Source organism: Pseudoalteromonas sp. NZS71, from assembly GCF_015864715.1.
Lineage (GTDB): Bacteria > Pseudomonadota > Gammaproteobacteria > Enterobacterales > Alteromonadaceae > Pseudoalteromonas > Pseudoalteromonas arctica.
This window is the reverse complement of record NZ_JADYWS010000002.1, coordinates 115,344-173,014: the sequence shown is the minus strand read 5'-3', so window position 1 is coordinate 173,014 and position 57,671 is coordinate 115,344. Positions and strand designations below refer to the sequence as shown.

Here is a 57,671-nt window from a genome sequence, read left to right as displayed (position 1 = left end):
TCGCCACTGGTTAAGGCTTCTTTACGAAGTGAATCTAAGTTGCCTAAATCAAAAAAGTTTTGTTTATCGAGGTGATTAGTTTCCATCGGCTTTTTGACACAAAATGAATAATGCAGTTAAAGATGCAAAAATTGAGCCACTACCGATAAAACAAGGAAGATAAAAATAACAAACTTAAGTTGCTGTAAATAAAAAGCCCTAATTTCAAAAATATAGGGCTTAAGTAATACGTTATTTATTGGCTTGAGTTATTTATATAACAACCAACTGTCCGTTAATTGCGCCGGCTTCTTTTAGTGCTTCTAAAATAGCCATTAAGTCGCCAGGCGCTGCGCCTACTTCGTTAATTGCGCGAACTAAATCGTCAAGGCTTACACCTGGATTAAATACAAAGGCACGAGAGTCGTCTTGGTTTACATCAATAATACTTTGCTGCGTAACAACTGTATCACCGTTTGCTAGCGGGTTTGGTTGTGACACATTTTGTTGTTCTGCAATTGTTACTGTTAAGCCACCATGAGTTATAGCGGCAGGCTGAAGCTTAACGTTTTTACCAATGACAATTGTACCAGTGCGCGAGTTAACTATAATTTTAGCGGCCATATCAGCTGGCTTAAATTCTAAGTTTTCGAGTGTCGATAAGTACGATACACGTTGGGATGCATCGCGTGGAGCTATAACACGAATAGAAACAGAATCAATTGCCTGTGCGCTATTTGGGCCAACTAAGTCATTAATTGTTTTTTCTAGGCGTTTTGCCGTTGTAAAGTCTGGGCGGTTTAAATTAAAAGTAATGTAATCGCCTTGCATAAATGGGCTTTCCACGGCGCGCTCAACTGTAGCGCCATTTGGTATACGACCAACTGTAGGGGTGTTAATTACAACCTTACTGCCATCAAGACCTTGTGCACCTAAGCCACCGACAATTAAACTACCTTGTGCAATTGCGTACACGTTACCGTCTACACCTTTTAAAAAAGTTTGTAGTAAAGTACCACCACGCAAGCTGCCTGCACTACCAATAGAAGAAACCGTAATATCTATTGTTTGTCCGGGTTTTCTAAATGCGGGTAATTCTGCATGCACCGCCACAGCGGCAACATTTTTAATTTTAGGACTTTGAGTTGAAGGTAGCGTAATACCAAAGCTGTTCAACATGCCTCTAAAACTTTGTTGTGTATATGAGTTTTGCTCGCCAGTGCCTGGCAAACCAACTACTAAGCCATAACCGACTAATTGGTTAGAGCGTACGCCTTCAACCATAGACACATCTTTTATGCGCTCAGCACTGGCAGTAAACTGCCAACCTAATAACACAACTAAACATAAAGCTTTAAGGCTATTCATGTTGTTACCCTCTAAAATGGAAACAGCGAACTGCTAAAGAAACGTGTAAGCCAACCAGGACTTTGCGCCTCTTGCGTTTGCCCTTTACCTGAGTATTGAATACGTGCATTAGCAATACGATTTGATTCAACCGTATTATCGGCGCTTACGTCTTGAGGGCGTACTAGCCCTTCTAAACGAATAAACTCTTCGCCGGTATTAAGCGTTAGCCATTTTTCGCCGCGTATAACTAAATTACCGTTAGGTAAAACGCGCATTACATTAACCGAAATATCGCCCACTAAGCTGTTTGACTGGTTTGACTTTGAATCGCCTGTAAACGACGAATCGCTGCCAATACCAAACTGAATGCTATCGCCACCTATATTTACAGGTAGACCACCTAAGCCAATAACGGGATCTAAGCTTGCGTCAGTTTCTTTGTCTGTTTCTGTTTTAGCGGCTTTTGTTGCTTGAGTAGACTCTTGCAATTTAACCGTAATTATATCGCCAGTACGTAGCGCTTTTTTATCAGAATATAAGTCGTTTGATGTATGAGTATTAAACAGTGAACCTGTGGCTACCAGCGGCTCTAAAATAGGCTCGGGGTACATAGGTGCGTAGTAAGGGTCGTCCTGCACTACCTCACTATTTTGCGTAGACATACAGCCACTTAAAAATAATGTGCCCGCTGCAAATAAAATAATATTACGCATAATTCCCCCTATTCTATTAAAGCTGTTGATTGATATAACTCATCATTTCGTCAACGGCCGAAATTACTTTTGAGTTCATTTCGTAAATACGCTGAGTTTCTATTAGATTTACCAGCTCTTCAGTCACATTTACGTTAGATGTTTCGAGTGAGCCTTGAATAATACTACCTAACCCTTCAACACCAGGATTACCTTGTACAGGCGCACCACTTACAGCCGTTTCGGTATAAAGGTTTTGACCAATTGGCTCAAGACCCGATGGATTAATAAAGTCACTAATAGTTAGCTGACCAATTACAACGTTATCGGCTTGGCCTGCAACACGTACAGATACTTCGCCGTCTTGCGAAACCGTAATTGATTGCGCGTCATCTGGTACATTCATTTCTGGCTGAATAACGTAACCTGCGCCCGATGTCACAATTCGTCCATCGCCATCGGTAGTAAACTGACCATTGCGCGAGTAAGCAATATTGCCATCTGGTTGCAGTACTTCAAAAAAACCTTCGCCAGAAATCATCCAATCTAGTGAGTTTTCGGTGGTCAACATGTTGCCTTGCGTAAACTCTTTTTGGTTAGCTACAACTTTAGCACCCGCACCTAACATTAAGCCCGACGGCATTTCGGTATCTTGCGATGAACGACCACCTGGTTGATTAATATTTTGATAAAGTAAATCTTCAAATATAGCGCGGCTTTTTTTGTAACCTACGGTACTGGCATTCGCTAAATTATTTGAGATAACCGATATATCGGTTTGTTGAGCGTCTAGCCCCGTTTTACTGATCCACAATGCTGGATTCATAATCGTGTCCTCACTTTAAAGTTAAACTATGCGTAATAACTGATCTTGACGCTCGTCAATTTCTTCAGCTGTTTTCATTAATTTCACTTGTAATTCAAATTGGCGCTGGTGGCTTATCATGTCGACCATTTCGTGAACCGGATTCACATTCGACATTTCAAGCGAACCACTTAAAACTTTTACATTGGCAGAGGTATCTACTGTTACATTTGCTTTTGGTCTAAATAAACCATCGTTACCTTTTTCGAGCTGTGAGCTATTTGCTTCTACCACTCTAAGCGTGTCTATTTCTTCTAAAAAGTTAGCGGGAGCGCCTTGTGGTCGAACTTGAATAGCGCCATCTTGGCTAAACCCTATTTTTTCGACTGGGACGGGTAAAATAACAGGTCCCCCTTCGCCAATAACTTGACGACCATGGCTGGTTACGAGCATGCCTTGAGCAGTAACGTTTAACGTACCCACTTTTGTGTAAGCTTCATTACCGGAGGCATCTTGCACAGCAAGCCATGCGTTATCGCTCATCGCGATATCTAAGTCTCGCCCGGTTTGAACAATGCCACCCGATACCATGTTAGAACCCGGACGCTCTTGCATTGAAAATACTCGTGTAGGCAAACCTTCGCCAAACGCTTGCATAGAACGCGCCTGCGCAAAGTCAGCTTTAAAACCCGTTGTATTTGCATTTGCCAAATTATTGGCTTTTAAAGCAAGCCCTTGTAGGCTTTGCTTAGCGCCAGAGGCCGCAATGTAGACCATTTTGTCCATAGTATCGACTCACATAAAAAATCTCTGAACTTACAAATGCAAAATAGATGCCAGATTAAATTTGACGCAACATTGAGAGGTATTTAGAAGGGCTTGCAAAGAGGACTTATAAAAAAGGCTGCAAAATGCAGCCTAATATATTTAATAGGGTTTAGCTTATCGAATCTGCAAAATACTTTGCTGAATAGTTGAGTTAACTTCAAGCGCACGTGAGTTTGCTTGGTAATTACGCTGTGCAGTAATTAAGTCTACAAGCTCATTAGTAAGGTTAGTATTTGATTGCTCAAGTGCTGATGAGTTAATTCCACCAAACGTACCCGAACCAGCTTCACCCGCTACAGGTTCACCTGAATCAATACTTTGCTTCCAACTTGTATCACCCACTTGTGATAACCCTTGTGAGTTTGGAAAACGTACCATAGCCACTTGGCCTAAAAATGTTGAGTCGCCATTACTGTAAGAAGCAACAATTTTACCGTCTGTGCCAATATCAATTCCGGCTAAACGACCAACTGTTGAGCCATCTTGATCGAGTGCTTTTACTTCAAAACCGCTTGAATACTGAGTTGGGATACGTCCTGCCGTGTTATTTTCATCGCGCCAGTTAAGCTCAATACCAGTACCTGGGAAAGTTGCACCATTGTCTAGTAATGTTGATAAACCAGCACCAGAACCCGCTGGCAGTAGTATTTCATCAAAAGTAGTTGTATTTGTATTTGCCACACCACCTGTTGTTGATGGCAAACCACTTGAGTTAAAACCTAGGGTAGTCAGTGGTGTATAAGGTGTCGTTGTTTGTTCTCCACCAGTTGTGCCATCAACTACTTTGCCATCGAGGGTTGCGTATACTTCCCAACTGTTATCTGTACCACCTGCTGCGGCATCATCTTCTTTAGCAAAAAAGTATTGTAAAATATGAGGTTCACCTAGTGAATCATATACTGTTGTTGACGTAGATGAGTTATAAGTACCACTAGACGTAGGGTCAAAATCTAGACCTGATGGATCCGCCGTTGCATCTAAGTTAAACGACAAAAATACATTTTCTGTTGCGCGAGGAGAACCAGACGAATCAGGGATTTGAATTGGATCAGTTGTGCTCAAACTTACCGACGTTGTATCACCTGTAGATGAATCAACTGGGAATGCTTGTAAAAAGTTACCTTTTGCGTCAACCATAAAGTTATCTTGGTTAAGCTTAAATGCACCCGCACGTGTATATGTTAAATCTTGCGAAGATAAATCGTCGGTCATCGCAAAATAACCTTCACCAGTGATTGCTAAATCAAGTGAGTTATTTGTAAATTGCAGTGAGCCTTGGTGAAACTGCTGCGCAACCATGGTTGTTTGCACACCGTCACCATTTTTAGTCTTACCAGAGCTAAATACTGATGAAGCGTAAACATCGGCAAACTCAGCGCGTGACTCTTTAAAACCTGTGGTATTAACGTTTGCAATATTATTTGCCGTTACGTCTAAATCTTTTTGCGCGGCAGCAAGGCCGGTTAATGCAATATTGAAGCTCATAATTCACCTCTAACCTGTTAGTCTGTGGCCTGCTAGCAGGCGAAAAATACTAAAATTTATTACGCGATTTCTGCTACATCTGTCAGCCTAACCGCACCTTCTTTAGTGTTAATAATTATGCCACTTGAGCCATTAATATTAACGCTTTCAATGTTTTTAAATGTAGCAATGGGCAAGCTTGAAAATTCACCGTCAGTGCTTCCTTCAGCGGTTACTGAATATTCACCTTCAGGTAAGCGCTCACCGGCTTCATTTTTGCCATCCCACGCAAAGCGAACTGCACCTGCTGATTGAGAACCCATATCAATAGTTCTTACTAGCTGACCTGATGCATCTGTCACTTTAATTTTTAAGTTATCAACGGCTTCTTCTGCCACTGCCGAGCCTCTGGCATCACCCGTTTCATTTAAATCCAGGGTGTTTGACTCAAGTAAAGCTTGCTTGCCAACAAGTGTTGATGCTTGCAATGCTGAATTTGATGTCATAGATGACGCTAAGCTATCAAAATTTGAATTTAAATCGCTGATCCCTTGCGCCATTGTAAAGCTCGTCATTTGAGCAATCATTTGATCGTTATCCGCAGGGTTACTGGGATCTTGAAACGATAATTGCTGAGTTAACAAAGAGAAAAAGTCTTCTTGTGTTAACGCATCACTCTCAGTATCACTGGTAGCAACTTGTTGCTCTTGCCAGCGTATAGAGTCTAAATAGGATGAAGATGTACTAATATCGTTACTCATAACCTACCCTCGGTTACCGCTGCCCTAGCAACAGTGTTTTACTTAGCATTTGCTTTGCTGCATCAGCAACTTGCACGTTTGTTTGGTAAGAACGAGAGGCAGAAATCATATTTGCCATCTCCTCTACAACATTAACGTTGGGTTTATAGATATAGCCATTTTCATCCGCACTTGGATGGTTTGGGTTATATTCAATTTGTAATGGAGCATCGCTTTCAACAATGCCCAAAACTTTAACACCAACTGCGGAGCCCTGCTGGTTACTTGCTGATGCTGAAGCTTTTGTTAGCTCAGCCGCAAATACAGGTTGGCGCGCTCGGTACGTTTTGTCTTGAGATGAACTAATGGTATTAGCATTAGAAATATTACTAGCTGTGGTATTTAAGCGAACATTTTGTGCGCTCATACCCGAACCTGCAATATCGAAAACATTATATAAACTCATAATTTTTATCCTTGACTACCGAGAGCTTTATTCAGACCTTTGAATCTGCCGCTTAAAAATTGCAAGCTGGCCTGATACTCCATAGCATTCTGTGTATACAAGTTTCGTTCCACTTGTATATCAACCGAGTTACCATCGCCTGTATCTGATTGATTTGGCAGACGAAATGATTCAGAGCTGCCCATACTATGAGTACCTCCACCAATGTGTTTATCATTAGTTCTTACCATAGTATTGCCGCTTTGCTGGGTTGACCTTGCCGCTTTTAAAGCTGAGGCAAAGTCTATATCTTTTGCTTTATAGCCAGGCGTATCAGCGTTAGCTATATTAGTTGCAATTAATTCTGCTCGCTGTGAACGTATCAACATGGCTTGCGGATGCACACCTAATGCTTTATCAAAACTGATAGCCATAACCTTCTCCAAAAAATTGACTTACCCATGAATAAAGCAAAAAATAAGCCATTAATATTAGGAAGTGTTATATTTTTATAAGGTTATGTATCTAAATAGAAAAACGACGCTGGGGGCGTCGTTTTAGGGAAATGGATTAACTTAGTTATTTCTTTTGGTAAATGATACCGGGGTTGCATCTAACCATATCATATTCAGTACTTAGCCCAGTTAGGGACTCTGACGCGCCTAAAAATAAATACCCTTTTGGGTTTAATGCTTGTGCAAACTGATTAATAATTTTAGCTTTTATTTCAGGCGCAAAGTAAATAAGTACATTACGGCAAAAAATAATATCAAACTTGCCCATTAACGCGTAAGAATCAAGCAGGTTTAGGTGCCTAAAACTAACTTGTTTTTTTATTGTATCGTTTACTTGTGCCATACCATTGCCGCTGTCTTTAAAAAACTTTTTACGACGCTCTGCAGATAACCCTCTGGCAAGTGCAAGCGCGTCATATTCTGCATTTTTACACATATCAAGCATGGTATTAGATATATCGGTACCAATAATTTGTGCCCCCATACGAAGCACACCTGGTTGCTTGGCGTTAAATTCAGCTACTGACATAGCTATTGAATAGGGTTCTTGTCCTGACGAGCTGGCAGCAGACCAAATTTTTAAAGGCCTCCTTAAGTCTTTAAACTCAGGAAAAAGCTTATTTTGGAGCAACTCAAATGGGTATTGATCTCTAAACCACAACGTTTCGTTTGTGGTCATTGCATCAACTACAGCGGCTCTTAATTGCCGCTCATGAAGGCCAAGTGTTTTACTTACTAATTGTGATAAAGATTCCACATTAAATCGAGCCATGAGTGGAGCAAGTCGACTTTTAACTAAGTATTGCTTGTTTTCACCTAGAACAATACCGCATTGCTGCTCTAAAAACGAACGAAACTGGTCGTATTCACTTTGCTGCAAATCTTTATTATTCAAATCAATAACACCTATTTTTATTGGTCACTATGGACCCATTTTTTAACCGCAGTTGCTAACTCATCAGGGTTAAATTTGGCGATAAAGTCGTCAGCACCTACTTTTTCTATCATTGCTTGGTTAAACACACCACTCAATGATGTATGTAAAATAACATGTAATGGTGCAAGCTTAGGATCTGCTTTTATTTCAGCTGTTAATGTATAACCGTCCATTTCTGGCATTTCAACATCAGAAATAAGTAATGCAACTCGCTCAGTAATGTCATTTTTACAATCAAGTTCTGCTATTTCTTTAAGCCTAATTAAAGCTTCTTTACCATTTTTAGCAAGCTCTGTTTGCACGCCTAACGGCTCTAGGGCACGTTTAACTTGGTTACGCGCAACAGCGGAGTCGTCTGCAATAAATACGATACGCTCGCCTAAGTCTTTTTGAATGTCGCCACTTTGTGCAACTTCAGCACTTACTTCTGTATTTACTGGGCAAATTTCGTTGAGAATTTTTTCTACGTCTAAAATTTCTACTAATTCATTTTCGATTTCGGTCACGGCTGTTAAATATGAATAACGCCCGGCACCTGATGGTGGTGGCATTATTTTTTCCCAATTCATATTTACAATACGCTCAACCCCGCCCACTAAAAAGCCTTGAACCGAGCGGTTGTACTCAGCAATGATGATAAAACTGTCTTTAATATTTTCTATTGGGCGCCCGCCTACAGCCATCGACAGGTCGATTACTGAGATAGTTTGACCACGAATATGAGCAACACCACGAATATAAGCATTCGATTTTGGCATGCTTGTAAGTGGAGGACATTGCAGTACTTCTCTCACTTTAAATACATTAATGCCAAAACGCTGACGCCCTCTGAGCTTAAATAAAAGTAATTCTAGGCGGTTCTGCCCAACCAACTGCGTGCGTTGGTTTACTGAGTCTAAAATGCCTGCCATTCAAATCTCCTAAAGAAAACAAATAATGCGGAACGATAATTGCTTCCTATTAATAAAGCTACATAACATCGCGGGAGCGTCTACTTTTTGACGCAAAATATTTATACCCTGTTTGAAACCATAAGCATAGTCGAAACATTATGAGTTTGTTAAAAAAAGTCAGAAGATACAGTGTTTTTTATTTTGTTGCTAGCCTCTGCTTTGCATTACCTTTGCAGGCCAAAGTATTTAGCAAAGATTTATTACAAGAGATGGCTGTTGCTTATATAGCTGAGCAGATTGGTACATTAAAAAATAATAATATGCAATTAAGTGCACTGCCTTTAGATAGTCGCATTCCTGATCGTATTTGTAATTCTGACCTTGAATTATCAACTTCCGATGAACCACCATTTAACCGCCAAGTAACTTTACAAGCTAAATGTAATGATGCTCAAACATGGGCTCAATATGTCCATGTAAGAGTTGTTGAAATGGCGCCTGTTGTTGTAGCAATTGCTAACTTAGCTCGTGGTGAGGTAATAACTAAATCGCATTTGAGTGTTGAAATGAAACCAACTCACTTTGTAAGAGTGCAATATTTAGATGATCCCACAATTTTAATAGGTAGCAGAAGTAAACGAAATATTAGAAGCGGGATGCCCGTTTTACTAAACCAAATTTGTATGGTTTGTAAGGGGGATTCTGTTAATATTTACGCAAACCTCAGAGGCCTTAGAATTAAAACAACAGGTATTGCATTAGAAGACGGTACTTTGGGCGATCAAATACAAATTAAAAACAAAAAGTCAGGTAAAATTTTAAATGCGCGAGTAGATGGTGTAGAGTCTGTTCAAGTAAATATTTAATTTAGATTTATACTAAAGTATCCTACGTATATGCCGATAACTTGGCATAAGTTGGGTAATATACAGGTTTATTATTATGGTTAGTCAAGTTAATGGTAGTAATCAACAAGCTAATGCACTTACAAATGCAAAGCAGCAACAAGTTGATTTAAAAAAAGATAATGCAAATACACAAGCTGCTCAAGCTCCTTCGCCTAAGGCTGCAAGTGATTCTGTAAGTTTAACGCCGCAAGCGCAGCAATTAAAAACGCTTCAAGATAAAGCACAGCAATCACCTGGCTTTGACAGCGATAAAGTTGCTGAGCTTAAAAAAGCAATAACTGAAGGTAAATACCAAGTGGATAGTGAAAAGCTTGCCAAAAATTTAGCTGATTTTGAGTTTAACGTATATGGCTGATCATAATAGTTTAATTAGCGTAAAACTAAACCAACAAGTAAGTTGTTTAGACTCTTTGCATACGCTATTAAACGACGAGCTTACTGCTATTGCCTCACGACGTGGTGCTGGTTTAAAAGAAATTGCCCAACAAAAAATGTCTTTTTTAACTAAGTTAAGCACCCTTGATAAAGAGCTAAGTAAGCTAATTGCTAGTAACGACTCACAAAATTCTGAAATATCTGAGCTAATAAGCCAAGTTAAAACCCAACTGGCACAATGCCAAAAACAAAATAACGTTAATGCTCATGCTGCTCGCCAAGCGCAGTTAAGCGTTAAACAATTAAAAGAGATATTAATTGGCGCACCAACGTCAATGACCTACGATCAAGCCGGTAAATCTGTAAATACCGAGAGTAAACTGGTTCGTAACTTAAAAGCTTAAGCCCCAAATTTTACATTAAAAAAGCCTTATTGACTTATCAATAAGGCTTTTTTAATGTCCTTTATTCTTAAATTTAGTTATAAATAATACCAATTCACTTAATTATGTAAGCCCCCCCTTAATAAATAATTAGGGGGGCTTTATTGGTATTAAATATCCGTTTGATTATTACTACTTTCAATTAAGTGTTTAATCATCTCTTCCGATTGATTTTGTACATCAACTGCAGGTGCTGCTGTATCAATGCTTCCCCCGCTTTGGGCTGGGGTATAAGCAATTGCAGAGCCTTCGTCTTCAACCAGTGTATTTAGCGCTATAAGCTGCTCTGCATCTTCGTTAATGATTACATCATCAATATTAAGCGGCTCCGCCGAACTCATTTGCACCGTTTGCTCAGGTGTTGATAGACCACTCAAGTTACCTAAATCTATCGTTTCAGTGCTTAATATGTTGTTGCTTGAAAGCAGATAAAACCTTTGTTATTGAACGATCTAAAATAAGTGGCAATAAAATACATCTGTTGAGCACTACGCAATCTGCTTAAAAATTAATCCTAACAACAGCATAGCAATCAATATAAGAGGGTGAGATATTTTGAATAACTTTTTTAGTAGTACGTTACTTTTTTAACTTCGCGTGGTTTTACTTCACCTATGTATAAATCGTGCACACGCTTCATGTTGAGCTCAAGCTCGGTTACATAGGTATCATCAACAGCATACGTTTTTATAATTTGCGCACCTTTAATGAGCCCCTGCACTTTACTTTCTAAGTAATCGTCTTGAGCAATTGAACCTTCCACCGTTGTTCCTGCGGTAATTTTTTGCCCATATACTTGTTCAGTAAGCTCGCGGTAAGCCTCAAGCTTAGAAGCTTTAATTGCCATAAGTTGCTTTTGCGACGCGTTAGCGCCTTTTTGTAAGCTAATAGGTGCATACCCTATCGCTTTTAAAACTGGGTAATTATTTGGCTCTACATATTTATATTCAACATGCTTATCAAAAACGCTGCTACAACCACCTAAGGTTAAACACCCAAGTGTAATAAGTAATGAAATCGCTCGCATAGCATCTAGCCCTTGTATAGTAATTAGCAGTACATATGCACGTTTAATGCCATTTATAGTATTACCAAATAACATTGGTACAGTCCTTGCTCTACCTAGTTAATAGCTAACGTTTAATTGGAGTAAAAGTATGAAGTCGTTTTTATCATTGGCATTTGCAGGGTTAAGTGTAACGGCATTATTAACTTTCTCCCCTTTTACTAAAGCGCAGTGGTATGAATCAACAGGCCATGCGAACGTTCAAAATGGTGATACGAGCGCAGCTAAATCTGCCGCTATAAAAGATGCGATTACACAAGCGTTAGTGTTCTCTGGCGCACGGGTTAGCTCGGTGCAAACCTTGGTAGATGGCGTGTTAATGCAAGATCAGCTAAAAATTAGCAGCCACGGCGAAATTCAAAAAATTGAACTGATCAGCGAAAATAAATACGACAATAAATTTGCTGTTACATTACGACTCGATATTTTTTCTCAAACAGAGCAATGCCCACAAAATAGTTTTAATAAGTTTGTGGCCGTTACACAAAGCCAACTTGTTCATCGTGAACATGCCAAAATGGGTCAAATATTTGACGTAAGCAAAGCGATTAGCAAAAATATTTTTACCTCTCTACAAAAATCAAAAATGAGCGCAGTGCCTATTGCTTACTATAATAATGCAATAAGCGTTGATAAATACTTTTCGCAGCAGCACGACTATTCAAACGCTCAATTAGAAGAAATATCTTCGCGCAGTAACGCTCAATATGTTCTGCTTAGCCAAATAACCAGCCTTTCGACTAGCGACAAACTCAATAACGATTATGCATTTTGGCAAGACGAGGCGTATGAGCGCAGTTACAACATTGAGTTTGCACTGTTTGATGGCACTACCTATGAGCAACTTTGGCAAAATAGTTACCATACTCAAGCAATTTGGCCATTTGAAAAAACAACCATAGTTGACGTTAATAGTGATAGGTTTTGGCAATCGCCTTATGGGCAAAGCATAACCGATATCAACCAATCAGTGAGTTATGATATTCAAGCAGCCATGGCATGCCTACCTACACAAGGTAAAATAATGCATATGGAAAATAGCAAAATCGTTATTAACTTGGGTAAAGCTCATGGGTTAAAAAAAGGCCAAATGCTAAGCATTGCGCACCATAACTATTTAACCGACGCGGCAGGTAATGTAATGCCGCACACCATCACCACGCTTAATAAAATTCGCGTAGAGCAGCTTTATCAGCAAACCGCAGTAGCAGTCAGTATTGACAGTAAACCGCTACCTGGCGTGCAAATTAACGATGTAGTAGAAATAATCAGCCAAGATCTTTAGAGTTTTTTACTCAATTTAGCTTTTAAATTAGGGTGAGCCGATAACCACTCGCCCAATTGTTCTACACCAGATAAATGCGGATAATGCTTTCTGCATGCAAACACCACGTTACGCTGCTGATTAGGGAATATAGGCAAGTAATCAATCCCTACACGGTCGGTACATGCTAACTTTGGTACAAATGTAATACCGTCATCCATAGCCACTAACGCTAATAATGTTTCTAAACTATTACCTTTATACTGGTTAGATACATCGACCCCTGCGGAAAAACAAAACTTTTGGGCTTGATCTTTAAAGCAATGACCATCACTTAACATTAATAGGCTGCATCCTTGAAGATCGCTCAGCGCTACTTTTTTATGCTTAGAAAGCGCGTTATCGTGTGATACCGCCACTAAAAAATCTTCTCTGTATAAAGCAACCGTATGGTAATTAATAAGCTCTGGCACATCAGCTAGAATAGCAAAGTCGAGTTCACCCTTGTTTAAAGCTTCTAAAATTGTTGCTGTTTGCATCTCAATAAACGAAAACTGGCTATCAATAAATGCCGCTTTCATTGATGTCAATAACGCAGGCAACAAGTAAGGCGCAATGGTAGGGATAATACCAATAGTTAATTTACCTTGTAGAGGCTCGTTAGAAGTAGCAGCAAGTTCTTTGAGTATTTGCGTTTGTTCTAAAATAATCTCTATTTGCGTCAACAAACGTTCACCTTTTGCTGTTAAGGTGACTTGCTTGGTTGAGCGATCAAACAAAGTAACGCCAAGCTCATTTTCGAGTTTTTTTACTTGACCACTTAATGTAGGCTGGCTAACAAAACATGCATCGGCAGCTTTGCGAAAATGCTTATATTGCGCTATTGCTTTTACATATTCAAAATCTTTTAAGTTCATATTCAGCTCTACGTGATAGTTTATAACTATCAGTTTAATACAAACAAACGATTGGAACTATATTTAATTATTCACCATAATGGCTATCAACAAATCAAGAGGAACAAAAACTATGTTAAACAATATCGAAGGTCAAACAATCCCAAGTGTTACATTTGCAACTCGCGAAAATAATGATTGGAAATCAGTAACAACAGATGACATTTTTAAAGGTAAAACTGTTGTAGTGTTTTCACTACCAGGTGCATTCACACCAACATGTTCATCAACTCACTTACCACGTTATAACGAATTAGCAGGCGTACTTAAGCAAAACGGCGTTGACGAAATTGTATGTTTATCAGTAAACGATACCTTTGTAATGAACGCATGGGCTGAGCATCAAGAAGCGCAAAACATTACTTTATTACCAGACGGCAACGGCGAATTTACTGACGGCATGGGCATGTTAGTAGACAAAAACGACCTAGGCTTTGGTAAGCGCAGCTGGAGATACTCTATGCTTGTTAAAGATGGCGTGATTGACAAAATGTTCATCGAACCAGATTTACCAGGTGACCCGTTTGAAGTATCTGACGCAGACACAATGCTTGATTACATCAACCCTAAGCAAGCTAAACCAGAACCAGTAAGCATCTTTACTAAACCTGGCTGTCCTTTCTGTAAAAAAGCGAAAGAGCTTCTTGCAGAGAAAGGTTTCGCATATGAAGAGATTGTTATGGGTGCAGGCGCATCACTAACAAGTCTAAAAGCTGTATCTGGTCGTGAAACTGTTCCACAAATATTCATTGGTGGTAAACACATCGGTGGTTCAGACGACTTAGAAAAATACTTTGCTTAATCAATAAGTAAATTAAATGCCTAACGTAAGTAGGTAAAAAATAGGGGCTTTTATGCCCCTATTTATTAGAGGAAAAAATACTATGAAAGAATTGCAAACCGATGTTGTTGTTATAGGCGCAGGCACTGCTGGTTTAAGTGCTTATCTTAATGCTAAACAGTTCACACAAAATGTATTAATGATCGAATCAGGCCCATACGGCACCACATGTGCACGTGTTGGTTGTATGCCAAGCAAGTTATTGATTGCAGCCGCCGAAGCCGCACACGCAATTGAAATGGCACCTGCATTTGGTGTTCATAGCTCAAAGCCAGTTATTGATGGCAAAGCAGTTATGGCACGCGTTAAAAGTGAACGAGATCGTTTTGCAGGATTCGTAGTAGAAGCCGTAGATGAATTACCAGAGGGTGATAAAATTCGTGGTTACGCTAAATTTTTAGACACAAACCGCGTACAAATAGACGACCACACAATTATTACAGCAAAACGCTTTGTAATTGCAACCGGCTCACGCCCTTCATACCCCGGCGTATTTAATAACTTTGGCGACAAACTTATTATAAACGACGACGTATTTGATTGGGATGACCTACCAGAATCAGTCGCTGTATTTGGCCCTGGTGTAATAGGTCTTGAAATTGGCCAAGCACTTAGCCGACTAGGCGTAAATGTAAAACTATTTGGTGTAGGCGGCGCAATTGGCCCACTTACAGACCCAGTAGTAAAAGACTATGCAAATACTGTTTTTGCTGAAGAATTTTTTGTAGATACCGACTCAAACGTATCTGACATGATGCAAGTTGGCGATAAAGCACAGCTAACTTACACCGACAAACAAGGTGAAAAACACACCGAACAGTTTGACTACGTACTTGCAGCCACAGGCCGAGTACCTAACGTAGATAAACTAGGCCTTGAAAACACAGGCATTGAACTTGATGAACGCGGCGTACCGCACGCAGACACACATACAATGCAGTGTGGTGAGTCAAACATATTTATAGCAGGCGATGCGAGTAACATGCTCCCATTGTTACACGAAGCATCAGACCAAGGTGCTATTGCAGGTCAAAATGCAGGGCGCTTCCCAGATGTACGAATAGGTCTGCGTAGAGCAAAAATTGCAGCCGTATTTAGCGACCCACAAATAGCAATGGTCGGCGAAAGCTACAAGCAAATTACCGACCGTTTAGGCCCATGCGGTTGTTTTGAAGTAGGCGAAGTCAGCTTTGAAAATCAAGGCCGAAGCCGAGTAATGCTTAAAAACAAAGGTCATATGCGTGTATATGCAGAGCAAGGCACAGGCTTATTTTTAGGTGCTGAGTTTATTGGCCCACAAGCCGAACACATTGCTCACTTACTAGCATGGGCTGTACAAAACAAAATGACCGTACCAGAAATGCTTGATATGCCATTTTACCACCCAGTAATTGAAGAAGGGTTACGTACCGCCCTTCGCGACTTAAACGCCAAACTTAAATTTGGCCCAGATATTGTAAATTCATGTATGGAATGTGGCCCAGGCGCATAGCCTATTTACCACACATACAAACTTGCTAAGCAAAAGCCAAAACTAACGTTTTGGCTTTTTTTTATAATTTTTTTAAGCCGACCTCTCAAAAAAAATTTTAGCTGTTACACTTAATTGATAATTCAATTAAAAAAGATGGAATAGCTATGCCCAATAATAAATTTAGACTAGTCACTCGCAGCGATTTTGATGGCTTAGTTTGTGCCGTATTGCTTAAAGACTTAGACCTAATTGATGATATTTTATTTGTTCATCCAAAAGACATGCAAGATGGCAAAATAGACATTACCGAAAACGACATTACGACCAACCTCCCCTACGTTGCAGGCTGTCACATAGCATTTGATCATCATCTTAGCGAAACAGTACGTAACTCAAGCGACATAAAAAATCATATTATTGACCCAGAAGCCCCATCAGCAGCTCGCGTAGTTTATGACTATTATGGCGGCGCTGGAAAACTTCCAAATATTTCTGTTGAAATGATGGACGCGGTAGATAAAGGCGATGCTGCTCAGTTTTCAAAAGATGAAATATTAAACCCGACCGACTGGGTATTAATGAACTTTATTATGGATGCGCGAACAGGCCTTGGCCGTTTTCGCGAGTTTAAAATTTCAAATTATCAATTAATGATGAAACTCATTGATGCATGTAAAGATCAGAGCATCGAAGAAATCCTACAAATGGAAGACGTAGCCGAACGTGTTGCTTTATATAACGAGCATAACGAAAAAGCCAAAGAGCAAATTTCTCAATGCGCTACCGTCCATAAAAACTTAGTGGTACTTGATTTAACCCAAGAAGAAACAATTTACGCCACAAACCGATTTGTTATTTATGCCATGTACCCCGACTGCAATATCTCGATTCATAAAATGTGGGGCTTTAAAAAACAAAACGTAGTGTATGCCATAGGTAAATCAATAACTAACCGCAGTTCAAACACCAATGTTGGCGAACTGTGCCTTAAATACGGCGGCGGCCATTTAAATGCAGGTACTTGCCAAGTAGAAACAAGTCAATCTGAAGCCGTGCTTAGTGAATTAATTGATACAATTACAAGTGATGGTTAATATTAACTTACAATAACCAGGGTTATATAATAGCTCTGGTTATTTTATTTTAGTATGGTGAGTTTTAATCACTCACTTTTTCCATATAAATTTCTGTAATAATAAAAGAAATAATGAACTCATGTTAGATACTAAAAACTTCGAAAAAACACTTTATCAAGATACCAAAAAAGCATTTAAAAACATTATACAAAAATACGGTAACGATCTTTATGTAATGGGCTTTTACCACACAGGTAGCTACTCACTACTGCCAATGTTTAATACCTTATCGGATTTAAAAAAAGTATTTGAAGCAGAGTACAACAACGATGTAAGTAGCTTTTACATGGCTAAATGGAACCCTGAGGATTACCCGATGCTTGAGGATTATTCCGAATACTTTGATGAAACAACTCTAGAGTGCCAAAAACTAGAAGACAGCATTGATTTGTTTCAATCAGATATAGAAGCAATGGATAATTGGCATCAATGGCTTACAGCAATGGAGAAAGTGCTCATACAATTAGATGCCGAAGGAATATTTTCAAATGGTATCGAACGCGAAAAAATCACTTTAGCAATACTCGCCTATGATGAAGAAGAAAGCATTCAATTTAAAAGAATCAAACGACTTAACCCACCAACTGTTCTAGCACAAATTCAAGCCGACTTTGAAGCCATGGTTTCAGAGCGTGAAAAATGTGAGCAAGAAGCTTTAAACGCCTTTAATTAAAAAGTGCAGCACTACTACATATACGATATACACAAAGTATAAGGGAGGGAGGTTAAAATATAACTCATTGATTTTATTGGTAGCCCCTGCAAGAATCGAACTTGCAACTGCCCCTTAGGAGGGGGCCGTTATATCCATTTAACTAAGAGGCCACAAATAAGCTGTGTGCTTAGAAGTGTGAATTATAACGGCATCTGGTTTTTTATATCAAGCGACAACTGAACTTAATTGCTTGATAAGTATATATCTTCTTTATTTAGTACATAAATTGGGATTAGTTTTCGACTACTCGCGACAATTTTTTTTGTATGCGCGTTAATTACACGTGTATTTACAACAACAGCATCACTGCGATAAATTAATGTACCCGCTAATACATGGCTCGCCATTTGATCTTCGCTAAGCTTTTCAATATCACGCGAGAAAGCAAAATCACCACGACTATTTACATCTATTGTTTGAGTGGTTTTAAAATCAACCACGCCATAACCAAACTTTTGTAACTGATGAATTAACGTCTCAGATATTTGATTACCCAATTGATTACTTTTAGTAAGCGATGAATCAAGATCGACCAAGGTAGTAACGGCAATATTAATATTGGCGTTGGTATCACTTTCAAACTCAAGCGTATCAACCAAATCAAGCGCCATTTGCTCTACATAGTTAGCAAGTGTTTTATGGTGTTTAAGTGGTGTAAATTGATTGCCGTTAACATTATCTTGAGTTGATTTTTGCTCGGCTGTTTTAAGCATGCTTGCTAAGTCATAATTTACTTGTGTGGTTGAAGATGCATTCATTTCAGCACTTTCATTATTTTGAGTAAAGGCACAACCTGCTAAGTTAACTAAAGTAAAAAAAATGATAAAGCGGTTAAATAATTTACTATACATAATTATCTCACTTGCTTGCTTGTTTTAACATTATGCCATCAGTGCGATAGCTACTATTAAGCGCATCAACAACCGACTGTGGAATAAACCCTTGTGCAGAACCTACCACGGCCTTACTTTCTAGCCCAACAATACGTGCATTAACAAGTACACCACCTTGATGGTTTACAAGTGTACCGGCTAGTACATACTTAAAGTTTTGATCTTGATTTAGCTCTAAATAGTCGCGACTAAATACAAAGTCGCCTGTTGAGGTAACACGCATATAATCAGTTGTTTTAAAATCAATAACGGGTACACCAAAGCTGTGTAATTCATGCATGAAGCTTTCTGCAATTTGGTTTCCTAGTAAGCTACCATCGTTGTAGTCTTCATCTAAAAAAATAAAACTCGAAACAGCTAACGGTGTTTGTTCACTTACGTACTGTAAGTTTTCAACCATGTCTTGCATTATGCCGCGCACATAATGGTTAATATTTTTGCGCATTGGCGGTGTTGCTTTTGTGTAGTTATCTTGTGGAGCCATTCCTGACTGAAATAAGTTATCGTCAGAAACAGGTGCTGCAACGTCGCGTTGGTTACTCACCAGTTGGTTGCTTTGCTCACTTTGTGGTGTTGCGGTGTCTGTATTCATTGTGCCTAGTATTTGAGAGCAACCAAAGCCCAGTGGTAAGCATAATGTAATTAATAGGTTTTTCATTTTGTGCTCCAAATTAGTATTCGCTTCGGTATAAAAGTCCGTCACGCTGCTGAATTTTCTCATTGCCCCACATTACATTAATTGGGATCTCGGTACTTCCCGCAGAGAGCACCTGTTTATTTTCTATATTCACAAGTCGTGCATTAACTATGTATGCATGCTGCTGACGAGTCACTGTTCCTGTGATAACTAAGTCAATATTTTGGCGATTACGTAATTTACTTAAATCGCGACTTAAAATACTGTCTGAGTTTTCTGATAAAGAGAGGTTATTCCCAAGTCTGTACTCAACGGTGTGATAACCCAGTTGAGTAAATTGTGTAAGCAGACTTTCTTGGATCTGCTGACTTAAGCCTGAGGCTTGCCCTGTCACTAATTTTGTATCTAGTGCATCTGCATAAAAGAAGCTACTAACGCCAACACGTGCATTAGCATTTAATGCTCCGTTTAGGTGGTTAAGTTGCGACGTTAAATTAACTACATAGTCATTAACCGCAAAAGGAGCCATGGCTGCTTTAGGTGCATCTGTAGGCACACTTGGTTCTGGCGGCGGCACCAAGTTACAAGCAGCTAAATTTAAAAATAATAAAGGCAGTAAAAGGCGCATAATTGCCATCCTCTTCAAAACATACTGAGGATGAAGCAATTTGTATGCCGACTTAGCTATTGTGCGGTAAAGGGCTGATCTACGTAATAACTAACTAAACAATTTATATTTTGGCTCTTTAATTTTTGACAGTCACCCATAGCGTTTTTTTTGTCTATGTATGCGCCTAGCTTTAAGCGGTTATACATAACTCCTTTTACATTTATTGTTTCAACATTCATCACAAAATTATCGCCTAGTAAGCTAGGAAGCTTTTTTTGAAGTTGCCTAAAAGCTAAAGAGAGTTGTTCTTTTTGCGTTATTGAAAGCACTTGTAAAGCAAATTTAGGATCAACTGGTTTTGTTACTTGTAAATTGGAGCAATTAATTGTGTTGCTATTAACTATTTCTGCTTTTATTACTGGTGCGTTTTTCTGCTCATTTTCTTTTGCAATTGTATTGAGTTGCAATATTAGTAAGCTTAAGTCTTCTTCAATAAGTAATAAACGCGCAAGTTCTGGCTTCATATTTTGCCACTGCTGGGAGCTTATTTTTAAAGTTTCAAGTTCTTGCTTTGTTATTTTTACGTAGCTTTTTTCGTCAGTTACGTTGGTCTGAGTAGCACTACCATCAATTGCTTTATTATTCGCACAACCATAACTTAGCAACATTGCACTGATTAAAAATATACATTGAACTCTTTTCATCCTAATTCCTTTAATGGAGTATTTTATGTGTTTCAACAACACACTTTAATCCTTGCGCTTTTACTGAGTCGCATACAGAAATAAGCTCTGGCGAACTGTTTGTTGCGTACGCTAAGGCTAAAATAAATTTATTTTTAGCTTTATCATGCATATAAAAAGCTTCTTGCTGCTCTATTCGTGGTGCTATTAAACGGTAATAAATTTTTAAGATATTTAACGAACTAAAACTTCCTGCATTGGCAATGCTTCCAGTTGTTGCACTGAGCGCCTTTAACGTTAAATCAACGCCCATTACTACATCTCCTTGAGGCGATAAATTAACTGTTATATTTTGAGTGTTTTTTAGCTGCTTGCGTTGTTTATATTCATCATCAATTACTGCTTTATACTGCCCCGGTTTAAGGTCTGTAAATAAATAATAGCCATCATATGCTGCTTGAGTTTGTGCAACTTGATCCCCTTTCTCATTCAACAGCGCTATATTTGCAAAGGGTTGGATCTGTGTTGTATCACCTTTTTGTTGATAAACAACTCCCTCCACTTCACTGGCATTATTTAATGCGAAGTCCATATACTCTACAAAACCAGCCCTTGGGGTAATAGAAAAACCCTCGTTAGCTGGTATTAAAAACGGATCTTCAAAACTATTTCTATCAAGTATTATATCTGTTGTACGATTTGCTGGCATTGAAGTTAATAGCGCAACGCCGTGTTCGTCTGTAATTGCTTGACGATAATTGTGAACGCCTTTTACTTTTACGCCGGCAACGCCGTGCTCATCATCATCCATAATACCGTTATTATTTTGATCTAAGAATACGCGTAACATTAAGCTACCCGTGTTAGTTAAGCTGCGCTTAGAGACAAAATATGTATTGTGTTCAACATCAAAACCTAAGCTAAAACGGCTATAAATACCGAGCCGCCAATCATCGTTACTGTTGTAGTTTAAGTTACTCGTTAAACTAAACTTGTCGCTTTGCCAATTGAGCCCTAATTCGGCCGATTGAATATTATTACGAAGTGAATCAGTTAAAGTAAGTTCCGCTTGTAAATCTCGGCCCAAGTTGCGGCTAAACTCAGCCTCGTAACTAACAAGCTCACTTACTGGCGATATACTATAATCTATACCAAACCTTGTGTAGGTTCTCCCAAAGCGCTTTTGAAAACGTGTTGTTCCAAAAGTACTCTTAGAGCTATCGTCTTGTTGCCACAGCAATTGGTTACTTAGTGCAAATCCTGAATATGAGTAGTTGAACTGGTTGCGTACTTGTTTAAAACGCCCTCTAATATCACTATCGTCATATAGGACGTTATTTTGATAAGAAAGGCGTCCATAGGTATTATTCATTAGCCCACCAGCTAAATTTATTTGGTAGCTGTTAAAATCTTGCTGCTGTTCGTCGGTACGATTTGTAGCGCTAAAAAGTAGTGATTGTTCGGCAATTTGAGTTCGGGCTGTAAATTCAAATTCTTGTTCATTGTTATTATTTTTTTCAACATTCGCATTTAATAATAATCGGTCAAATAAGCTTATGTTGGTACCAAATGCATACTTAAGTAGATCGTCATCTGTATTTTTTTGACCTGATGTAGCAGTGTATACAGATATATTATCTGTAAGCCCTTGCTCATATCTACCCGCAATTTGCCAACCCTGCCCCTGCGAGCTTGAAACATTGTTATTTAGTAACTGCTTGCCTTGTTCAGTAACCGACAATTCATAGTTACCTTGTCCCTGCTTAAGTTGATTTCCGTCCACAAAGTAATAATCACTTTTACGCTCAACTTGACCTTGAGGCCCATAAAAAATAAGCTCAAAATTATTAGCTCCAAATAATAGGTTTATATTATCAAAAATATAACGCCCATCTGCGAGGCTAAGCTGCTGGTCTATTAATATTTCATTACGATACAGCTCTACATCCCAACCTGGCTGTATAGCACCGCTTAAGTTAATTTGATTATTGACTATTTTTCTATTGGTTACATTATTAGAAACTTTAACACCTCGGGCATACTGACTACTGTAGCTATTACCAACTTGCGTGGCGATAACATCACCAAAAGATATTTCAGTAGGCATGAAGCCGTTTTTTATTTCTTTGTCTAAGTTTTGCTTTGTAAACGTTAACCTAGAGTTGGTAAGTAAGTCAGTACTTCGTCCAGACAAAAAATACTCTGCAGATAAATACGCAAAGTCTTGAGTGCCTAAAAGTGAATAGTTCGTAGAATGCCTATCATCGCTCGCGGTAAAATTTAGTTGTAAGTCGGCAACCGGAGAAGATAGCGCTTTATATGGGCTAGCTTTCCATGGCAGCGTAGGTGGCGATCTTTTGTTAGGTGATTTAAGGTTGCGCGACTGTCTGTATCTTTGTTGTTCAACCGGTAAGGGGCTCTCTGAGCTTATAAGTAATTCTAAATCTGGGTAATCAATATTAAACTCTAGATTTAAAGCATTATGTAAACTTTGAATATCTACATAAATATCATCTTCAATGGTAATTTGATTTTTTGCTAATAAGTAGCTCTGTGTAGGACTAGTAAATACAGCGGGTGTAACCGCTGCATTTAGAAAAAGAGGTTGTTGATTTGCTCCAACACCTTGAGCAATTCGATTGCTAGCATCAACATTCATTGCAAATTGTAGAATGTCAAATAAGTCGCTTAAACTAACTTGTACACTTTGCTCGCTTTTAATTGCTGCAACTTCACCTAAGTAGTATGAGTTTAAATAAAGCGAAAGTATTAATAACTCGCCTGTGGCGATTCGCTGTTGCTGATTTTCTTTGTTTTTATAATCAATTACTTCAACGGGCTTAGTTAGCTTTAGTTCAATTGCGCGTAGTGTTGTTAAAGCATCCCCTACGGAAGAATTAGGATTAGCGATTACACTATTACTAAGCAAACTACTTATGCTTAGTAATAGTGCATACAATAAATTATTTAGCGTCATTCACTGTTAAAACATTAAGTGATTGTGAAGTTAAAGGCAGAGTGTATTGTGCAAATGTAAGGTCTTTATATTCTTGACTGCCTTCATATTTAAAAATGACTTTTCCTGTTTTATCTAAATTTTTGTCACTAAATAAACTAAGGGTTACAAACGCATTATCCACTTCTGGATAAATACTTAAATTACCAATTTCTGCAATTTTAACTTGCTCGTTATTGCTATCAACAAAGTAAGCACTTAATTTACCGTAGCTACTAAACTTACCTTCTCGTTTTATATTCAATAAAAACTGAGGACGTTGATTGCTTTCATTTAGCACTAGTTGAGCTTGCTCTATGGCAACTTCTGGCTGTTTCATGTCTTTACGTAACAAAATAGGAATGCTGTAGCTCATAATCATATTAACTTTTATTGAGCTTGTTTTATTAGTATTTTCACCAGGCAATGCTTGAAATAGAAGATGAGAGCGGTACTCACCAGAAGCTAGGCCTTTAGGTTTACGTATTGCTATTTTTACTGTTTGTTTTTCACCAGGTGCTAAACGCATTTGTTTTGGTGACAAACGTGCCATTGAACTTAAACTTTCGCTTGTAGCCTCTGCCAACTGTATGTAGCCACCGCTAGGTTGCGCTTGCTTCTCACTCCATAAAACACGATATGTTTGATATTCATCACCTGTATTAATTACTGTAACTTTAGCGGTTCGTTGGCGTTCATCAAAACTAATACGGGTTGGAGAGATAAGTAAATTTGCGTATGCATTTTTTCCTAAAATACATACACTCAGTGCGAGCAGCACTACAACTTTATAAAGCATGTTTTTCCTTTAGTAATCAATCGTAATTTCTAATTGGGTGTCAGTAATAAAACTACCATCTAAGTAACTTTGGCTAGTCCCTGTCGTTATTAAACGGCCACCTACTTTGAGTAAAAGCTCTCCAAACTCATCGCTAGTTTGCGTTCTTGGTAAATCTACTAATACAACCGAAAACTTGGCACTATTAGCTCCTAGTGCTTCACTTTGCAATGTAGAGTCACTCGTTTTGTTAAACGATATTTGAGTAAGGGGAGGTAAATCGGTAAATAAAAGTTCTGCGGGATTACCCTCAGTTAATACGTAAATATTACCAAATGTGGTTGTTTCACCTTCATGGCTAATGGTTATAGAGCTTAAGGTATTATTTTGAGGGATAACTAAAGTGCCAAAATTAAGCGCTTCTTGTTGTATGCTTGCGCTATAGGCTTGCTCGCTAAACATTAACGAAAGCCAAGCAGAAACATACAAAAAGCGCATTGTTTGTTTAAACACTAATTAATATGACACTTCAATATTAAAGCTACCAGAATACTCACCATCAGGGTAATCCACACTTGATGCGTTTGATGAAGTAGAAAGAGTCGCGCCTATATTAAATGATACAGCGCCATCAACACCAGCCTGTAGGTTGGGCGTAGCACTTGTATATAATCCACCAGCATTAGTACCGCTCGTTATAAAGTAAGTCCAAGTACCTACAGTAAAATCAGGTTCATTCAACCCTTGACCAGCTAAAGGTTGTACTAAAGTATTTACTGGGTCGCTAATGGTTAAAATAGAATTTGGTACTACATCTGACACACTAAAAGCACCCGCTTCACCACCTTCAATTATTGATATAGTTGCCACATTACCAGCAGCGTCGTCTTGCGAGGTAACATTAGTTGCATCAGGATCAGGATTAATTGTAAGCGTAGCTTGCAGATTGCCTGTAGGATCTGAAATAGCACGAATAGTACCAAAATTTAAATCGTTATCTTTTGTGAGTACTACAGCATTTTGTACCGTTACTTTCGCTTCAAATGACTCTGTAGCAGCATAAGTGCTAAACGAGCTGACCACGGTGGCTACAGCTAATGCAGATAAATAAAACTTCATGCTAAATCCTTATAAGAAAATGGGCTTTATCAAATATTTGCCCAACTATAGTTAGTATCGACTATTAGTACAAATACTTTAATACTATATAAGTTTAAAAGGCCTAATTTATTAATTATATTGGCTTTCCGACAAAAGCAGCAATATTACATGCTTGATCAAGCTGATTAGCTAAATAACAAAACGCACTTACTTGAGCATCGTTTTTAAATGGACCTACACGTAATCCATACAAAGTCATATTATTATTTTTACGTTCAAACATAGTAAAATTAAATTGAGTAAATGCACTGGGGTATAATTGCTTAAGCCTTTCGACTCTTGCTTTAACAAGCTCTGGCTTTAAATACCAACCAAGCTGTGCTCCAATTTTAGTTTCATCTGTTAAGGTGAGTTCTGAATTTTGTAAGTTTGGTGTTTTTACTTCGGGAGTGTTATTTAGTGCCGTCGGTTCCAAATTCTGTGAAGGCTGATTACCATAGGTGATATCGGTTTTATTTTGCATGAGTAAAGGAGGGTTTTCAGTTAATTCACTTCGAGACGATAACGCCATAATTAACAGCTGTAAATCATCTTCCATAGCAGTTAAACGACCAATGCTTTCTTGCTGTAAGTGCCACTGCGAAACATACTCTTTTACTTGTTTATCAGTAATTAAAGAATGCTGCACGCTCTCGTTATTTACAGTTGCGCTGCTACATCCATATAAATAAAAAGATAAGAATAAAACTGATATTAAATGACAAGACTTAAAATACCGCATTGCAAAATGCACTCTACTAACCAAGATAATAAATCAAAGCAAATTTTGCGCCACTTTATAGCAACTTTTTAATTAAGTAGTCTATTTTGAGGTAAGAAAAGCCATATCGATAACAAGGCAAAATTTCATCATTTAGTTGGTATCACTAATTGTTGCTGCATTGCTCTAACTCCGGCATACATGCCGTCGTATATCAAAAATTATTAGCGAAGTTAGCGTCAGGTCTAATCCTTCAAATTGATTAGGTATTATTGTAGATTGATATTACATGCTGTGCGCTAAAGCTTTACTGGCTTATCAGTGTAGTTACTTACTATGCAATCGAGTTTGTACAGTTTGAATACGTCACAGTCTGCTTTTGCATTTTTAAAGTTTTGGTAAGAGCCAAGTTTCAGCCTGTAAAACATTTTGTCGTTTATTTTGGCGGTTTCTACGTTAGTCAATATTTTGTCTCTAAACAACGGCGCTGCTTTAGCATTTAGCTCTTGCCATGCTTTAGCCACACCTTGCTCGGAGTCAACCGAAGCTACTTGCAAAGCAAATACATGTTTAGGTGTATTTAATTTTACAGTTTGTTTTTTATCACTGTAGTTTTGTTTAGCTTGTTGGCGTGACTTAACATTGCGTGTGTTTCGTGGTGAGCGTACAGACTTGCTGCTGTACCCTTGATTAGACTGCGCAATAGCTTTGCTGTTTATAATATCAATATGATTTACGAGGTAAGTTATTTCTTTTTCTAATCTTAAAATTCGCTCTATGCCTTCACGAGCTTGTTGCCACTGCATTGCGGCATCTTTTAGCTGAGCAAGTTCAAGGGCTGTAATTGATACGTAGTCAGGCGAGTTACTTTGAGGTTGTTCATCAATGGTTTTTATTTCAGGCGAGACGCTGCATGCTGTACCAAATAAAAGCATTAGCAAGCTAAGTAAAAGCCCAATGTTATTTTTTTTATATATAAACATGTATTAGTTGTCCTGAAAGCAGTGTTTTTACACTACATTTCAGTTAAACATTCTCACAAGAAAGCGTTTAACTTTATTTAAGCTGAGAGCCATAAAACTAGCTCTTCGCATGCTTGTCAGTGTTTCGTAAAACACAACGTTGCATACTCCATCCCTTCCTTGAGAGCATTATTTAATACAAATTCAATGCCAATTAACACAAACTTTACAACATAAATAACAATATGTCTGTAATGACTTAAAAACTTTTATTTTAGAGCTATTCCTTTTCTAATTTTGATCCTGATAAAACTCATAAAAAAAGGCGCCGATATAGGCGCCTTTCATGTTTTCGTTAACTGTTAAATCAGTTTTTTGATAAATGATTTTAATTCATCGGCAAATTCATCGCGACGAAGTGCAAATTCAATCGTTGCCTTTAAGTAACCAATTTTACTTCCACAATCGTGGCTGCGGCCTTTTATAGCGTATGCATCTACTTTTTCGTGTTCCATTAACATCGCAATTGCATCAGTTAATTGAATTTCGTCGCCTGCACCTTGCGGAGTTTTTGCAAGTAACGGCCAGATATTTTCGCTTAATACGTATCGACCCACTACAGCTAAGTTTGATGGAGCTTCATCTACTGGCGGCTTTTCTACCATATTAAATATTGGCGAGCTTTCACCTTGCTTTAAGTCAACATCACCTAAATCAACCACACCAAACTGGTTAACTTGTGCCATTGGTACTGGTTCTACCATAATTTGACTGTGCTTGGTTTTCTCAAAATTAGCGATCATTTCTGCTAAGTTATCTTTTTTAAGATCGCTCTCTACATCATCAATAATTACATCTGGTAAAATAACTACAAACGGTTCGTTACCAATAATAGGCGCTGCACAACTAATAGCGTGGCCTAAGCCTTTTGCTTCACCTTGGCGTACGTGAATAATGGTTACGTCTTTAGGGCAGATTGCTTGCACTTCGGCAAGTAATTGCCGCTTAACACGCTTTTCTAAAGTAGCTTCTAGTTCAAAACTTGTATCGAAGTGATTTTCGATTGAATTTTTACTTGAGTGCGTCACTAACACTATTTCTTTAATTCCTGCAGCAACGGCTTCGTTTACTACATATTGAATTAAAGGACGGTCTACCACTGGAAGCATTTCTTTAGGAATTGCTTTAGTGGCTGGTAACATACGAGTACCAAGGCCCGCTACTGGGATCACTGCTTTCATTTTATGTTTTCCTTAATCTTTTATTATACTGAAAATGGATATTGAATCGCTTCATGGCATTGATAGCCTGTTACTTCAAAGTCGTCTCGTGTTACCCACGTTTCTATGTCTTCTAATGATGTAATTTTTGGATTAATTTTTAACTGAGGTGACGCAAATGGCTCACGCGTTAACTGCACGTCTCGCATCAGTTCAAGTTGGTTTTCGTAAATATGTGCATTAGCAATTTTATGATACGCCTTACCAGCTTTGTGGCCGGTAATTTGAGCCACTAACGCAAGCAACACAAAACACTGAATTTGATTGAAATTAAGGCCAAGCGGTACATCACAGCTTCGCTGGTATGACGTTAAGTATAGCGTATCGCCAAGTAGTGAAAAAGTGTGCGTATGCATACACGGGCGCAAACAACCAAGCTCAAACTCACCTGGATTATAAAACGTGATTATTTCACCACGGTCATCAATGCCATTTTTTAAGTTATCAATAACTTTGGAAAGCTGATCAAGCGTTGAGCCATCTGGACGTTGCCAACCACGGCCTTGTACGCCATAAACACGCCCCATGTCATCCTCACCTTTACGGTTAGGGTTATTAAGCCATGCGTTGTTATCGTTCGCGTTGGCATCCCATGTTTTACAGCCAATCTCACGAAACTGCTCAGCGCTGTCGTAACCGCGTAAATATCCTAGTAACTCAGCAATCGCTGCTTTGTAGTAACTTTTGCGCGTCGTGATCATTGGAAACTTATTATTAGCCACATCGTATTCTAAATCGGCATTAATAACGGTTAAACAACGCGTACCTGTACGTTTGTTTTCGACCCACTGACCTTCGTCAACAATACGCTGACATAATTTTAAATATTGTTTCATGCTTTTCTTATTATGCCTTAGCTGTTTTAACGTGTTGTGGTTGCTTATATGCCCAAATTAATAAACCTAAACCACCCACTATCATAGGAAGTGACAATATTTGTCCCATTGAAATAAAGTCGGCAAATAAACCTAGTTGTGCATCGGGTTGGCGGAAATATTCAATACAGAATCTAAACACGCCGTAACCTAATAAAAATACACCAGCTACGCTGCCTGCTGGACGTGGTTTTTTAATAAACCATTGCAGGATTAAAAACAGCACTAAGCCTTCGAAAAATGCCTCGTATAACTGCGATGGGTGACGCGCAAGCGGACCGCCCGTTGGAAATACCATTGCCCATGGCACATCGGTAACTCGGCCCCATAACTCACCGTTTATAAAGTTACCAATACGCCCTGCTAAAAGCCCTACAGGAACAAGTGGTGCAACAAAGTCGCCTACTTGAAGCAGTGACTTTTTACGCGTCCACGAAAAAATTGCGACGGCGGTTATAACGCCAAGTGTTCCACCATGGAACGACATACCGCCCTGATCTATCCTAAATAAATACAGTGGGTTTTCTATAAAATAACTAAACTGGTAAAACAATACGTAGCCAATACGCCCACCTAGTATTACCCCTAACATGCCGTAAAACAGTAAATCGCTTACTTGGTCTTTAGTCCAACCCGAATTTGGCTTTGACGCTTGACGATTAGCAAACCACATCGCAAATGCAAAACCTATTAAGTACATTAAGCCATACCAACGTACGCTTAGCGGTCCAACAGAAAAAATAATTGGATCAATTTGAGGAAACTCAAGTGCCATAAAAAATAAACCTTTAGCTAAAAACCATTTTAATTGCGATAACTACAAGCAGCACCGCGAAAACTTTCTTAATTGTATTAACAGGTAAATAGTGAGTTGCTTTGGCGCCAATGGGCGCAACAAACCACGAGGTAATAACAATCCCAAATAATGCAGGTAAATAAACAAACCCGGCAAAACCATGCTCTAAATCGGTAACATGCCAGCCTGCGCTGATGTAACCAATAGAGCCAAATAATGCAATAACAATTCCGCACGCTGCCGCGCAGCCAATTGCTTTTTTTATATCAACCGAAAAATAATTAAGCATAGGTACTATTAAAGCTCCGCCGCCAATCCCTATTAAACCTGATAACCCGCCCATTATTGCAGAAACGCCCCCTAAAATAGGACCTGCCGGCAACGGTTTTTCTGACATCGGTTTATTACGCGCGGAGAGCACCATTCTTGCTGCAATAAATACAACACTTATAGCAAACACTGTACGTAATATTTGTTCAGGGATTAAACTTGCTGCAAAGCCACTAATAAGTGCACCTAAAGCCACACCCGACATAACCCACGGGGCGATTGCCCAAGGCACATTATCATTTTTATGATGAGCCAGCGCTGAAGACGTTGAAGTAAATAAAATAGAAGCGAGTGAGGTTGCAATAGCAATTACTAATACATGATCAGCCGACGTTACATTAAATGAGAGTAGCAGAGTGCTTAGTACTGGAACGATAATTAAACCGCCGCCAATGCCTAGTAACCCAGCTAAAAACCCAACAATACAGCCTAGTAGTGCGCAGCTTGCGACTAACAAACCTAAGTCATACATAGTAATCTCAAATACCCTTTTAAGGTTTATATATTAAAGGATTATAAAACTAATAGCATCTGTGTATTGCAATTAATTAGGTGTACAAGCTTATTTGGGGGTGTAAAACAAATCACCTAATTTATGCTCTAGCATAAAGCTTCGCGTTAAACGTAGTACTTGTTTGGCAGTGGATTGCGCTAAACATTCACTTAGTAGTTGTTCCATGTCACTGACATTTAAACGCCTAAGTACCCACTTCACTTTATTAAGCGATGATAAGTTCATACTAAGGCGTCTGTAACCCATGGCAATAAGTAAAATAGCCCCTTCAGGATCGCCGCCTAGTTCACCACACAAACTAAATGGCAGTTCATATTGCTCACATTCATGCGCCACTTTATTTAGTACTCTTAGTACACCTGGGTGATAAGGGTTAAAAAGTTCGGCTACACGTGCGTTAGCCCTGTCTACTGCTAATAAATACTGTGTTAAATCGTTACTGCCTACTGAGCAAAAATCGACTTTTTTTGACCACTCTGGAAGCATAAATACACTTGAAGGTACTTCCAGCATTATTCCTATGTCGGGTCTTTCTATGGTTTGCTCTGGGTATTTTTCACTTAACTCAAAATAAGCCTGTTCAAATAACGCAAGTGACTCATCAACTTCTTCAGTGCCACTGATCATAGGGAGCATTATTTTTAAATTACCCAAACCAATATTTGCTTTAAGCATCGCTTTTAGTTGATCTAAAAATAACTCTGGATGATCAAGGCTAATACGAATACCACGCCAACCTAAAAATGGGTTTTCTTCGGTAATATTAAAGTAATCAAGTACCTTATCGCCCCCAATATCCAATGTACGCATAACCACAGGATTAGGATGATAGCTAGTTAGTACTTCTCGGTACCAATTTTCTTGCTCTGATTGCGAAGGAAACTGACCCTTTTGCATAAACCACGCTTCGGTTCGATAAAGCCCCACACCGTCACAAATATGCGCGCTACTTTGCTCGGTATTAAGCTCAAGGCCTGCGTTTAATAATAAGCTAACATGTTCACCGTCAAGCGTAATTGATTCAGAGCCTTGCTCAGCTAAAAAGCGGTTATTTAGTAGGTTATCTTGATGCTGTAACTCTGTGTATTCGTCCATCAGCATTTGTGAAGGCGATATATATAAACGCCCAGCAAATGCATCTAAAATCATCGGTTTGCCATTAAACTGCAGTAGAGGTAAATCCTCTATACCCCAAATGGCAGGAATGCCCATCGCACGCGTTAATATAGAAGCATGGCTATTTGCAGAACCATTTACGCTTACAACGCCTGTTAAGTGACCTTTTGGCACTTCAGCAAGCATGGCGGGTGTTAAGGTATTAGCAATTAAAATAGTGTTGGGCGGATAATTTTTAATAGCGTGCTCGGTATTTACAAGATGGTGTAATACGCGAAGACCAATGTCTTTAACGTCAACAGCACGCTCTTTTATATAAGGGTCTTGCATGGCATTAAATTGAGATATTAAACGCTCTATTACAATTTTTAGGGCGCTTTTAGCACACCAGCCTTCTTGTAATTGCATTTCAACATTATGCCCTAAACTTTTAGCATCAAGCAGTTGTTGATACACATCAAATACCGCAAGAGCTTCGTGCGGAATAGAATCGCTTAGCGTCATAGATAGGGTATTAAATTCTTTGCGCGTTGCAGCTACAGCTTGAGTAAATAAACGGCGCTGCTCAGTGACGTCACTGTCTTTTAAAAGCTCAATAGATTTAAAATCAAGCTTTGGTAATACAACAAATGCTTGTCCTATACCTATTCCTGGCGCGCTCGATACACCTTTTAAAACAGACGTTTGATGAGATGACTCATCTTGGCGTAGTATTTCTTTAATTTCAGCATGCGCTAACTGTGACGCAAGTTGGGCAGAAAGCGTTATTAAAAACGACTCTTCGTCTTGGCTAAATACACGTGCCATTTTTTGTTGGACAACAATAACGCCCAGTACTTTTTTTTGATGAACAACGGGTACAGATAAAAAAGCGTTGTAGCCTTCTTCGTTTACTTCGGGGGAGAGCTTAAAACGAGGATGCGATTTAGCAAATGCAATATTAATAGGTTCTTCGCGTTGCGCTACTAGGCCCACTAAGCCTTCGGTAAACCCAATTCTAAACTTACCCACCGCATCAGGATTTAACCCTTCGGTAGCCATAAGTACAAAATTGTCTTGGCTGTAATCTGCAAAATAAATGGAGCAGCACTGGGTTTTCATGGCATCTTTAACCATTTGCACAAAGCACACTAATGCGCTGTCTAAATTCGCTTGTCGCGATACAGACTCCGCAATAGATCTCAGTGTAGCCAGCATGTCCTGCTCCTTTATTTTATTCTGAATTAACTACCTTTTACTTCGCCAATGATCTTTATGTTGTTCTCTCTTATTAAAAGGCATGGCGAAAGGAGCAAACTCTTTCATTACACGTCGATAAACATCCCGTTTAAACGATACAACCTGTCTTACAGGATACCAATAACTTACCCAGCGCCAATCATCAAATTCAGGATGATGGGTTTTAAGTAAATTTACATCTTCGTCTTTACAGCGTAATTTTAGTAAAAACCATTTTTGTTTTTGCCCAATACACACCGGACTAGAGTCTCGGCGGATTAATCGTTTGGGTAATTTATAGCGTAACCAATGTTTTGAGCTTGCGACTATTTCTACATCTTCTGGTCGCAACCCTACTTCTTCGTGTAATTCACGGTACATGGTTTGTTCTGCAGTTTCGCCATCATCAACACCACCTTGGGGAAATTGCCAAGAGTGTTGACCATAACGTCTGGCCCAAAAAACCTGTCCCTGATTATTGCAAATCACAATTCCTACATTGGCACGAAAACCTTCGGCATCAATCACCTTAGTGCCTCATTTGTAAGTCGATTTTTAATGATTGTTCCACATTAGCCGCAATACGGCAAATACTATTATACCCAACCCGATTAGTAAGCTAAGTTTGAGCTTTTAGTACATTGATAAATTATGGAGAGTGGGTAAATATTTGGAAAATAACTTAACAAGGCTATTGCGGTTCTTGTTTTCCTCTAGTTACTCACAGTTTGTGCATAACTTTTGTAAAACACGCTCATTTTGCAAACAAATCCACAATATTAGATCTAAAAACTTGGCTTCTCCACAGATTCTGTGGATAAACATGTTCATATAGTTGTATTTATCCTTACAACTTTTAAATTGCTTAATCAAAACTGAATGTACAACATTAAAAAAACCAACTGAGTCAGTAACTTAAAGTAAAGCAGCTTAATTTCAATATGTTCAAAATTAACACAAACAACAAGCGAGCAAAAAACACACAACCCTAGAGATATCCACGGCTTAGCCTATTTGCTATCATGGCTATGATATTTATACAACCGAAATTAAGAATACCAATTACGTTGAATTGATATTTATAATCGCAATAAAAAGTAGCTCAATAACAAAAAACTATCATATGCAGCTTCTCCGCATAAGTAATTTCAACGTAGTTAGTGAGTTGATAAACCTCTATAATATTCATATTTTAATAAAATTGGCATGACATGCGACCTACAAAACCACACTCAATTAACGATTTAATGCAACGCGTTAATAATATTGCCGGATTAACTCTAGGGCAGCTTGCTAACAAGTATAATTTTAAAACGCCGGATGATTTACTGCGCGAAAAAGGTTGGACTGGTCAGTTAATTGAATACGTACTAGGTGCTACTGCGGGCTCAAAACCACTTCCGGATTTTGAAGATTTAGGAATTGAGCTAAAAACACTCCCTATTTCCTATAAAGGTAGGCCACTGGAAACTACGTTTGTATCGGTTACACCTTTAATGAACGTTACAGGAATGACTTGGCATACCAGCTCTGTACGTAAAAAACTAAATCATGTTTTATGGCTGCCAATTTTAAGCGAACGTGATATTGCCCCGTTTGATAGAACCATCGGCAGCGGCTTTTTGTGGCAACCCTCACCTGAACAGGACGCTTTATTACAGCGCGACTGGGAAGAGCAAATGGAGCTAATTGCGCTAGGTAGAGTCGACGAAATATCAGGCCATTTAGGCGATGCGATGCAAATACGCCCTAAAGCAGCTCATAGCAAAATAGTGACTGATGCTATTGGTCCAAATGGGCAAATAATTAAAACCCTACCCCGTGGCTTTTACTTAAAAACCAGTTTTACAGGTGATATTTTAAAGCAGCAGTTTCAGCTTTAACTGTGTTATAAAATATTAATTGTTGAGCCATTTTTGTGGGTACCCTCTTTTCGCACTACGTGCGCGCGCCAGCAGCTTAACGCTACAACTTATTCTCATCTCTTTGAATAAAAGTATCAGGCATAAAAAATCCCCGCTTGTGCGAGGATTTTATCATCTAAAATTAAAAATTAGATTCTATATAAAATAGAATTACTGACCTTTAACTTCTTTAAGACCGTTGTACGGTGCTTTATCACCTAATTGCTCTTCAATACGTAGCAATTGGTTGTACTTTGCAACACGGTCAGAACGGCTCAATGAACCTGTTTTAATTTGACCTGCAGCAGTACCAACAGCTAAATCAGCAATTGTTGAATCTTCAGTTTCACCAGAACGGTGAGAAATAACAACAGTAAAACCAGCGTCTTTAGCCATTTTTATTGCAGCTAAAGTTTCAGTTAAAGAACCGATTTGGTTAAACTTAATTAAGATTGAGTTAGCAATACCGTTGTCGATACCACGTTTTAAAATCTTAGTATTTGTTACAAATAAATCATCACCTACTAATTGGATTTTATCACCCATTAGTTTAGTTTGATGTGCAAAGCCATCCCAATCAGACTCATCAAGACCATCTTCAATAGAAACGATTGGGTACTGATTAGTAAGATCTTGTAAGAAGAAGTTAAATTCTTCAGAAGTGAATTTTTTGCCTTCACCCTTAAGGTCGTAGATGTTTGCTTCTTTGTCGTAGAACTCAGATGCAGCACAATCCATCGCTAAAGTAATATCTTTACCTAGCTCGTAACCTGCGTTTGCAACAGCGACTTTAATTGCTGCAAGAGCCGCTTCGTTAGATGCAAGGTTAGGTGCAAAACCACCTTCATCGCCAACCGCTGTTGAATGACCATCAGCTTTAAGTACTTTAGCAAGGCTATGGAATACTTCAGCACCCATACGTAGGCCTTCGCGGAAGTTTTTAGCGCCAACAGGTTGGATCATGAATTCTTGAATATCTACAGAGTTATCTGCATGTTCACCACCATTGATGATGTTCATCATTGGAAGTGGCATAGAGTAAACACCTGGCGTGCCGTTTAAGTCAGCGATATGTTCATAAAGCTCAACTTTTTTAGACTGTGCAGCTGCTTTCGCAGTTGCTAGTGATACAGCTAAGATTGCGTTTGCACCTAATTTTTCTTTATTTTCGGTACCGTCTAAATCTAGCATCACTTTATCTACAGCGCTTTGATCTAATGCACTTTGGCCTTTTAAAGCATCAGCAATTTCGTTATTGATATAACCAACTGCTTTTAATACACCTTTACCTAAGTAACGTGATTTATCACCGTCGCGTAACTCTAATGCTTCACGAGTACCAGTAGATGCGCCTGAAGGTGCTGCTGCACGACCCCAAGAGCCATCTGCTAAATGTACGTCTGCTTCAACAGTTGGATTACCACGCGAGTCCATAATTTCGCGACCGATTACTTTTACGATTTCTGACATCTTGATTCCTCTATATTCCCAAAATGGTGAGTTCAGCTAACTTTACTACGTTTTATATAGCTTAGTCAGCCCTTAAAACAAAAAAGCCGTGCAATATGCACGGCTTTTAAAATTACGAATTCGCTTTTTGGTGGATATGCGCGGCTGCTACAAACCCTTCAAATAACGGATGACCATCACGTGGAGTTGACGTGAATTCCGGGTGGAACTGCGCGGCAATAAACCATGGGTGATCTTTATTTTCGATAATTTCTACCAGTTTTTTATCTTCTGATAAACCAGTAAAGCTTAAGCCTGCTTTTTCAAGTATTTCTACAAAGTTATTATTTACTTCGTAGCGATGACGATGGCGTTCAACTATTTCGTCGCTGCCATATACTTCGCGTACTTTAGAACCTGGTGTTAAATGACATTTTTGTGCGCCTAAACGCATAGTGCCACCTAAATCAGATTTTTCGCTACGTGTTTCAACATTACCTTCAGCATCTAGCCATTCAGTAATTAAGCCAACTACTGGTGCTTCTGAATTTGCATTAAACTCTGTAGAGTTTGCATCCGTTAAACCTGCAACATTACGTGCATATTCAATTAATGCTACTTGCATACCTAAACAAATACCTAGGTATGGTACTTTATTTTCACGTGCGTATTTAGCCGCTAAGATTTTACCCTCAACACCACGTCCGCCAAATCCACCCGGTACTAAAATAGCATCTAAGTGTGAAAGTAATTCAACACCTTTGTTTTCTAAATCTTGTGAATCTACGTATTGAATATTAATTGTTAAACGGTTTTTAAGGCCCGCATGCTTTAATGCTTCGTTAACCGATTTGTACGCATCTGGTAATTCAGTGTATTTACCAACCATACCAATTGTCACTTCACCCGTTGGGTTAGACTCTTGATAAAGTACTTGTTCCCACTCAGCTAAATCAGCTTCTGGTGGATCTAAGTGAAAACGACGACATACGAAGTTATCTAATTCTTGCGTTTTTAATAGCGCTGGAATTTTATAAATGCTGTCTACGTCAGGTAATGAAATAACCGCTTTTTCTTCTACGTTTGTGAATAATGAGATTTTTGCACGCTCATTATTAGGTAGTTTACGGTCTGAACGACAAATAAGAATATCTGGCTGAATACCTACTGAGCGTAACTCTTTAACAGAGTGCTGAGTTGGTTTCGTTTTAACTTCACCTGCAGGGCCTAAAAATGGCACTAACGTTAAGTGAATAAATAGCGCGCGTTCGCGGCCAATTTCAGTTCCCATCTGACGAATTGCTTCAATAAACGGTTGTGATTCTATATCACCTACAGTGCCGCCAATTTCTACAATAGCAATATCATAACCTTCAGCACCGTCGTATACACGTTGCTTAATATCGTTAGTGATATGTGGAATAACCTGAATAGTAGCGCCTAGGTATTCACCACGGCGCTCACGACGTAATACGTCTTCATATACACGGCCTTGTGTGAAGTTATTACGACTAGTCATTTTGGTACGAATAAAACGCTCGTAGTGACCTAAATCAAGGTCAGTTTCTGCGCCGTCTTCTGTAACGTAAACTTCACCGTGTTGAATTGGGCTCATTGTGCCTGGGTCAACGTTGATGTAAGGATCCAGCTTTAAAATGGTAACATTTAAACCACGGGCTTCTAAAATAGCGGCCAGTGAAGCTGCGGCAATACCTTTACCCAACGAAGAAACAACTCCGCCAGTAACGAAGATAAATTTTGTACTCATGCGAACCCTAGAATATCAGGAATTAAAAGGAATATAACACCCAAAGAAGAGCCTAAGGGTATATCATCAAGACGGGGCGAAATTGTACCAAAACACTGCTTATCAATCCAGCTAAAATTAGCTAATGCGCGCACAAAAAATGTGCACTATTTAACATTAAGCCTATTTTACTTTTTTAATCGCATCCCATGCACTGTCCATTTCTTCAAAGGTTGCTGTATCTAAGCTTTTACCTTGCGCATGCAAATAGGCGTTTACCTTTTCAAAACGCGCTGAAAACTTATCATTAGCGCTACGAAGCAGTTGTTCGGGATCTCGTTTAACATGGCGTACAACATTAACAGTGGCAAAAAGTAAGTCGCCGAGCTCTTCCGCTGTATGATCAGATAACGGGTCTTGCTCAATCGCTTCTTTTACTTCAAGCACTTCTTCGCTCACTTTATCAAGTGCACCATGATACGTTGGCCAATCGAAACCAAGTACGGCAACGCGTTGTTGAATTTTTTTAGCTTTACTTAAACTTGGCATATTTGCAGGAATATCTTGCCAAAAAGAAGATGATTCTGTTTGCGCTCTAGCACTGCGTTCTTGTGCTTTGATTGTTTGCCACTGCTGTGATAGCTGCTCGTCTGTTAGCTCTTTTTTATCGCCAAATACATGCGGGTGACGACGGGTAAGCTTATCGTTTAATTGCTCTACTAGATCATTAAAATCAAATAGATTTTGCTCTTGTGCAAGCTGCGCATAAAAAACAATTTGAAATAACAAATCACCCAATTCACCTTTAAGCTCACCTAAGTTGCCTGACTCAATACAATCGGCAACTTCGTACGCTTCTTCTAGTGTATGCGGCACAATAGATTTAAAATCTTGTTTGAGATCCCACGGACAACCGCCCTTGGGATCTCGCAGTGTTTTCATTATGCTAAGAAGTTGTGTAAGCGCTGCATTATCATTCATGATTAATGACCACGCTTGGCATCGTGTACACCTTCAATTTGGTGTAACTTAGAAAGAACACGGTTAGTACCCGATAAGTCATGTACTTCTATTTGCATCGTAAATATAGCTAACTGATTATCTTCAACCGTATTGACGTTCATGTTTAAAACATTTACTTTTTCGTTAGCAAGTACTGAGCTTATATCGCGTATTAGCCCTGAACGATCGGTGGCTTCTATTTTAATACTTAGTGCGTACGAGCCGTTGATATCATCAGACCAACTTACCGAAATAACACGCTCTGGATGCTGATTTTTTAAGTTATTAAACGAATCACAGTCTTCCTTATGAACACCTATCCCTCGACCTTGCGTTATATAACCTATTATTTCATCGCCAGGTACAGGACGACAGCATTTGGCTACATGGCTCATTAAGCTACCAACGCCATCAACCACTATGCCGTTTTTGTCACCGGTTACTTTGCTAGGCGCTTTAATACGAATAACCGGTTCATCTTCTCTCCGATCACTTACAAAGTTAAGCATTTGATTGAGGCGTACATCGCCCGCACCAATTGCAACCATTAAGTCATCAAGTTCTTTAAAGTTAAAACGCTTAATGGCTGGCTCTAAATCTTTGTATGTTAAATTAAGCTTTTGTAATTCACTGTCGAGAATTTCTTTACCCGCACTTAAGTTTTTGTCGCGATCGAGCTGTTTAAACCAGTGATGAATTTTGGCTCTAGCGCGCGATGACTTAATGTATCCTAATGACGGGTTTAACCAATCACGACTTGGATTTGGTTGTTTTTGGGTCAGTATTTCTACCTGATCCCCAGTTGTAAGTTGATGCGTAAACGGCACTATTTTGCCAAATATTTTTGCACCAATACAACGATGCCCCACATTTGAATGAATGTAGTAAGCAAAATCAAGTGGTGTAGCGCCAAGTGGTAAATCGATAATATCGCCGCTTGGGGTAAATATGTATACGCGGTCTTCTACTACTTGGTTTTTAAGCTCTTCTGCTAAATCGCCACCATCGACTACTTCTTCTTGCCATTGGAGTAACTTACGTAGCCAGCTAATTTTTTGCTCATAACCCGAGCCGCGTCCCGGTAATGCACCTTCTTTGTACATCCAGTGTGCAGCCACACCCAACTCAGCATCTTGATGCATATCGCTGGTACGAATTTGTATTTCTACTGTTTTACCTTCAGGCCCAAATACCACGGTATGGATTGACTGATAGCCGTTTTGTTTTGGGGTTGCTACATAGTCGTCAAACTCTTTATTAAGATGACGCCAATTGGTGTGCACAATACCCAGCGCTCCATAACAATCTTGTAGGCGTTCAACAACGATACGCATTGCACGAATATCAAAAAGCTGATCAAACTCGTAGTTTTTTTGCTGCATTTTTTTATAAATGCTGTAAATGTGCTTGGGGCGGCCATAAACTTGGGCCTCTATGCCCGCTTCACTTAAACGGTTTTTTACTTGCTCAACCATATCTTCCATATAGGCTTCGCGCGTAAGACGTTTGTCGTCAAGTTGTTTGGCTATGCTTTTATAGGTGCCTGGGTGCAAATATCTAAACGATAAATCTTCCAGTTCCCACTTTAATTGCCCTATTCCTAATCTGTTTGCCAATGGTGCAAAAATATCAGCCGTTTCTTTAGCGGCAATGACGCGGTCTTCTTCATCCGCATTTTTTACATTACGTAAATGACATACCTGCTCGGCAAGCTTAATGACCACGGCGCGCACATCTTCAACCATGGTTAATAACATTTTTCGAATATTATCAACTTGCATAGTTCCTTTACCTTGATGCGATAAAGTACTAATAGTGGCCATTTGTGCAACCCCAGTTAACAGCATGGCTATATTACTACCAAGCTGCTCTTCTATGGTTTCTAATGATATTAAATCGTTTAAAAAATACGGGGTTAAATACGCAGTAGCTAACGATTCGGGGTCGAGATTTAGCTCAGCTAAAATTTCAACCATTTCGATTGCAGTAGTTTGCCTGCTTTCATTATCACATTTTACGCAGAGCGCTTGCGCTTTAGTAAGTAGCTCTGTTTTTTCTTCAGACAAGGCAAGAAATGAAAGCCGAGTGCTAAAATCTGTTGTCTCATCTTGTTGATGTGATTGTCGTGTAGCTACCATAATGCGTTCTACCTCCGTTGAAATAACGCCATAGTTTCAATATGCCCTGTATGAGGGAACATATTCATTAGCCCAATTTTATTAAGATCAAAGCCAGCTTGTGAAATAATTGCGCTGTCACGGGCTAAAGTAACAGGGTCACAAGAGACATATAAAATAGTTTTAAACTGCTTTAAAGATAATTGCTCTAATACAGCCATCGCACCAGTCCTAGATGGATCGAGTACAAGCACATCTAAGTTTTTACTAAACCATGTGGCGCTCTGTATGCTTTGAGTTAAATCAAAGCAATGAAACTGCGCATTGGTAATAGAGTTAGTTTGCGCATTTTGAGCAGCCATTGCAACCGCTGAAGTCACACCTTCTACGCCAATTACAGATTTTGCTTGTTTTGCCAACACTAATGAGAAATTACCAATGCCACAAAATAAATCCAATAAATTTTCATCACCTTTTAAATCAAGCCAATTTGCGGCTTGCTTTAACATAGCTTCGTTAACTTGCGCATTTACCTGAATAAAATTACCTAAACCAAATTCAAATTTTAGATCAAACTCTTTAAGATAATAAAACGGCATGGCTAAGTGTGAATGCTCAATTACATCGCTCTCGCTTTGCCATACAACTTCAAACTGTTGGCTTTTTGTTATGTGCACAACCAAAGCCTTTGTATCATCGTTAATTGCTTTAGTGTGACGAATAACAACAAAGTTTTTCTCATCACTTTGGCATAACTGTAAATGGCTTATACTGTGCAGCGCTTTGTGTTGATTAATTAAACCATCAAAAAGTGTAAAAACATCTGCAAATACTTCATCAAGTACTGCACATTTATTAATACTGACAATATTTTTTGAACCACTGGCTCTGTAACCCACACGCATTTTTTTTGCTGCTTTATCAAACATAACGGCTATGCGAGCGCTGCGCCTGTAATGCACAGACTTACTTAATAATGGAGCTTGCCAGTTTAAGCTGTTTAATTTAGCAAACTTACTAAATAGCTGAGTAACTGCAGTTTGTTTTTCTACAACTTGTTGGCTTACTTCTAAATGCTGTAATTGGCAGCCACCACACTGATTATAGTGCTCACAAAAAGCGTCTACTCTTGATTCACTCGCTTTAATAACTTTAATTACTTTTGCACTGCTGTATTTAGCTTTATCTTCGACGAGCATTGCTTTAACTGTTTCATTTGGTAATGCACCGCTTACAAAGCATACTTTATTATTATGCTTAGCAATGCCACGCCCTTGATGATCCATTCCCGTTATATTTAATTCTAATGTTTGTTGCTTAAGCGGTTTTTTTTTCGCTTTAAAAATTTGCGCCATTAGGCATTACCTTCAGTTTATTTATGAAGCACCTATATTTAGATGCTTTAGAATGCGTGTTGAACCGTATATACTCAAATCATACTAATAACGATAAAACGCTCCCATTATGACCAAATTAGGCTTACGCGATTCTGTTTTAACACTGACCCTGATCCCAACGGTGATCATAGGATTACTACTTGGTGGCTATTTTACAATAAATCGTTACATTGAGCTTGATGAAATTTTATATCAGCAAGGTACTACTATTTCTGAGCCCCTTGCTATTGCACTTGAGCAACCCATGCTCGAAAAAAACAAACAGCTATTGAATCGCCTTATAAGCTACACACATAACAAGCACTCCCCTACAATTAAGTCGATTGCAATTTTTGATAAAAATAATGCGCTATTAATGACGAGTAATTATCACCGCTCATTTGAAAAATTAATTAATCAAAAGACGCTCATAAATTTAAAAACGACCCACGTGCAAAAGTCAGATGAGCTTGTTACATTCTTCACGCCCATTATTAACCATACAAGTCACGACTCTAAATGGGATCCATCTGCTTTTCAGTCATCTCTGGGCACCGTTATTATACAGCTAAACAAAGACCAAGCGGTTATAGGGCAGCAACGTGCTTTATTAATTAGCGGTATTGTAATTATTTTATCATTGGTGTTTGCAGCAATTTTAGCTTTAAGGTTAAGCCGCATGTTTATGACGCCGCTTAATAAGTTAGTACTTGCAACCGACAAGTTAGTCGAAGGTAAAAGAAGTACAGGCCTTAACGACAACATGATAGGTGAATTTGAGCTATTGCGAGAAGGCTTAAATACCATTGCTCACACTATGGTGATGCAAAAAGATGAAATGCAAAAAAATATTGACCAAGCAACTAGCGACTACCGCGAAACACTAGAGCAATACGAAACTTCAAATATAGAGCTCTCATTTGCAAAAAAAGAAGCTCAAGATGCTAACCGCGTAAAATCAGACTTTTTAGCTAAAATGAGTCACGAACTTCGTACTCCGTTAAATGGTGTTATTGGATTTACACGCCAGCTTTATAAAACACCGCTGAATAAACATCAAAAAGATTATCTCGATACTATTATGCTATCAGCAAATAGTTTAATGACTATTATTAGCGACATTCTAGACTTCTCCAAACTAGAAGCGGGTGCAATGGAACTTGAGTCGATTCAGTTTCAACTTCGTGATGCTGTAAATGAAGTGATGACACTACTCGCTCCTAGCGCACACGATAAGCAATTAGAGCTATCCATTTACATTAACCAACAAGTACCAGATGACTTAACGGGCGATCCCACTCGCTTTAAACAAGTGCTAATAAATCTATTAAGTAATGCGATTAAATTTACTGAAAAAGGCTCCATTAAAGTCGACATAAGCCATCGGTTACTCGATGACGAACGTACTTCTTTACTTGTGTCAGTAACAGATACTGGCGTGGGTATACCTATGGATAAGCAAGACTCTTTATTTACGCCATTTGGGCAAGCAGACTCAAGCATTACACGTAAGTTTGGTGGTACAGGTCTTGGTCTCATTATTACTAAGCATATTGTTGAAGCGATGAATGGCCGCATAACATTAAACTCTGCACCAGGTAACGGTACCTGTTTTACATTCAATAGTGTGTTTAGTTTGCCCAATCATGTATTTACTAACGACTTACCGACTAAATCGCTCATTGGTAAGCGTATTTTGTATTTAGAGCCACACGAGCATACACATCACGCTGTACTTTCGTTATTGACTCAGTGGGAATCAAGCGTAACGGCATGTTTTAACGAGACTAGCTTTTTAGACGCTATAAAAAATACTGAACATAAATATGATGTTTGCTTAATTGGCCATATGGCATCAGTTGATGATATGCAGCAACTAAAAAGCTATGTAAAAGCCGTGCGTGAATCTACTGATTACTTATATTTAATGCTTAATACTGTATCGCACAATATGCGAGAAGCCTTTATAGGTAGCGGTGCTGATGCGTGTTTAAGTAAACCACTTAATCACCGTAAGTTATGTGAAGTACTTGCTGCACCTTACAGGCTTGACCACCCTACTCATAATATTGAACAAAACGATCAAGCTTTGCTGCCGTTAAAAGTATTGGTTGTTGATGATAACGATGCCAACTTAAAACTTCTCCATACTTTATTAAGTGAGCAGATTGAAGTAATAGAAACGGCACATAATGGTTCACAAGCATACAGCTTAAGTAAAAGTCATAAATACGACATAATTTTTATGGATATTCAGATGCCAATTATGGACGGTATAACCGCATGCAAGCTTATACAAGAATCATCACTTAATGAAGATACACCCATTATCGCTGTAACGGCACACGCCCTTCAAAGCGAAAAAGAGCAACTACTAAAAGATGGCTTTAAAGGCTATTTAACTAAGCCTATTGATGAAGATATGCTTAAACAAATTATTAGCGACCATAGTCCACAGACCCCAGTTAATCGCGATAAAGCTAAAACAGATACACCACAAAGTCCTGCACCATTTCAAAGTAGTCGAATTGATTGGGCACAAGCCCTGCAGCGTGCTGGCGGAAAGAGCGAGTTAGCACTAGAGATGCTTAATATGCTACTTCTAAGCGTCCCTGAAACTCTTACATTGCTTGCTAAAGCGATAGAGAGTAATGATTGTCAGCAAGTCTTAAGTATTGTCCACAAGTTTCATGGCGCATGTTGCTACACTGGTGTACCTAAACTTAAATCACTCGCAGAAACAATTGAAACATCACTTAAAAATAAATGCTTGTTAGAGAATATTGAACCTGAATTATTTGAGTTACAGGACGAGCTTGAAAACTTACTTGCTGATGCAAGCGTAACTGAGCTACAAAGATAAGCTTTGAATTTTAGATACAAAAAAACGCGGCATTAACCGCGTTTTTTTAATTAAGCTTTTTAAATACTTATATTGGCAGGTATTATACCAATTCGCTTAATTAAGTGATCTATTCTGAGGTGAGAAAATCGTGTTGATAACCAGGCAAAAATTTCGTTATTTAGTTGTTCTATATCAGAAATTTTTAACGCAGTTAGCGTCAGATTTAATCCCTCAAATTGATTAAGTATTATTGCGGATTGGTATTACATTCTTGCTTCAATCATTAATCGTTTCATGTCGCGTACGGCTTTATCGAGCCCATCTATCGCTGCACGAGCAATAATAGCGTGGCCAATATTTAGCTCATAAATCTCAGGCATCGCGGCAATGGGTTTAACGTTATGATAATGAAGACCATGGCCAGCGTTAACAATCAAACCTAAGCTTGCTGCGTATTTAACACCTTCACGAATATGCTCTAACTCTTTGTGTAAATCAGTATCATTTGTTGCATCAGCATACGCGCCTGTGTGTATTTCTACATAAGGAGCACCACATTCTTTGGCTGCATCTAGTTGTGCTTTATCTGCATCAATAAATAGCGATACTTTAATACCCGCGTCGGTAAGCGTTTTTGTTGCGGCTTTAATTTTATCTATATTACCCGCTACATCTAAGCCGCCCTCGGTTGTTAATTCTTCGCGCTTTTCAGGTACTAAACACACGTACTCAGGTTTTACTTCAAGCGCTATCTGTATCATTTCGTCGGTAACAGCGGTTTCAAGATTCATGCGAGTTTGGATAGTTTTAGCCATCACATAAACGTCGCGATCTTGAATATGGCGTCTGTCTTCACGTAAGTGAATCGTAATACCGTCTGCCCCTGCATGCTCTGCTACACTGGCTGCATGGGCTGGATCTGGGTAACTTGTTCCACGCGCTTGACGAAGTGTTGCTATATGATCTACGTTTACACCCAAAAGAATATCTTTCATTTTCTTACCTGTAAAATTACGTTTATTGAGAGGCCATAAATAGCTCACGGCTTTTTAATGGTTTACTACCTAATAAGGGTTTTAATAAATAGCGACTTAATTGCTTTGCTATATATAGCACATCACTTTGGCTAAAGTCATGATTTGCTATGGCGTTGAGTTGTTTGCCACTAAATCCAGAACGCGTATCTTCTTGTACTAAAAAACCAAGTTCGGGGAAATAACTATACGTCTGCTTTTCATCTATTGGTTCACCACTGGCATCAAAACTAAAATCCACGCCATAACCGAGTAATTCCAATAATTGAAATTCGTACGAGCGAAGCACTTCTTGTAAATTGGCTCCGCTGTTTAGGTTTCCTAGGTGAGATTTATATAGCTCGAATACTTGTTCAATTGGCTCATTAACAGGAACGATGCGGTTAGTCAGTTCGTTCAAATAAAAACCACAATAAAGCTCATCACCTTTTAAAAAGTGCGGGTTGCCATGCAGTTCAAACTTATTGATATATTTTAAATCGTACTTGCCACTGTAATTAACAAGGAGTGCCTGGAACGGCTGAAGTTGTGCTTTATGTTTAGTGGCCTGGCGACCACTAATTCGGGCCAGCATTCTTAACTGACCAACGCCTTCTACAAGCATATCTAACATTACTTGGGAGTCACTATAAGGACGCCGATGTAATAAATACGCGGTGTAGAAGTCGCTATCCATTCACTAAGCTACTGCTTGGTTTAGTCTTCACTGTAACCTAAGCTTCTTAGTGCACGTTCATCATCAGCCCAACCCGACTTAACTTTAACCCAAAGCTCTAAAAATACTTTGTTATCAAGCATTTCTTCTATGTCTTTACGGGCTTCACGGCCAATGGTTTTTAGCTTTTCGCCTTTATTACCAATAACCATGCGTTTTTGTGTTTCGCGCTCAACAAGAATTAACCCATTGATGTGCCAAATACCGTTGTCTTGCCACTTAAACTGCTCAATTTCAACAGTCACAGAATACGGTAGTTCTTCACCCATAAAACGCATTAGCTTTTCACGAATAACTTCAGCTGCCATAAAGCGCATCGAACGGTCAGTTACATAATCTTCAGGAAAGTAAAATTCGCAAGGAGGTAAGCGTTTAGTTACTTCTGCTTTGATTAAATCAACGTTTTTACCTTGCGTTGCTGATACTGGCATAATTCCAACAAAATCAAACTTGTCACTTAACCACTTCATATGAGGCAATACAAGATCACGGTCTTTAACTTGGTCAATTTTATTAATAACTAATAATACAGGCTTACCACTTTGCGATACTTTATTAAGTACCATATCGTCATCTGCATTCCAATGAGTGCCTTCAACGACAAAAATAATAAGCTCAACATCGCCGATAGAACTAGACGCTGCTCGGTTCATTAGACGGTTAATAGCACGCTTTTCTTCAACGTGTAGACCCGGTGTATCTATGTATACCGCTTGGTGTTTATCTACGGTATGAATACCCATAATACGATGACGTGTAGTTTGTGGTTTACGTGAGGTAATACTCACTTTTTGCTCAATGATTTCATTAAGCAAAGTCGATTTACCTACGTTTGGTCGACCGACAATCGCCACCATTCCACAAAATGTATCTACATCACGTTCATGAGGCTGTATTAAGGTATCAAGGTTCATTTTTAAGTATCTTCAATGCTTTTTCGGCAGCTTTTTGTTCGGCCTTACGGCGCGAGCTACCAACAGAAATTATGCTATCCATTCCATCAACAATACATTCAACCGTGAATGTTTGATTGTGTGCTTGGCCTTGTGTATCAACCACTGTGTAGCCCGGTAACGATAATTTACGGGCTTGCAAATACTCTTGCAGCAGGGTTTTAGGATCTTTCTGGTTAAGCCCTGGTGAAATAGCATCCAAACGTGATTGGTACCACGCCAATATAAGATCGCCACAACTGTCGATACCTGAATCTAAAAATGCAGCACCTATAATAGCTTCTACTGCATCAGCAAGGGTTGACTCGCGACGAAATCCGCCACTTTTAAGCTCGCCCGGCCCTAAGCGTAAATAATCGCCTAGACCAAATTCAAGACCAAACTCGGCAAGTGTTTGACCACGCACAAGTGTTGAACGCATGCGGCTTAAATCGCCTTCACGCGCTTTAGGAAATTTGGCATAAAGTGCATTGGCAATCACAAAACTTAAAATCGAGTCGCCTAAAAATTCTAGTCGCTCATTATGTTGGCCTTTATGGCTGCGGTGCGTCATTGCTTGTTCAAGTAAACCTTGATCAGCGAATTCATAGCCAATTTTTTTATATAATTCTGTTACATTTTTTTTCATCGTTACTGAATATTACCTAGGCGTTCAAAGCGAACACCAGTTGGAACCCATCCTGGTAAAATATCATCAGGGCCATTCTCAAATTCAAAACTCATCCATATAAAGACAGCTTTACCCACCAAGTTTTCTTTTGGTACAAAGCCCCAAAAGCGACCATCTTGGCTGTTGTCGCGGTTATCACCCATCATAAAATAATGATCAGCAGGAACAGTCCATTCATCAGAAGGCGTGCCCGGTTGCTGATAGTAACGCCCTTTTCTTTCAGGCGCTTGTGGGTTGATTAATATATCATGCGTAACTGTTGTTAAATTTTCATTCACACGAGCTAGAGGCATTGGGCCTTGTTTAAATTCGTTATCATTAATTAGTTTAAAATCAATTTTATTGAATTCATTACATAAAAGCTCACCCTGTTGGGTTTCGCCTTCTTTACAGTTTGGCTGAATATATAAACGTTTATCACGATAAACAATTTTATCGCCAGGTAAACCAATCGTACGTTTAATATAGTCAACACTTTCATCTAAAGGGTATTTAAAAACAACAATATCACCACGTTCAGGCTCACCGACATCAACTAACTGAGTGCGCCAAACTGGGTCTTTTATTCCATATGAATACTTTTGTACTAAAATAAAGTCACCCACTAACAGTGTAGGCATCATTGAACCAGATGGAATTTGAAACGGTTCAAAAATAAATGATCTAAAAATAGTAATTGCTGCAATCATCGGGAAAATCGACTTTGCTGTTTCTGTTAGTACTGGTTCTGGTGCAATTAATGCCGCAGTTTCTTCATCTAACGGAGCTCCAGCAGACGTTTGCGCTATAGCTAAGCGCTCCTGTCTTTTAGGTGCATACATTAAGTGATCTATTAACCATATTAAGCCTGAGCCTAAGGTTAATAGCACCAATAAAACTGAAAAATAACCAGCCATTTATAATCCTTTGTTTTTATTTACCAACTTTTAAAATAGCTAAAAACGCTTCTTGAGGCACTTCAACATTACCTACTTGCTTCATACGTTTTTTACCATCTTTTTGCTTTTTAAGTAGCTTTTTCTTACGACTCACATCGCCACCGTAACACTTAGCAATTACGTTTTTACGTAACTGTTTTACCGTAGTACGTGCAATAACGTGTTGTCCAATAGCTGCTTGAATCGCAATATCAAACATTTGACGAGGAATAAGCTCTTTTAATGCATCAGCTAATTGGCGACCACGAGACTGTGCACCGTCTCTGTGAACAATAATCGCAAGTGCGTCAACACGCTCACTATTGATTAAAATATCAACACGCACCATATCTGATGTTTGAAAGTGTTTAAAGTTATAATCAAGCGATGCAAAACCACGGCTTGTTGATTTTAATTTATCAAAAAAGTCCATTACCACTTCAGCCATAGGTAGCTCGTACGTAACAGCTACTTGCTTTCCGTGATAGGTCATTTTTGTTTGGCTACCGCGTTTTTCAATACACAAAGTAATAACATTACCTAAGTATTCTTGTGGTACCAAAATATTAGCTTCAACAATCGGCTCACGAATTTCTAAAATATCGTTTACTGCAGGTAAATCAGACGGGTTATCAATCTGGAATGTACCTTCTTTAGTAACTATCTCATAGATTACCGTAGGTGCCGTTGTAATTAAATCAATATCGTATTCACGCTCTAAACGCTCTTGAATGATTTCCATGTGTAGCATACCTAAAAAGCCACAACGGAAACCAAAACCTAATGCAGTTGAATTCTCTGGTTCAAAGAATAACGACGCATCGTTTAAGCTTAATTTATTAAGCGCATCACGGAATGATTCATACTCATCTGATGCAATTGGGAACATACCTGCATAAACCTGAGGCTTAATTTTTTGAAAACCAGGTAAACGAAGTGGAGCCGCATTTTTTTGATGAGTTATAGTATCGCCTACTGGCGCACCATGTATCTCTTTGATGCCAGCAATAACAAACCCTACCTCACCTGTTCTTAAAATACCGGTGTTAGTTTGCTTAGGTGTAAACACACCCACTTGGTCGGCAGTATGTATATGCTCATTCGACATTATTTTTATTTTGTCGCCAGTGCGTAATTCACCGTGCTTAATACGCACTAATGATACAACGCCTTGGTATGGGTCAAACCAAGAATCGATAATAAGTGCTTGTAGAGGTCCATCTGTATCGCCTACTGGCGGCGGAACATCTCTAACAATCATTTCAAGAACTTCGGCAATACCTACACCCGTTTTAGCGCTACATTGCACTGCATCAAGGGCATCAATACCAATAATTTCTTCAATTTCTTCTGCAACGCGCAAAGGGTCCGCTTGCGGTAAATCGATTTTGTTAAGTACTGGAATTACTTCTAATTCCATTTCAATAGCGGTGTAACAGTTAGCTAATGTTTGTGCTTCAACGCCTTGGCCTGCATCAACAACGAGTAGTGCACCTTCACATGCAGCTAAAGAACGCGATACTTCATACGTAAAATCAACGTGTCCTGGAGTATCAATGAAATTAAGTTGATAAGTTTCGCCATCGTTCGCTTTGTAATTCAACGTTACACTTTGCGCTTTAATGGTAATACCACGTTCGCGCTCAATATCCATTGAATCCAAAACTTGTTTTTGCATTTCACGGTCGGTTAAACCGCCACAAACTTGGATCAAACGATCTGAAAGGGTCGATTTACCATGGTCAATATGGGCGATGATCGAAAAATTACGGATATGCTTCATAAACTGGATTCTATACTTCTATTTTAATGGACTAAATATGAATACCTAAGTGACTTGAAAATACTTGCTGTAGGATGCCATAAGCTCAGTTTGTGAATTACAAAATTTACTCACGCTTATTAATATTGATTAAAACCATTTTATTTATTGAATAACAATAAGTTAAACTTATTTAACTTAAATAATTCAGCTAGATAAAATAATTTAAAAAACCACTATTCCCTGTATTTCCAAGTTACTTTGGTATAAAACGGCAATTTTACATTTAATTGGCGTCAATCACCATCTATTTGAGTTAAAGGGATACTAATTGGGTGAATTTTTATAACTTTTATATCGTGCTTTAGCGATTTCACGCGAGTTTTAGCTATAAAGAAACCTGTAACACCACCTAAAGCTGCAGCTAAAATTTGCCAACCTTCACAAGCCATAAATAATTGCGCTGCAATCAGTGCAAAAACCAGACTTAAAAGCAGTGGTAGCATGTATACCGCAAATGCATGCTTAACGACGTGACTATCATCAAGTGACAAGGTTACCTTTTGTCCTACTTCAACAGAGGATTCAAATTTATAAGGGAAGGTTTTTTTTGCAGTGCCAAACAGCTTACCAAACACTTGTGAGCCGCAACGACCATTGCAGCCTTCACAAGCTTGTTTTTGTTGTGCTTCTAAATGAGCAATGTGGCCATCGAGGGCCACAACAGTGAGGGTTTGTTCAATCATAACAATCCTTACGAATCGTTTATAATGCGCGGGTAACTGACTCAGCAATCGCTTTTGCGGTCATACTCGGTACATTACCAACAACCGATACATCAAAATTACCGCCATTATGCACATATACTGTCGTTGCACCAGAGGTTAGTGCACCACTTAAACGCTTACCCGGCAATGGACGCTGAATAAATACCGAAATTTCAACAAAACCATCAGAGAACAAGTAATAGTCTGTTAATTCGTTATTTAAATCGAGCTTATGTCTGTCTGATTTTAGTAATTCAAAGCCATCCGGTAACCAACTAATTTGCCAGTTAGTAGCTGTACTGTCTTCGTTTATAAGTGCATCGTTTGGTAAAGGCGTTGGAAAGTTTCGATTGAGCACTTCAAGTAACATACCTGCTGGCTGCTCTGTCACACTAATGTGAGTAAGCTGTAACTGCTCTAAAGCCTCTCCTTCATGGTTAACGTACGCGGCTTTTAGTAACAACGACGACTCCATATCCAGCCAAATCCAATAATTATATTTATACTCGTCTTTAGATTCTATGCGAACTAGTTGTGCAGCACGCCCTGCAATACGACCTTTCCCGCCTAGTACAAAATCATAGTGCGCGCTTAAGCGATCTATATCTTTAAAAAGCACTTCAGGGATTGGACCCGCTATTGAATCTGTTTTTAGGGAGTATGGTTCTGACTGAGGTTCAAAATAAGTAACTTGGTTGTCAATACGGACCATTTCAAGCCCAGCACCATTAAGTAAACTTAAATGCTCAAGTTCTGTATCACCTTGTAAAGCATGCACCCATCGGTAGGGTTCCATTGTTTTACCTTTGACAACCACAAACGAAGCGTCAAAATTACGGGTGTGAACGGCATTAGCCATTTTTAGTAATAAATCTTTGGCAGGATTTGTGTCGTTGGCAAATGCATTAAAGCTTACTACCAACGACAGAACAAAAGTGATTACTTTCATTTAATTAGTTTTTTTCCTCAGACGCTTTGGTATTAGTTTGCGCTGTTTCTAAAGAATTCGCAACTCGTGCTTGGCGTTGATGCTCAAGAACTAATGCACCAATACGTTGTTGCTGTAATTCACGTAAACCTTGCTCTGCATTTTCAAGCGCAGGCTCAGATGAGTAACTTACTGGCGACGCCATACCTGTCAGCGGTGTGGTTTGTAGTAATGGAATTTCGCTTTGTTGCTCGTTGTTACTTTGAGGAAGCGTATTAACGCCCACAATAGCAAACATTGCCACACTGGCTGCAATTGCTAGTTGAGCAACTGGCTTGCGCCAATTAAAAGCCACTACTTTATTGTCTTGTACCGTCTCAGTGATTGCTTGAGGCTGTGTTTTTGACTGACTAAAGTCAGCATAAACAGGCTCGCTTTCAAGTGCTAATGCAACGCGATCGCTAATATCAATATGTATGTCGTTATTATTTTTTTGAGCACGCATCGCATCACCAATTAACGCATAACGGCCAAACGTAGTTACATCTTGCTCTGCAATTTTTGCATCAGTCAGATGTTGCTCGCCATCAAGTAATGCCGATAACGCTTCGTTATCTAACTTGTTAAGGTGTGCTTTTGTCATACTAAGACTCGCCTATTAATGGGTTTAATTTGTTATCTATTGCTTCACGGGCACGAAATATACGCGAACGCACAGTCCCGACTGGGCAATCCATTACCACTGCTATTTCTTCATAGCTCATCCCTTCGATTTCTCTAAGGGTGATTGCGGTTTTAAGATCTTCAGGCAAACTATCAATCGTATTAAAAATAACAGCGCGTACTTCTTCGCTTAAAAGTAGGTTTTCAGGAGATGCATTAGATCGCATTGAATCTGCACAATCATAAAACTCGGCATCTTCAGCGTCTATATCATTTGCTGGCGGCTTACGCCCCTGGGCTACTAAGTAATTTTTAGCACAATTAACGGCAATACGGTATAACCACGTGTAAAAGGCGCTGTCACCTCTAAAGTTTGGAAGTGCACGGTAAGCTTTAATAAAAGCCTCTTGTGCTACATCAGCAATATCGCCTTGGTTTGATACATAACGTGAGATCAAACCTGCAATTTTGTTTTGATACTTCTTTACTAATAGGTTGAAGGCGTTTTTATCTCCTTGCTGGACCCTTTTTACTAGCACTAAATCTAATTCCTGCTCGCTCATTCGAGCCGGTACTCCTATGTCTGATTTTTGCTTGTTATTCATATTGTCGTCATTGTTCACAAATACTCTGACCTCTTTATGAATAAAAAGTTCTGCTTAATATTATTTTTTTATAAAATAGATGATAAATAACGGCGCTAAGCCTTTAAAATCACTACGTAGTAGTATGACAAATATGGTACAACTACAGATATTAAAAACAAATATTGCTCTATACGAGCATTGTAACCGCAAAGTACCTCTGACATGAACCAAAATAAACATCACATTGCAGATGTCGCTATTATAGGTAGCGGCGCAGCAGGCTTATCACTTGCATTATCTCTAGCTAATTATTGTAACGTTACCGTGATCAGTAAAGGAGCGCTTACAGAAGGTTCTACTTTATATGCTCAAGGTGGTATAGCAGCTGTATTTGATAAACAAAACGACAGCATAGAATCTCATGTTGAAGATACACTCGATGCGGGCGGCGGTTTATGCGACAGAGACGCTGTTCATTATACTGCCAGCAATGCTCACGATTGCCTACAGTGGTTAATCGACCAAGGTGTTCCCTTTGATATGGAGTTTGATAGCAAAGGAAAAGAGCGTTTTCATTTAACACGTGAAGGCGGTCACAGCCATCGTCGTATTTTGCATGCAGCCGATGCTACTGGCAAAGCTGTGCAAACCACGCTTATTAGCCAAGTTAAAATTCATAAGAATATAACGCTCTTAGAGCAATACAATGCCATTGATTTAATTACAGATAAAAGCGCCGGAAAAACAGGCTCACACATTGAAGGTATGTATGTGTGGAACAAAAAAGCTAAAAAGGTAGAAACCATTTCAGCTAAATTTGTTGCTCTTGCCACTGGTGGCGCAAGCAAAGTGTATTTGTATACTTCTAATCCAGATGTATCAAGTGGTGATGGTATTGCAATGGCATGGCGCGCAGGCTGTAAAGTTGCCAATATGGAATTTAATCAATTTCATCCAACAAGCCTTTATCATCCAGAGCTACAAAACTTTTTAATTACAGAAGCGATGCGCGGTGAAGGGGCTTATTTAAAACGACCTGATGGCACTCGTTTTATGAAAGACTTTGACAGCCGTGAAGAGCTCGCTCCACGCGATATAGTCGCACGCGCAATCGATTTTGAAATGAAGCGTTTAGGTGCTAATTGTGTTTATTTAGATATTAGCCACAAAGATAAAGACTTTATTATTGAGCACTTCCCTACTATTTACGCAAAATGCCTAAGTGTAGGGCTTGATATAACAAAAGAAGCAATCCCAGTTGTACCTGCTGCGCATTACACTTGTGGTGGCGTAATGACCGACTTTAACGGTAAAACAGATCTCGATAACTTGTATGCTGTTGGCGAAGTCGCTTACACAGGCCTACATGGTGCAAACCGTATGGCAAGTAATTCATTATTAGAATGTATTGTATTTGCCCACGCTGCAGCTAAAGATATTTTAAGTAAAATTGAACATGCACCAGAGCCAATGGCTCTACCTCATTGGGATGAAAGCCGTGTTAGTAACTCTGATGAAGAAATTGTTATTACCCATAACTGGCATGAACTACGTTTATTTATGTGGGATTATGTAGGTATTGTACGCTCTACTAAACGCTTAGAACGTGCACTGCATAGGGTTGAGTTGCTGCAGCAAGAAATACACGATTATTATGCAAACTTTAGAGTAAGTAATAACTTGCTTGAGCTTCGTAACTTAGTACAAGTGTCAGAACTCATTATTAGAAGTGCAATGGAACGAAAAGAAAGCAGAGGCCTACATTATACAATTGACTATCCTGAACAAAATGAAAATCCAACACCGACTATTTTGACTCCAAAACGCAATTAACCGCGCTTAAAGTAGCACGTTTCAAACGCGCATAACTTTGTTCATTAACACCATTGGCTGAAATTATAAGCCAATGGTTGTTACTAAAACCTTTAATATGTAGCCATATATTATTGCCATAAAAACGGCTTTTTTTACTAATTTCACCCTGAATTTTCAAACCCTCACCCTCAAACCTAAATAGCTTGGGTTCTAGTATTATAACGCCGTGATTTGGATGAATTGCCAACACTTTTTGCCACACTAAAAAGCCAGCTAATATATTAATTATCAAACAAAAAAGCATAGCTAGTAGCGAATCTAAAAATAAACATAATATTAAAATGAGCATGCAAAAAAAGACCACAATAGGTTTGTGGTCAGCGTTATTATTAGTAACTGTAAACCTATACACGAACTCGGTCTAAGATCAGCGAAACCATACCGTTTAACTGCTCATCTTTACATTCTTGATGACCCATAAACCATGCAAATAAGTCAGGGTCTTCTTCTGTTAGCAAACGCTGAAAAATAGCCTGTTGCTCTGCGCTTAAAGAGTCGTATGCTTCTTCAACAAACGGCATAAACAAAACATCAAGCTCTAACATGCCACGACGGCAAGCCCAACGAATACGTGCTTTACTATGAATTTCAACCATTTTAAACCTCATACTTAATTGACTCGAGTTTAACAAACACAAGCCTATTTAGCAGCTATTAATCTCTCATTAAAGAATAAACCCGCACCAATAAGCGCTTGTCTGTACCATACGTAACAACTGCGTTATTATGTCACTTCATTTATATTGCAAAGAAGGTTTTTATGTCGAGCGTTTATGCATGTCCGTTATCTCATCAACTTATTAGCCTCTGCGGTGCTGATAAATTATCTTATTTACACGGGCAAATCACTCAAGATCTAAATAAATTAACCAGCAGTAATTATTTGTGGGCTGGCCATTGCAGCGCTAAAGGTAAACTTTGGGGCGTATTTAAATTATTTACTTATCAAGACAGCTACTACCTTACAGGCAGCGAAAACGAAGTAG

The 57,671-nt window shown here is 38.9% G+C and carries 59 protein-coding genes and 1 tRNA gene (2 of these 60 cut by a window edge); 12 read left to right on the top strand and 48 right to left on the bottom strand.

Annotation, left to right across the window (positions count from 1 at the left end; genetic code table 11):
* From flgJ to I6E85_RS01835, 11 genes are all read right to left on the bottom strand, one after another.
* Positions 1-86, bottom strand: partial view of a flagellar assembly peptidoglycan hydrolase FlgJ gene (gene flgJ / locus I6E85_RS01885; protein WP_197236501.1) — the 5' portion only. Its footprint begins 931 nt before the window's first position; the window shows 86 of its 1,017 coding nt (coding positions 1-86); its start codon is at positions 84-86; the stop codon falls past the left edge of the window.
* Positions 87-252: 166 nt separating this feature from the next.
* Entirely contained in the window at positions 253-1,347 is a 1,095-nt protein-coding gene (locus tag I6E85_RS01880) for a flagellar basal body P-ring protein FlgI (RefSeq protein WP_197236500.1), read from the bottom strand.
* Positions 1,348-1,358: 11 nt separating this feature from the next.
* Positions 1,359-2,042: a flagellar basal body L-ring protein FlgH gene (gene flgH, locus I6E85_RS01875; RefSeq protein ID WP_002959418.1), complete on the bottom strand. Its 684-nt coding sequence runs from the start codon at positions 2,040-2,042 to the stop codon at positions 1,359-1,361.
* A 16-nt stretch (positions 2,043-2,058) separates the two neighbouring features.
* Positions 2,059-2,847, bottom strand: a complete 789-nt coding sequence (gene flgG / locus I6E85_RS01870) for a flagellar basal-body rod protein FlgG (protein WP_002959420.1) — start codon at positions 2,845-2,847, stop codon at positions 2,059-2,061.
* 21 nt (positions 2,848-2,868) lie between these two features.
* Positions 2,869-3,612 carry a flagellar basal body rod protein FlgF gene (locus I6E85_RS01865; RefSeq protein ID WP_007581863.1) on the bottom strand — a complete coding sequence of 248 codons (744 nt, stop codon included), beginning with the start codon at positions 3,610-3,612 and terminating at the stop codon, positions 2,869-2,871.
* Between the two features lie 156 nt (positions 3,613-3,768).
* Complete coding sequence (flgE, locus tag I6E85_RS01860) at positions 3,769-5,139, bottom strand: flagellar hook protein FlgE (RefSeq protein ID WP_007581862.1); 1,371 nt, start codon at positions 5,137-5,139, stop codon at positions 3,769-3,771.
* 59 nt (positions 5,140-5,198) lie between these two features.
* Positions 5,199-5,879, bottom strand: coding sequence for a flagellar hook assembly protein FlgD (locus I6E85_RS01855; RefSeq protein WP_024595787.1), 681 nt, complete (start codon positions 5,877-5,879; stop codon positions 5,199-5,201).
* Positions 5,880-5,892: 13 nt separating this feature from the next.
* Positions 5,893-6,324 (bottom strand): flagellar basal body rod protein FlgC, encoded by a 432-nt coding sequence (gene flgC, locus I6E85_RS01850; RefSeq protein WP_010553247.1) that lies wholly within the window; start codon positions 6,322-6,324, stop codon positions 5,893-5,895.
* A gap of 5 nt (positions 6,325-6,329) precedes the next feature.
* The gene (gene flgB / locus I6E85_RS01845; protein ID WP_010553246.1) at positions 6,330-6,737 is read right to left on the bottom strand and encodes a flagellar basal body rod protein FlgB; all 408 of its coding nucleotides are present in this window, start codon (positions 6,735-6,737) and stop codon (positions 6,330-6,332) included.
* A 145-nt stretch (positions 6,738-6,882) separates the two neighbouring features.
* Entirely contained in the window at positions 6,883-7,713 is an 831-nt protein-coding gene (locus tag I6E85_RS01840) for a protein-glutamate O-methyltransferase CheR (RefSeq protein ID WP_197236499.1), read from the bottom strand.
* 17 nt (positions 7,714-7,730) lie between these two features.
* On the bottom strand, positions 7,731-8,666 hold the full coding sequence (locus I6E85_RS01835; protein WP_010553244.1) for a chemotaxis protein CheV: 936 nt from the start codon (positions 8,664-8,666) through the stop codon (positions 7,731-7,733).
* Between the two features lie 140 nt (positions 8,667-8,806).
* Between I6E85_RS01835 and flgA the strand changes: the two genes are divergently transcribed.
* The 3 genes from flgA (at position 8,807) to flgN (ending at position 10,335) form a co-directional block, all read left to right on the top strand.
* Complete coding sequence (gene flgA / locus I6E85_RS01830; RefSeq protein WP_197236498.1) at positions 8,807-9,514, top strand: flagellar basal body P-ring formation chaperone FlgA; 708 nt, start codon at positions 8,807-8,809, stop codon at positions 9,512-9,514.
* Between the two features lie 76 nt (positions 9,515-9,590).
* Complete coding sequence (flgM, locus tag I6E85_RS01825) at positions 9,591-9,911, top strand: flagellar biosynthesis anti-sigma factor FlgM (RefSeq protein ID WP_024606233.1); 321 nt, start codon at positions 9,591-9,593, stop codon at positions 9,909-9,911.
* A complete protein-coding gene (flgN, locus tag I6E85_RS01820; RefSeq protein ID WP_010553241.1) occupies positions 9,904-10,335 on the top strand; it encodes a flagellar protein FlgN in 432 nt (143 codons plus the stop codon). The genes flgM and flgN overlap by 8 nt, the downstream gene beginning before the upstream one ends.
* A 149-nt stretch (positions 10,336-10,484) precedes the next feature.
* On the opposite strand, the gene I6E85_RS01815 is transcribed toward flgN, so the two are convergent.
* Positions 10,485-10,751 carry a hypothetical protein gene (locus tag I6E85_RS01815; RefSeq protein ID WP_154903513.1) on the bottom strand — a complete coding sequence of 89 codons (267 nt, stop codon included), beginning with the start codon at positions 10,749-10,751 and terminating at the stop codon, positions 10,485-10,487.
* Positions 10,752-10,942: 191 nt separating this feature from the next.
* Positions 10,943-11,401, bottom strand: coding sequence for an LPP20 family lipoprotein (locus I6E85_RS01810; RefSeq protein WP_008168853.1), 459 nt, complete (start codon positions 11,399-11,401; stop codon positions 10,943-10,945).
* A 130-nt stretch (positions 11,402-11,531) separates the two neighbouring features.
* Here I6E85_RS01810 and I6E85_RS01805 point away from each other — a divergent pair, with 130 nt between their 5' ends.
* The gene (locus I6E85_RS01805) at positions 11,532-12,725 is read left to right on the top strand and encodes a flagellar assembly protein FlgT (RefSeq protein ID WP_149593711.1); all 1,194 of its coding nucleotides are present in this window, start codon (positions 11,532-11,534) and stop codon (positions 12,723-12,725) included.
* Here I6E85_RS01805 and I6E85_RS01800 read toward each other — a convergent pair.
* Complete coding sequence (locus I6E85_RS01800; RefSeq protein ID WP_154903512.1) at positions 12,722-13,621, bottom strand: LysR substrate-binding domain-containing protein; 900 nt, start codon at positions 13,619-13,621, stop codon at positions 12,722-12,724. The two genes, I6E85_RS01805 and I6E85_RS01800, sit on opposite strands and share 4 nt — an antisense overlap.
* Before the next feature lie 112 nt (positions 13,622-13,733).
* Here I6E85_RS01800 and I6E85_RS01795 point away from each other — a divergent pair, with 112 nt between their 5' ends.
* From I6E85_RS01795 to I6E85_RS01780, 4 genes are all read left to right on the top strand, one after another.
* Positions 13,734-14,462: a glutathione peroxidase gene (locus I6E85_RS01795; protein WP_024598728.1), complete on the top strand. Its 729-nt coding sequence runs from the start codon at positions 13,734-13,736 to the stop codon at positions 14,460-14,462.
* Between the two features lie 82 nt (positions 14,463-14,544).
* Entirely contained in the window at positions 14,545-15,993 is a 1,449-nt protein-coding gene (locus I6E85_RS01790; protein WP_154903511.1) for a dihydrolipoyl dehydrogenase, read from the top strand.
* 146 nt (positions 15,994-16,139) lie between these two features.
* Positions 16,140-17,069: an exopolyphosphatase gene (locus I6E85_RS01785; RefSeq protein ID WP_197236497.1), complete on the top strand. Its 930-nt coding sequence runs from the start codon at positions 16,140-16,142 to the stop codon at positions 17,067-17,069.
* A 121-nt stretch (positions 17,070-17,190) separates the two neighbouring features.
* A complete protein-coding gene (locus I6E85_RS01780) occupies positions 17,191-17,784 on the top strand; it encodes a DUF4303 domain-containing protein (protein WP_154903509.1) in 594 nt (197 codons plus the stop codon).
* 77 nt (positions 17,785-17,861) lie between these two features.
* Here the strand turns inward: I6E85_RS01780 and I6E85_RS01775 are convergent.
* From I6E85_RS01775 to rppH, 17 genes are all read right to left on the bottom strand, one after another.
* Positions 17,862-17,936: transfer RNA gene (locus tag I6E85_RS01775), tRNA-Arg, on the bottom strand.
* Positions 17,937-18,008: 72 nt separating this feature from the next.
* Positions 18,009-18,677, bottom strand: a complete 669-nt coding sequence (locus I6E85_RS01770; RefSeq protein WP_024589980.1) for a FlgO family outer membrane protein — start codon at positions 18,675-18,677, stop codon at positions 18,009-18,011.
* Positions 18,678-18,684: 7 nt separating this feature from the next.
* Entirely contained in the window at positions 18,685-19,377 is a 693-nt protein-coding gene (locus I6E85_RS01765) for a FlgO family outer membrane protein (protein WP_024589981.1), read from the bottom strand.
* A gap of 13 nt (positions 19,378-19,390) precedes the next feature.
* Positions 19,391-19,984 carry a FlgO family outer membrane protein gene (locus tag I6E85_RS01760; protein ID WP_197236496.1) on the bottom strand — a complete coding sequence of 198 codons (594 nt, stop codon included), beginning with the start codon at positions 19,982-19,984 and terminating at the stop codon, positions 19,391-19,393.
* Positions 19,985-20,040: 56 nt separating this feature from the next.
* Positions 20,041-20,670 (bottom strand): SPOR domain-containing protein, encoded by a 630-nt coding sequence (locus I6E85_RS01755; protein WP_024589982.1) that lies wholly within the window; start codon positions 20,668-20,670, stop codon positions 20,041-20,043.
* Positions 20,671-20,680: 10 nt separating this feature from the next.
* Positions 20,681-23,578, bottom strand: coding sequence for an MSCRAMM family adhesin SdrC (locus tag I6E85_RS01750; RefSeq protein WP_225305789.1), 2,898 nt, complete (start codon positions 23,576-23,578; stop codon positions 20,681-20,683).
* A 34-nt stretch (positions 23,579-23,612) separates the two neighbouring features.
* The gene (locus tag I6E85_RS01745) at positions 23,613-24,443 is read right to left on the bottom strand and encodes a molecular chaperone (protein WP_024589984.1); all 831 of its coding nucleotides are present in this window, start codon (positions 24,441-24,443) and stop codon (positions 23,613-23,615) included.
* Between the two features lie 9 nt (positions 24,444-24,452).
* Complete coding sequence (locus I6E85_RS01740) at positions 24,453-24,935, bottom strand: DUF4402 domain-containing protein (RefSeq protein ID WP_024589985.1); 483 nt, start codon at positions 24,933-24,935, stop codon at positions 24,453-24,455.
* Between the two features lie 3 nt (positions 24,936-24,938).
* Positions 24,939-25,541, bottom strand: coding sequence for a DUF4402 domain-containing protein (locus tag I6E85_RS01735; protein ID WP_024589986.1), 603 nt, complete (start codon positions 25,539-25,541; stop codon positions 24,939-24,941).
* A gap of 115 nt (positions 25,542-25,656) precedes the next feature.
* Positions 25,657-26,211: an SPOR domain-containing protein gene (locus I6E85_RS01730; protein WP_024589987.1), complete on the bottom strand. Its 555-nt coding sequence runs from the start codon at positions 26,209-26,211 to the stop codon at positions 25,657-25,659.
* A gap of 371 nt (positions 26,212-26,582) precedes the next feature.
* The gene (locus tag I6E85_RS01725) at positions 26,583-27,266 is read right to left on the bottom strand and encodes an SPOR domain-containing protein (protein ID WP_024589988.1); all 684 of its coding nucleotides are present in this window, start codon (positions 27,264-27,266) and stop codon (positions 26,583-26,585) included.
* A 341-nt stretch (positions 27,267-27,607) separates the two neighbouring features.
* Complete coding sequence (gene galU / locus I6E85_RS01720) at positions 27,608-28,486, bottom strand: UTP--glucose-1-phosphate uridylyltransferase GalU (protein ID WP_024589989.1); 879 nt, start codon at positions 28,484-28,486, stop codon at positions 27,608-27,610.
* Between the two features lie 23 nt (positions 28,487-28,509).
* Positions 28,510-29,361: a thymidylate synthase gene (locus I6E85_RS01715; RefSeq protein ID WP_024589990.1), complete on the bottom strand. Its 852-nt coding sequence runs from the start codon at positions 29,359-29,361 to the stop codon at positions 28,510-28,512.
* 10 nt (positions 29,362-29,371) lie between these two features.
* Entirely contained in the window at positions 29,372-30,175 is an 804-nt protein-coding gene (lgt, locus tag I6E85_RS01710; RefSeq protein WP_007583122.1) for a prolipoprotein diacylglyceryl transferase, read from the bottom strand.
* A 13-nt stretch (positions 30,176-30,188) separates the two neighbouring features.
* The gene (locus I6E85_RS01705) at positions 30,189-30,998 is read right to left on the bottom strand and encodes a sulfite exporter TauE/SafE family protein (protein WP_024589991.1); all 810 of its coding nucleotides are present in this window, start codon (positions 30,996-30,998) and stop codon (positions 30,189-30,191) included.
* 90 nt (positions 30,999-31,088) lie between these two features.
* On the bottom strand, positions 31,089-33,353 hold the full coding sequence (gene ptsP / locus I6E85_RS01700) for a phosphoenolpyruvate--protein phosphotransferase (protein WP_024589992.1): 2,265 nt from the start codon (positions 33,351-33,353) through the stop codon (positions 31,089-31,091).
* A gap of 30 nt (positions 33,354-33,383) precedes the next feature.
* On the bottom strand, positions 33,384-33,902 hold the full coding sequence (rppH, locus tag I6E85_RS01695; protein WP_002958704.1) for an RNA pyrophosphohydrolase: 519 nt from the start codon (positions 33,900-33,902) through the stop codon (positions 33,384-33,386).
* Between the two features lie 683 nt (positions 33,903-34,585).
* On the opposite strand from rppH, the gene mutH reads away from it, so the two are divergent.
* A complete protein-coding gene (gene mutH, locus I6E85_RS01690) occupies positions 34,586-35,257 on the top strand; it encodes a DNA mismatch repair endonuclease MutH (protein WP_024589993.1) in 672 nt (223 codons plus the stop codon).
* A 192-nt stretch (positions 35,258-35,449) separates the two neighbouring features.
* On the opposite strand, the gene eno is transcribed toward mutH, so the two are convergent.
* The 5 genes from eno to rlmD form a co-directional block, all read right to left on the bottom strand.
* Entirely contained in the window at positions 35,450-36,748 is a 1,299-nt protein-coding gene (gene eno, locus I6E85_RS01685; protein ID WP_024589994.1) for a phosphopyruvate hydratase, read from the bottom strand.
* Positions 36,749-36,860: 112 nt separating this feature from the next.
* Entirely contained in the window at positions 36,861-38,495 is a 1,635-nt protein-coding gene (locus I6E85_RS01680) for a CTP synthase (RefSeq protein ID WP_010553216.1), read from the bottom strand.
* A gap of 162 nt (positions 38,496-38,657) precedes the next feature.
* Positions 38,658-39,455 carry a nucleoside triphosphate pyrophosphohydrolase gene (mazG, locus tag I6E85_RS01675; RefSeq protein WP_024589995.1) on the bottom strand — a complete coding sequence of 266 codons (798 nt, stop codon included), beginning with the start codon at positions 39,453-39,455 and terminating at the stop codon, positions 38,658-38,660.
* 2 nt (positions 39,456-39,457) lie between these two features.
* Positions 39,458-41,614 (bottom strand): GTP diphosphokinase, encoded by a 2,157-nt coding sequence (gene relA, locus I6E85_RS01670; protein WP_024589996.1) that lies wholly within the window; start codon positions 41,612-41,614, stop codon positions 39,458-39,460.
* 8 nt (positions 41,615-41,622) lie between these two features.
* Positions 41,623-42,948 (bottom strand): 23S rRNA (uracil(1939)-C(5))-methyltransferase RlmD, encoded by a 1,326-nt coding sequence (gene rlmD / locus I6E85_RS01665; protein ID WP_024589997.1) that lies wholly within the window; start codon positions 42,946-42,948, stop codon positions 41,623-41,625.
* Positions 42,949-43,057: 109 nt separating this feature from the next.
* On the opposite strand from rlmD, the gene barA reads away from it, so the two are divergent.
* Complete coding sequence (barA, locus tag I6E85_RS01660) at positions 43,058-45,832, top strand: two-component sensor histidine kinase BarA (protein ID WP_007583105.1); 2,775 nt, start codon at positions 43,058-43,060, stop codon at positions 45,830-45,832.
* Positions 45,833-46,077: 245 nt separating this feature from the next.
* On the opposite strand, the gene pdxJ is transcribed toward barA, so the two are convergent.
* The 10 genes from pdxJ to rpoE all read right to left on the bottom strand — a co-directional run bounded on the left by pdxJ (position 46,078) and on the right by rpoE (position 54,786).
* Positions 46,078-46,809 carry a pyridoxine 5'-phosphate synthase gene (pdxJ, locus tag I6E85_RS01655; RefSeq protein ID WP_007581734.1) on the bottom strand — a complete coding sequence of 244 codons (732 nt, stop codon included), beginning with the start codon at positions 46,807-46,809 and terminating at the stop codon, positions 46,078-46,080.
* A 22-nt stretch (positions 46,810-46,831) separates the two neighbouring features.
* Positions 46,832-47,524, bottom strand: a complete 693-nt coding sequence (gene recO / locus I6E85_RS01650) for a DNA repair protein RecO (protein WP_101217574.1) — start codon at positions 47,522-47,524, stop codon at positions 46,832-46,834.
* A gap of 20 nt (positions 47,525-47,544) precedes the next feature.
* Entirely contained in the window at positions 47,545-48,477 is a 933-nt protein-coding gene (gene era / locus I6E85_RS01645; protein ID WP_007581730.1) for a GTPase Era, read from the bottom strand.
* Positions 48,467-49,144, bottom strand: a complete 678-nt coding sequence (rnc, locus tag I6E85_RS01640; RefSeq protein ID WP_007581728.1) for a ribonuclease III — start codon at positions 49,142-49,144, stop codon at positions 48,467-48,469. Before rnc ends, era begins: the two co-directional genes overlap by 11 nt.
* A gap of 2 nt (positions 49,145-49,146) precedes the next feature.
* Positions 49,147-50,082 carry a signal peptidase I gene (lepB, locus tag I6E85_RS01635; RefSeq protein WP_024589998.1) on the bottom strand — a complete coding sequence of 312 codons (936 nt, stop codon included), beginning with the start codon at positions 50,080-50,082 and terminating at the stop codon, positions 49,147-49,149.
* A 16-nt stretch (positions 50,083-50,098) separates the two neighbouring features.
* On the bottom strand, positions 50,099-51,886 hold the full coding sequence (lepA, locus tag I6E85_RS01630) for a translation elongation factor 4 (protein WP_007581724.1): 1,788 nt from the start codon (positions 51,884-51,886) through the stop codon (positions 50,099-50,101).
* A 275-nt stretch (positions 51,887-52,161) separates the two neighbouring features.
* Entirely contained in the window at positions 52,162-52,611 is a 450-nt protein-coding gene (locus I6E85_RS01625; RefSeq protein WP_024589999.1) for a SoxR reducing system RseC family protein, read from the bottom strand.
* 19 nt (positions 52,612-52,630) lie between these two features.
* The gene (locus I6E85_RS01620) at positions 52,631-53,581 is read right to left on the bottom strand and encodes a MucB/RseB C-terminal domain-containing protein (protein WP_007581719.1); all 951 of its coding nucleotides are present in this window, start codon (positions 53,579-53,581) and stop codon (positions 52,631-52,633) included.
* Between the two features lie 4 nt (positions 53,582-53,585).
* Positions 53,586-54,203 carry a sigma-E factor negative regulatory protein gene (locus tag I6E85_RS01615; protein ID WP_007581717.1) on the bottom strand — a complete coding sequence of 206 codons (618 nt, stop codon included), beginning with the start codon at positions 54,201-54,203 and terminating at the stop codon, positions 53,586-53,588.
* Position 54,204: 1 nt separating this feature from the next.
* Positions 54,205-54,786, bottom strand: coding sequence for an RNA polymerase sigma factor RpoE (rpoE, locus tag I6E85_RS01610; protein ID WP_002958721.1), 582 nt, complete (start codon positions 54,784-54,786; stop codon positions 54,205-54,207).
* 246 nt (positions 54,787-55,032) lie between these two features.
* Here rpoE and nadB point away from each other — a divergent pair, with 246 nt between their 5' ends.
* Positions 55,033-56,643 (top strand): L-aspartate oxidase, encoded by a 1,611-nt coding sequence (gene nadB / locus I6E85_RS01605; protein WP_007581714.1) that lies wholly within the window; start codon positions 55,033-55,035, stop codon positions 56,641-56,643.
* Here the strand turns inward: nadB and I6E85_RS20885 are convergent.
* Positions 56,618-56,974 (bottom strand): hypothetical protein, encoded by a 357-nt coding sequence (locus I6E85_RS20885; RefSeq protein WP_024590000.1) that lies wholly within the window; start codon positions 56,972-56,974, stop codon positions 56,618-56,620. The two genes, nadB and I6E85_RS20885, sit on opposite strands and share 26 nt — an antisense overlap.
* 55 nt (positions 56,975-57,029) lie before the next feature.
* Positions 57,030-57,281, bottom strand: a complete 252-nt coding sequence (locus I6E85_RS01600; RefSeq protein WP_007581709.1) for a succinate dehydrogenase assembly factor 2 — start codon at positions 57,279-57,281, stop codon at positions 57,030-57,032.
* A 164-nt stretch (positions 57,282-57,445) separates the two neighbouring features.
* On the opposite strand from I6E85_RS01600, the gene I6E85_RS01595 reads away from it, so the two are divergent.
* A protein-coding gene (locus I6E85_RS01595; RefSeq protein ID WP_024590001.1) for a folate-binding protein YgfZ crosses the window boundary here: on the top strand, positions 57,446-57,671 show its beginning. Its footprint extends 686 nt past the window's final position; 226 of the gene's 912 nt are visible here — the first part of the coding sequence; the start codon lies at positions 57,446-57,448; its stop codon lies beyond the right edge, outside the window.

Bases quoted from the DNA above. Each gene is read 5' to 3' on its own strand.
- recO (WP_101217574.1), bottom strand. From the start codon at position 47,524: ATGGATAGCGACTTCTACACCGCGTATTTATTACATCGGCGTCCTTAT.
- I6E85_RS01715 (WP_024589990.1), bottom strand. From the start codon at position 29,361: ATGAAACAATATTTAAAATTATGTCAGCGTATTGTTGACGAAGGTCAG.
- I6E85_RS01735 (WP_024589986.1), bottom strand. From the start codon at position 25,541: ATGAAGTTTTATTTATCTGCATTAGCTGTAGCCACCGTGGTCAGCTCG.
- I6E85_RS01810 (WP_008168853.1), bottom strand. From the start codon at position 11,401: ATGCGAGCGATTTCATTACTTATTACACTTGGGTGTTTAACCTTAGGT.
- I6E85_RS01805 (WP_149593711.1), top strand. From the start codon at position 11,532: ATGAAGTCGTTTTTATCATTGGCATTTGCAGGGTTAAGTGTAACGGCA.
- I6E85_RS01600 (WP_007581709.1), bottom strand. From the start codon at position 57,281: ATGGTTGAAATTCATAGTAAAGCACGTATTCGTTGGGCTTGCCGTCGT.
- mutH (WP_024589993.1), top strand. From the start codon at position 34,586: ATGCGACCTACAAAACCACACTCAATTAACGATTTAATGCAACGCGTT.
- lgt (WP_007583122.1), bottom strand. From the start codon at position 30,175: ATGGCACTTGAGTTTCCTCAAATTGATCCAATTATTTTTTCTGTTGGA.
- I6E85_RS01800 (WP_154903512.1), bottom strand. From the start codon at position 13,621: ATGAACTTAAAAGATTTTGAATATGTAAAAGCAATAGCGCAATATAAG.
- I6E85_RS01855 (WP_024595787.1), bottom strand. From the start codon at position 5,879: ATGAGTAACGATATTAGTACATCTTCATCCTATTTAGACTCTATACGC.
- flgN (WP_010553241.1), top strand. From the start codon at position 9,904: ATGGCTGATCATAATAGTTTAATTAGCGTAAAACTAAACCAACAAGTA.
- ptsP (WP_024589992.1), bottom strand. From the start codon at position 33,353: ATGCTGGCTACACTGAGATCTATTGCGGAGTCTGTATCGCGACAAGCG.
- flgC (WP_010553247.1), bottom strand. From the start codon at position 6,324: ATGAGTTTATATAATGTTTTCGATATTGCAGGTTCGGGTATGAGCGCA.
- I6E85_RS01620 (WP_007581719.1), bottom strand. From the start codon at position 53,581: ATGAAAGTAATCACTTTTGTTCTGTCGTTGGTAGTAAGCTTTAATGCA.
- I6E85_RS01725 (WP_024589988.1), bottom strand. From the start codon at position 27,266: ATGTTTATATATAAAAAAAATAACATTGGGCTTTTACTTAGCTTGCTA.
- I6E85_RS01770 (WP_024589980.1), bottom strand. From the start codon at position 18,677: ATGTATAGTAAATTATTTAACCGCTTTATCATTTTTTTTACTTTAGTT.
- I6E85_RS01785 (WP_197236497.1), top strand. From the start codon at position 16,140: ATGCCCAATAATAAATTTAGACTAGTCACTCGCAGCGATTTTGATGGC.
- flgG (WP_002959420.1), bottom strand. From the start codon at position 2,847: ATGAATCCAGCATTGTGGATCAGTAAAACGGGGCTAGACGCTCAACAA.
- I6E85_RS01780 (WP_154903509.1), top strand. From the start codon at position 17,191: ATGTTAGATACTAAAAACTTCGAAAAAACACTTTATCAAGATACCAAA.
- flgA (WP_197236498.1), top strand. From the start codon at position 8,807: ATGAGTTTGTTAAAAAAAGTCAGAAGATACAGTGTTTTTTATTTTGTT.
- era (WP_007581730.1), bottom strand. From the start codon at position 48,477: ATGAACCTTGATACCTTAATACAGCCTCATGAACGTGATGTAGATACA.
- I6E85_RS01765 (WP_024589981.1), bottom strand. From the start codon at position 19,377: ATGAAAAACCTATTAATTACATTATGCTTACCACTGGGCTTTGGTTGC.
- I6E85_RS01835 (WP_010553244.1), bottom strand. From the start codon at position 8,666: ATGGCAGGCATTTTAGACTCAGTAAACCAACGCACGCAGTTGGTTGGG.
- flgH (WP_002959418.1), bottom strand. From the start codon at position 2,042: ATGCGTAATATTATTTTATTTGCAGCGGGCACATTATTTTTAAGTGGC.
- flgB (WP_010553246.1), bottom strand. From the start codon at position 6,737: ATGGCTATCAGTTTTGATAAAGCATTAGGTGTGCATCCGCAAGCCATG.
- I6E85_RS01865 (WP_007581863.1), bottom strand. From the start codon at position 3,612: ATGGACAAAATGGTCTACATTGCGGCCTCTGGCGCTAAGCAAAGCCTA.
- pdxJ (WP_007581734.1), bottom strand. From the start codon at position 46,809: ATGAAAGATATTCTTTTGGGTGTAAACGTAGATCATATAGCAACACTT.
- relA (WP_024589996.1), bottom strand. From the start codon at position 41,614: ATGGTAGCTACACGACAATCACATCAACAAGATGAGACAACAGATTTT.
- nadB (WP_007581714.1), top strand. From the start codon at position 55,033: ATGAACCAAAATAAACATCACATTGCAGATGTCGCTATTATAGGTAGC.
- I6E85_RS01760 (WP_197236496.1), bottom strand. From the start codon at position 19,984: ATGCGCCTTTTACTGCCTTTATTATTTTTAAATTTAGCTGCTTGTAAC.
- rlmD (WP_024589997.1), bottom strand. From the start codon at position 42,948: ATGGCGCAAATTTTTAAAGCGAAAAAAAAACCGCTTAAGCAACAAACA.
- I6E85_RS20885 (WP_024590000.1), bottom strand. From the start codon at position 56,974: ATGCTCATTTTAATATTATGTTTATTTTTAGATTCGCTACTAGCTATG.
- mazG (WP_024589995.1), bottom strand. From the start codon at position 39,455: ATGAATGATAATGCAGCGCTTACACAACTTCTTAGCATAATGAAAACA.
- I6E85_RS01745 (WP_024589984.1), bottom strand. From the start codon at position 24,443: ATGCTTTATAAAGTTGTAGTGCTGCTCGCACTGAGTGTATGTATTTTA.
- rnc (WP_007581728.1), bottom strand. From the start codon at position 49,144: ATGAAAAAAAATGTAACAGAATTATATAAAAAAATTGGCTATGAATTC.
- rpoE (WP_002958721.1), bottom strand. From the start codon at position 54,786: ATGAGCGAGCAGGAATTAGATTTAGTGCTAGTAAAAAGGGTCCAGCAA.
- I6E85_RS01705 (WP_024589991.1), bottom strand. From the start codon at position 30,998: ATGTATGACTTAGGTTTGTTAGTCGCAAGCTGCGCACTACTAGGCTGT.
- lepA (WP_007581724.1), bottom strand. From the start codon at position 51,886: ATGAAGCATATCCGTAATTTTTCGATCATCGCCCATATTGACCATGGT.
- eno (WP_024589994.1), bottom strand. From the start codon at position 36,748: ATGTCAGAAATCGTAAAAGTAATCGGTCGCGAAATTATGGACTCGCGT.
- galU (WP_024589989.1), bottom strand. From the start codon at position 28,486: ATGAAAGCAGTGATCCCAGTAGCGGGCCTTGGTACTCGTATGTTACCA.
- I6E85_RS01880 (WP_197236500.1), bottom strand. From the start codon at position 1,347: ATGAATAGCCTTAAAGCTTTATGTTTAGTTGTGTTATTAGGTTGGCAG.
- flgE (WP_007581862.1), bottom strand. From the start codon at position 5,139: ATGAGCTTCAATATTGCATTAACCGGCCTTGCTGCCGCGCAAAAAGAT.
- lepB (WP_024589998.1), bottom strand. From the start codon at position 50,082: ATGGCTGGTTATTTTTCAGTTTTATTGGTGCTATTAACCTTAGGCTCA.
- I6E85_RS01680 (WP_010553216.1), bottom strand. From the start codon at position 38,495: ATGAGTACAAAATTTATCTTCGTTACTGGCGGAGTTGTTTCTTCGTTG.
- I6E85_RS01790 (WP_154903511.1), top strand. From the start codon at position 14,545: ATGAAAGAATTGCAAACCGATGTTGTTGTTATAGGCGCAGGCACTGCT.
- barA (WP_007583105.1), top strand. From the start codon at position 43,058: ATGACCAAATTAGGCTTACGCGATTCTGTTTTAACACTGACCCTGATC.
- I6E85_RS01615 (WP_007581717.1), bottom strand. From the start codon at position 54,203: ATGACAAAAGCACACCTTAACAAGTTAGATAACGAAGCGTTATCGGCA.
- I6E85_RS01625 (WP_024589999.1), bottom strand. From the start codon at position 52,611: ATGATTGAACAAACCCTCACTGTTGTGGCCCTCGATGGCCACATTGCT.
- I6E85_RS01795 (WP_024598728.1), top strand. From the start codon at position 13,734: ATGTTAAACAATATCGAAGGTCAAACAATCCCAAGTGTTACATTTGCA.
- flgM (WP_024606233.1), top strand. From the start codon at position 9,591: ATGGTTAGTCAAGTTAATGGTAGTAATCAACAAGCTAATGCACTTACA.
- I6E85_RS01755 (WP_024589982.1), bottom strand. From the start codon at position 20,670: ATGAAAAGAGTTCAATGTATATTTTTAATCAGTGCAATGTTGCTAAGT.